At 49.7% G+C, this 57671-nt stretch carries 47 protein-coding genes, 1 riboswitch and 1 other annotated feature (1 of these 49 running past the window's edge); of the genes, 13 read left to right on the top strand and 34 right to left on the bottom strand.

Features of this window, described 5'->3' with window-relative positions; genetic code table 11:
• A riboswitch (guanidine-I (ykkC/yxkD leader) is annotated at positions 1 to 90 on the bottom strand (it extends 16 nt beyond the left edge of the window).
• A gap of 45 nt (positions 91 to 135) precedes the next feature.
• From ACAN54_RS21195 to ACAN54_RS21160, 8 genes are all read right to left on the bottom strand, one after another.
• On the bottom strand, positions 136 to 2142 hold the full coding sequence (locus tag ACAN54_RS21195; RefSeq protein WP_379160039.1) for a beta-galactosidase: 2007 nt from the start codon (positions 2140 to 2142) through the stop codon (positions 136 to 138).
• A gap of 299 nt (positions 2143 to 2441) precedes the next feature.
• Positions 2442 to 3269, bottom strand: a complete 828-nt coding sequence (locus tag ACAN54_RS21190; protein WP_379160036.1) for a carbohydrate ABC transporter permease — start codon at positions 3267 to 3269, stop codon at positions 2442 to 2444.
• Positions 3266 to 4150, bottom strand: a complete 885-nt coding sequence (locus ACAN54_RS21185) for a carbohydrate ABC transporter permease (protein ID WP_379160033.1) — start codon at positions 4148 to 4150, stop codon at positions 3266 to 3268. Before ACAN54_RS21185 ends, ACAN54_RS21190 begins: the two co-directional genes overlap by 4 nt.
• Positions 4151 to 4249: 99 nt before the next feature.
• Positions 4250 to 5554 (bottom strand): ABC transporter substrate-binding protein, encoded by a 1305-nt coding sequence (locus ACAN54_RS21180; protein WP_379160030.1) that lies wholly within the window; start codon positions 5552 to 5554, stop codon positions 4250 to 4252.
• A 79-nt stretch (positions 5555 to 5633) separates the two neighbouring features.
• Positions 5634 to 6719, bottom strand: a complete 1086-nt coding sequence (locus tag ACAN54_RS21175; protein WP_379160027.1) for a response regulator transcription factor — start codon at positions 6717 to 6719, stop codon at positions 5634 to 5636.
• Positions 6720 to 7003: 284 nt separating this feature from the next.
• Positions 7004 to 8761 carry a sensor histidine kinase gene (locus ACAN54_RS21170; RefSeq protein WP_379160905.1) on the bottom strand — a complete coding sequence of 586 codons (1758 nt, stop codon included), beginning with the start codon at positions 8759 to 8761 and terminating at the stop codon, positions 7004 to 7006.
• Between the two features lie 153 nt (positions 8762 to 8914).
• Positions 8915 to 10270, bottom strand: coding sequence for a glycoside hydrolase family 30 protein (locus tag ACAN54_RS21165; RefSeq protein ID WP_379160024.1), 1356 nt, complete (start codon positions 10268 to 10270; stop codon positions 8915 to 8917).
• Between the two features lie 252 nt (positions 10271 to 10522).
• Positions 10523 to 12793 carry a glycoside hydrolase family 3 C-terminal domain-containing protein gene (locus ACAN54_RS21160; protein WP_379160021.1) on the bottom strand — a complete coding sequence of 757 codons (2271 nt, stop codon included), beginning with the start codon at positions 12791 to 12793 and terminating at the stop codon, positions 10523 to 10525.
• Between the two features lie 113 nt (positions 12794 to 12906).
• On the opposite strand from ACAN54_RS21160, the gene ACAN54_RS21155 reads away from it, so the two are divergent.
• A complete protein-coding gene (locus tag ACAN54_RS21155; RefSeq protein ID WP_379160018.1) occupies positions 12907 to 14181 on the top strand; it encodes a helix-turn-helix domain-containing protein in 1275 nt (424 codons plus the stop codon).
• A 34-nt stretch (positions 14182 to 14215) separates the two neighbouring features.
• Here the strand turns inward: ACAN54_RS21155 and ACAN54_RS21150 are convergent, their stop codons facing one another.
• A complete protein-coding gene (locus tag ACAN54_RS21150; RefSeq protein WP_379160016.1) occupies positions 14216 to 14665 on the bottom strand; it encodes a DUF1569 domain-containing protein in 450 nt (149 codons plus the stop codon).
• A 324-nt stretch (positions 14666 to 14989) separates the two neighbouring features.
• On the opposite strand from ACAN54_RS21150, the gene ACAN54_RS21145 reads away from it, so the two are divergent.
• Positions 14990 to 15391, top strand: coding sequence for a hypothetical protein (locus ACAN54_RS21145; protein ID WP_379160013.1), 402 nt, complete (start codon positions 14990 to 14992; stop codon positions 15389 to 15391).
• A 131-nt stretch (positions 15392 to 15522) separates the two neighbouring features.
• Here the strand turns inward: ACAN54_RS21145 and ACAN54_RS21140 are convergent, their stop codons facing one another.
• Both ACAN54_RS21140 and ACAN54_RS21135 read right to left on the bottom strand, forming a co-directional pair.
• The gene (locus ACAN54_RS21140) at positions 15523 to 18348 is read right to left on the bottom strand and encodes a glycoside hydrolase family 3 protein (RefSeq protein ID WP_379160010.1); all 2826 of its coding nucleotides are present in this window, start codon (positions 18346 to 18348) and stop codon (positions 15523 to 15525) included.
• 142 nt (positions 18349 to 18490) lie between these two features.
• Positions 18491 to 19372: a helix-turn-helix domain-containing protein gene (locus tag ACAN54_RS21135; protein ID WP_379160007.1), complete on the bottom strand. Its 882-nt coding sequence runs from the start codon at positions 19370 to 19372 to the stop codon at positions 18491 to 18493.
• Positions 19373 to 19507: 135 nt separating this feature from the next.
• On the opposite strand from ACAN54_RS21135, the gene ACAN54_RS21130 reads away from it, so the two are divergent.
• The gene (locus tag ACAN54_RS21130; RefSeq protein ID WP_379160004.1) at positions 19508 to 20722 is read left to right on the top strand and encodes a sugar efflux transporter; all 1215 of its coding nucleotides are present in this window, start codon (positions 19508 to 19510) and stop codon (positions 20720 to 20722) included.
• A 15-nt stretch (positions 20723 to 20737) separates the two neighbouring features.
• Positions 20738 to 21142: a LytR/AlgR family response regulator transcription factor gene (locus ACAN54_RS21125; RefSeq protein WP_379160001.1), complete on the top strand. Its 405-nt coding sequence runs from the start codon at positions 20738 to 20740 to the stop codon at positions 21140 to 21142.
• 20 nt (positions 21143 to 21162) lie between these two features.
• Here ACAN54_RS21125 and ACAN54_RS21120 read toward each other — a convergent pair whose 3' ends face one another.
• The 11 genes from ACAN54_RS21120 to ACAN54_RS21070 form a co-directional block, all read right to left on the bottom strand.
• A complete protein-coding gene (locus ACAN54_RS21120; protein ID WP_379159998.1) occupies positions 21163 to 21663 on the bottom strand; it encodes a hypothetical protein in 501 nt (166 codons plus the stop codon).
• Between the two features lie 353 nt (positions 21664 to 22016).
• Positions 22017 to 24257 (bottom strand): AraC family transcriptional regulator, encoded by a 2241-nt coding sequence (locus ACAN54_RS21115; protein WP_379159995.1) that lies wholly within the window; start codon positions 24255 to 24257, stop codon positions 22017 to 22019.
• Between the two features lie 60 nt (positions 24258 to 24317).
• Positions 24318 to 25502 (bottom strand): MFS transporter, encoded by a 1185-nt coding sequence (locus ACAN54_RS21110; protein ID WP_379159992.1) that lies wholly within the window; start codon positions 25500 to 25502, stop codon positions 24318 to 24320.
• A 76-nt stretch (positions 25503 to 25578) separates the two neighbouring features.
• On the bottom strand, positions 25579 to 27288 hold the full coding sequence (locus tag ACAN54_RS21105; protein ID WP_379159990.1) for a DUF8769 domain-containing protein: 1710 nt from the start codon (positions 27286 to 27288) through the stop codon (positions 25579 to 25581).
• Positions 27289 to 27307: 19 nt separating this feature from the next.
• Positions 27308 to 28180, bottom strand: coding sequence for a carbohydrate ABC transporter permease (locus ACAN54_RS21100; protein WP_379159987.1), 873 nt, complete (start codon positions 28178 to 28180; stop codon positions 27308 to 27310).
• Between the two features lie 40 nt (positions 28181 to 28220).
• Positions 28221 to 29123: an ABC transporter permease gene (locus ACAN54_RS21095; protein WP_379159985.1), complete on the bottom strand. Its 903-nt coding sequence runs from the start codon at positions 29121 to 29123 to the stop codon at positions 28221 to 28223.
• Positions 29124 to 29217: 94 nt separating this feature from the next.
• Entirely contained in the window at positions 29218 to 30825 is a 1608-nt protein-coding gene (locus ACAN54_RS21090) for an extracellular solute-binding protein (protein ID WP_379159982.1), read from the bottom strand.
• A gap of 370 nt (positions 30826 to 31195) precedes the next feature.
• Positions 31196 to 32029, bottom strand: coding sequence for a metallophosphoesterase family protein (locus ACAN54_RS21085; protein ID WP_379159979.1), 834 nt, complete (start codon positions 32027 to 32029; stop codon positions 31196 to 31198).
• Positions 32030 to 32131: 102 nt separating this feature from the next.
• Positions 32132 to 33136: an alpha/beta hydrolase family protein gene (locus ACAN54_RS21080; protein ID WP_379159976.1), complete on the bottom strand. Its 1005-nt coding sequence runs from the start codon at positions 33134 to 33136 to the stop codon at positions 32132 to 32134.
• Between the two features lie 176 nt (positions 33137 to 33312).
• A complete protein-coding gene (locus tag ACAN54_RS21075; RefSeq protein WP_379159973.1) occupies positions 33313 to 34098 on the bottom strand; it encodes a MerR family transcriptional regulator in 786 nt (261 codons plus the stop codon).
• Between the two features lie 74 nt (positions 34099 to 34172).
• A complete protein-coding gene (locus ACAN54_RS21070; protein WP_379159970.1) occupies positions 34173 to 34589 on the bottom strand; it encodes a MarR family winged helix-turn-helix transcriptional regulator in 417 nt (138 codons plus the stop codon).
• Positions 34590 to 34725: 136 nt separating this feature from the next.
• On the opposite strand from ACAN54_RS21070, the gene ACAN54_RS21065 reads away from it, so the two are divergent.
• A complete protein-coding gene (locus tag ACAN54_RS21065; RefSeq protein ID WP_379159967.1) occupies positions 34726 to 35196 on the top strand; it encodes a DUF2798 domain-containing protein in 471 nt (156 codons plus the stop codon).
• 240 nt (positions 35197 to 35436) lie between these two features.
• Positions 35437 to 36918, top strand: a complete 1482-nt coding sequence (locus ACAN54_RS21060) for an amidase family protein (protein ID WP_379159964.1) — start codon at positions 35437 to 35439, stop codon at positions 36916 to 36918.
• Here the strand turns inward: ACAN54_RS21060 and ACAN54_RS21055 are convergent.
• Complete coding sequence (locus tag ACAN54_RS21055) at positions 36894 to 37820, bottom strand: helix-turn-helix transcriptional regulator (protein ID WP_379159961.1); 927 nt, start codon at positions 37818 to 37820, stop codon at positions 36894 to 36896. The two genes, ACAN54_RS21060 and ACAN54_RS21055, sit on opposite strands and share 25 nt — an antisense overlap.
• Positions 37821 to 37918: 98 nt before the next feature.
• Here ACAN54_RS21055 and ACAN54_RS21050 point away from each other — a divergent pair, with 98 nt between their 5' ends.
• Together ACAN54_RS21050 and ACAN54_RS21045 are read left to right on the top strand one after the other, a co-directional pair.
• On the top strand, positions 37919 to 38383 hold the full coding sequence (locus ACAN54_RS21050) for a VOC family protein (protein ID WP_379159958.1): 465 nt from the start codon (positions 37919 to 37921) through the stop codon (positions 38381 to 38383).
• A 101-nt stretch (positions 38384 to 38484) separates the two neighbouring features.
• Positions 38485 to 39054, top strand: a complete 570-nt coding sequence (locus tag ACAN54_RS21045) for a YdeI/OmpD-associated family protein (protein ID WP_379159955.1) — start codon at positions 38485 to 38487, stop codon at positions 39052 to 39054.
• A 283-nt stretch (positions 39055 to 39337) separates the two neighbouring features.
• On the opposite strand, the gene ACAN54_RS21040 is transcribed toward ACAN54_RS21045, so the two are convergent.
• The 5 genes from ACAN54_RS21040 to bcbE form a co-directional block, all read right to left on the bottom strand.
• Positions 39338 to 40306: an ROK family protein gene (locus ACAN54_RS21040; protein WP_379159952.1), complete on the bottom strand. Its 969-nt coding sequence runs from the start codon at positions 40304 to 40306 to the stop codon at positions 39338 to 39340.
• A gap of 26 nt (positions 40307 to 40332) precedes the next feature.
• Complete coding sequence (locus tag ACAN54_RS21035) at positions 40333 to 41511, bottom strand: ROK family transcriptional regulator (RefSeq protein ID WP_379159949.1); 1179 nt, start codon at positions 41509 to 41511, stop codon at positions 40333 to 40335.
• A 120-nt stretch (positions 41512 to 41631) separates the two neighbouring features.
• A complete protein-coding gene (locus ACAN54_RS21030; protein WP_379159946.1) occupies positions 41632 to 42900 on the bottom strand; it encodes an erythromycin esterase family protein in 1269 nt (422 codons plus the stop codon).
• Positions 42901 to 42934: 34 nt separating this feature from the next.
• Positions 42935 to 44278 (bottom strand): LTA synthase family protein, encoded by a 1344-nt coding sequence (locus ACAN54_RS21025; RefSeq protein ID WP_379160903.1) that lies wholly within the window; start codon positions 44276 to 44278, stop codon positions 42935 to 42937.
• 37 nt (positions 44279 to 44315) lie between these two features.
• Positions 44316 to 45590 carry a bacillibactin exporter BcbE gene (gene bcbE, locus ACAN54_RS21020; protein ID WP_379159943.1) on the bottom strand — a complete coding sequence of 425 codons (1275 nt, stop codon included), beginning with the start codon at positions 45588 to 45590 and terminating at the stop codon, positions 44316 to 44318.
• Positions 45591 to 45788: 198 nt separating this feature from the next.
• Here bcbE and ACAN54_RS21015 point away from each other — a divergent pair, with 198 nt between their 5' ends.
• Positions 45789 to 46421: a LysE family transporter gene (locus tag ACAN54_RS21015; RefSeq protein ID WP_379160901.1), complete on the top strand. Its 633-nt coding sequence runs from the start codon at positions 45789 to 45791 to the stop codon at positions 46419 to 46421.
• Here the strand turns inward: ACAN54_RS21015 and ACAN54_RS21010 are convergent, their stop codons facing one another.
• The 3 genes from ACAN54_RS21010 to ACAN54_RS21000 all read right to left on the bottom strand — a co-directional run bounded on the left by ACAN54_RS21010 (position 46422) and on the right by ACAN54_RS21000 (position 49224).
• The gene (locus tag ACAN54_RS21010) at positions 46422 to 47861 is read right to left on the bottom strand and encodes an amino acid permease (protein WP_379159940.1); all 1440 of its coding nucleotides are present in this window, start codon (positions 47859 to 47861) and stop codon (positions 46422 to 46424) included.
• A 155-nt stretch (positions 47862 to 48016) separates the two neighbouring features.
• Positions 48017 to 48715 (bottom strand): SDR family oxidoreductase, encoded by a 699-nt coding sequence (locus ACAN54_RS21005; RefSeq protein ID WP_379159937.1) that lies wholly within the window; start codon positions 48713 to 48715, stop codon positions 48017 to 48019.
• A gap of 53 nt (positions 48716 to 48768) precedes the next feature.
• Positions 48769 to 49224, bottom strand: coding sequence for a VOC family protein (locus ACAN54_RS21000; RefSeq protein WP_379159934.1), 456 nt, complete (start codon positions 49222 to 49224; stop codon positions 48769 to 48771).
• Between the two features lie 181 nt (positions 49225 to 49405).
• Here ACAN54_RS21000 and ACAN54_RS20995 point away from each other — a divergent pair, with 181 nt between their 5' ends.
• The 3 genes from ACAN54_RS20995 to ACAN54_RS20985 are packed head-to-tail and all read left to right on the top strand — an operon-like array spanning position 49406 to position 52431.
• Complete coding sequence (locus ACAN54_RS20995) at positions 49406 to 50287, top strand: carbohydrate ABC transporter permease (RefSeq protein WP_379159931.1); 882 nt, start codon at positions 49406 to 49408, stop codon at positions 50285 to 50287.
• On the top strand, positions 50287 to 51126 hold the full coding sequence (locus ACAN54_RS20990; RefSeq protein WP_379159928.1) for a carbohydrate ABC transporter permease: 840 nt from the start codon (positions 50287 to 50289) through the stop codon (positions 51124 to 51126). The genes ACAN54_RS20995 and ACAN54_RS20990 overlap by 1 nt, the downstream gene beginning before the upstream one ends.
• A gap of 39 nt (positions 51127 to 51165) precedes the next feature.
• Positions 51166 to 52431, top strand: coding sequence for an ABC transporter substrate-binding protein (locus ACAN54_RS20985; protein ID WP_379159925.1), 1266 nt, complete (start codon positions 51166 to 51168; stop codon positions 52429 to 52431).
• Positions 52432 to 52489: 58 nt separating this feature from the next.
• Here the strand turns inward: ACAN54_RS20985 and ACAN54_RS20980 are convergent, their stop codons facing one another.
• Positions 52490 to 53077: a TetR/AcrR family transcriptional regulator gene (locus ACAN54_RS20980; protein WP_379159922.1), complete on the bottom strand. Its 588-nt coding sequence runs from the start codon at positions 53075 to 53077 to the stop codon at positions 52490 to 52492.
• Between the two features lie 286 nt (positions 53078 to 53363).
• Here ACAN54_RS20980 and ACAN54_RS20975 point away from each other — a divergent pair, with 286 nt between their 5' ends.
• Positions 53364 to 54797 carry a DHA2 family efflux MFS transporter permease subunit gene (locus ACAN54_RS20975; protein ID WP_379160899.1) on the top strand — a complete coding sequence of 478 codons (1434 nt, stop codon included), beginning with the start codon at positions 53364 to 53366 and terminating at the stop codon, positions 54795 to 54797.
• 190 nt (positions 54798 to 54987) lie between these two features.
• Here ACAN54_RS20975 and ACAN54_RS20970 read toward each other — a convergent pair whose 3' ends face one another.
• Both ACAN54_RS20970 and ACAN54_RS20965 read right to left on the bottom strand, forming a co-directional pair.
• Positions 54988 to 55476, bottom strand: a complete 489-nt coding sequence (locus tag ACAN54_RS20970; protein WP_379159919.1) for a pyridoxamine 5'-phosphate oxidase family protein — start codon at positions 55474 to 55476, stop codon at positions 54988 to 54990.
• A 241-nt stretch (positions 55477 to 55717) separates the two neighbouring features.
• Positions 55718 to 57070, bottom strand: a complete 1353-nt coding sequence (locus ACAN54_RS20965) for a sodium-dependent transporter (protein WP_379159916.1) — start codon at positions 57068 to 57070, stop codon at positions 55718 to 55720.
• Between the two features lie 189 nt (positions 57071 to 57259).
• Positions 57260 to 57486, bottom strand: a sequence feature (most likely nonfunctional fraction of RNA operon).
• Positions 57487 to 57671: the final 185 nt, after the last annotated feature.

The raw sequence follows: 57671 nt of genomic DNA, 5'->3' as shown, positions 1-57671 counted from the left end.
TCCCTCCGTGTTGACACCGAGCATAGCTCCGCGCGTTTTCCCTCGGACCAGCCAGCCTTGAACCGCTGCGGAACCCTAGAAAACTAAAAAGTATTATTTTATTACATCGTATGTTAGCAAAGTCCAGAGGAGAAATCAAATATTCTGAGCCTGCAGAATCAGAACACCCCAAGGAGCAAGCTTCAGTTCCTCATTTGAAGCAACTTCCCGGCCCGACAACAGCTCTTCGGCAGAGCCATGCGGATATACGAAAGACTGCGGCGTGTCAGAATAATTAAAGTAGTACCGCACCGTCTGGTTCAGTGGATTGATGCCTGTCTTGACGATCAGAGGAAAAGCCAGCTCCTGGTCAGCCCCCCATAATCCAGCCTCCTGCACAGCGGTCTTCAGTATGCTGTGCGTCATCTCTCTGCTTGTCATGCAGCCGATATATGTCGCACTTCCCTGTCCGTATCGGTTCCGGGTAACTGCGGCATATTCGCCGTAGTGGGGATGATCGTACCGTAGCAGCACCTCCGCTGTCGTCGGCGTAATCAGTTCCATCCATGTGTCCACACGGCTATCTTCAGCGCCGACTGCCATGTCCTCACTCTTCAACCGTACCTCGTGCGGTGTAACGAACATACTGTAGCTGATGCCACATGCCTCGCTGATGATCCCCGGCTGAACAGTTGTCCGCACCTGGGTGACTTCGTCCGCGAACCCGCTTTTGAAGGAGTACACAACATGACCGCCTCCGCGGACGTATTCATTCAGATGCTCAAGCGCCTCGTCCGGAGCAGCATACAAGGCCGGAACGATAATCAGACTATACTCGGACAACCCAGGATAACCCGGCTGAATAAAGTCGCATTCGATGTTCATCCGGTACAACCCGTCATACAACCAGCGCACCACATCATTGTAATTCTTGCCGTCCGGCAGCTTGAACCACTCCATCGCTGTCAGGGCTTCGTTACTTACCATAACTGCAACCTTGTTCTGCTTATTCAGACCGTACAGCGACCCGCTCAAACGTGCAAAATCCCTGCCAATCGTGATCGCCTCGTTATAGACCGGGTTCGGCTTGAAATCATGGCTGAGCAGCCCTTTCCAATACGTCTCGAACGAATTATGAATGGAATGCCAATGCCAGTAGGCGACCATATTCGCCCCCGATGCCAGATGACTGAAGGCTTGCAGCCGCAGTTGGCCCGGATAAGGTGTCCAGTGGGGAAAAGCCTGCGCCTGTGTCTCCAGCACCAGGTAGTTGCTGCGCTTCAGCGAACGGGTCATATCACCCCCGAAGGCGATTTCCGTTCCGGTCAGCTCATGCTGCGAGGGATGATAAATATCCACACCGGCAATATCGAAGGCTTCTGCAGCAGCAAAGTGGTCTACCGAAGGCTGAACGCCATAGGAATACCCCCGCCATTCAAAATCAAAATTCTGTGTAACAAACTGCCCCGGCTGCTTATACTCGTTCACCAGCGCCACCTGCCAAGCGAGAAACTTCGTCACCAGTCCGCGCTGGAAGCGGGCGAATTCCGCCCCCAGGCTGCCGTTAATGGTGCCCACTACCGAGGGGAAGTCCTCCCAGCTGTTAATCCGGTTGCTCCAGTAATCCAGCCCGAAGCGCCGGTTGATCTCCTCCAGTGTTCCGAAGCGCTCCCGCATATATTTGACGAACAGAAGCTGCACATTGTCTCCGGCCGTATCATAGTGCTTGGTCTCATTGTCTGTCTGGTAGCCGATCACTGCCGGATGCTTGCAGACACGGCTGATCAGCTTGCGGATAATCCGCTCCGCATGGAACAGGTAGACGGGATTGGTAATGTCCATAATCTGGCGCGCGCCGTACTTTCCAGGGCCTCTTGGCGTTACGGCGAGGACATCCGGATGTTCCTTGACCAGCCAGGTGGGAACAGCATACGTTGGGGTTCCCACGATCACGGCAATCCCAGCGGCATGCATCGCATCCAGTACCCTGTCAACAGAGGTGAAGTCGAATACCCCGTTCTGAGGCTCATGCGTACTCCAGGTGGATTCAGCAATACGGACCGTGTTGATGCCCGCCTCCTTCATCATGGCGATATCCTCATCCAGCCGTTCGTAAGGCATATATTCGTCGTAATAGGCTACGCCGTAGCGAAGTATAGTCATCGTTGCTGTTACCTCCATTGTGGAATCTTTTGTCATTATCTTTATCTTTGTCTTTGTCTTTGTCTTTGTCCTTATATTTCTTACTCACCCACCGAAGGTGAACTTAAAAGCAAAATAGGGTAGAAGTACGGAGGGGACGTTTGGAACTGTAGGAGCGTAGCGTCCGCCTTTATGTTTCGATTTCTACCGCAAATCGCGGTTACAATCAGGAAATCGAAACATAACAGCGGCCGAAAGTCCAAACAGTCCCCGCAGTACGCCAGGCCCTATTATGAACTTTTAATGTTCACCTTATATCCTCAACCCTTAATTGCGCCCTCAGCAATCCCCTGCATAATGAACTTCTGGAAGAAGCCGTAGATCACAATGACCGGAAGTGCGGTCAGCACCAGCGCGGCCAGAATGAGCGACCACTCCTTGTTGTATTCCCCGAACAAAGTATTCGTCGAGAGGATCAGTGTGTATTTGTTGGAATCCGTAAGCATCAGCAGTGGCAGCAGGAAGTCATTCCAGATCCACAGGAAGTCCAGAATCGCGATAGTCACCGTAATCGGCAGCAGCAGCGGAAAGATAATCCGGAAGAAGGTCTGGAATTCCCCGCAGCCGTCCATCCGGGCCGCTTCCTCCAGCTCCCGGGGAATGGACTTCACAAACCCATGATACAGGAATATCGCCATATTGACCCCGAGGCCAATATAGATCAGGGCCAACCCGTAGGTGCTGCCGCTGACATGAAGGGTTTTGGCCATCCGGGTCAGCGGAATCATGATCGAATGAAACGGCACCAGCATCGATGCTATGAACAAGGAAAAGATGGCTGCGCTCAGTCTTCCGGAGGTCCGGGACAGCTTGTAGCCGGCCAGGGCCGCACAGAAGATAATGCCTCCGATGCCGATCACGGACACAATCACCGAGTTCAGCGTGCTGTGCAGCAGGTTGATTTTATCAAAGGCCTGGCTGTAATTCTCGAAATGCAGTTTGGTAGGCAGCGCCAGGAAGGAGGAGAACATCTCACCCTGTGTTTTTACGGAATTGATAATGGCCAGGTAGATCGGGAAGAAGGAAATGACCGCTCCGATCGAAAGAAACAGTGTAATGAGCAGGGAAGCCCCTTTTCTGAGTCTCATGCTTCCACCTCTTTTCGTTTCATGACACCAATCTGGATGAAGGTGAAGATCAGGATGATCGCGAACAGAATAACCGATTTGGCGCTGGCATAACCGTAACGGAAGTTGTTGGAGAACGCCTCTTCATAAATGTTCATCGTGATTACCTGTGTACTACGTCCGGGACCGCCACCGGTAAGACCATAGACCGCCTCGAACACCTTGAACGCTCCATTCAGCGTCAGGAAGAAGCAGATCGTAACAGCATGCGTAATCATCGGCAGTGTCACCTTGCGGAACGTCTGGAACGGGCTGGCCCCATCAATAACGGCAGCTTCCTTGAGGCTTTGCGGCACACCCTGCAAGGCGGCCAGATATATAATCATCATATAGCCGACACCGTTCCACAGCGATACGATTATGATCGAATAAAAGGAGACCTTGGGATCGCCGATCCACAGCTGGTCCAGGAAGGACATGGCCGTTTTTTCGGCAATTTGCGGCAGCACCTGGGAGAACACGAAGGTCCACATGAAGGCACTGATAATCGTACTGATCATATTTGGCATGAAGAAAATGGTGCGGAAGAAGCCTTTGGTTCTAGTCTTCGTCTCAATAAACACAGCAAGCACAAGTGCGAATACATTTTGCAGAACGATCATGAAGAGAACGTATTTCAGTGTAAACATTAGAGAATGTACGAAATCGGGATCTTCCCGGAGCGCTTCAATAAAATTCCCAAGTCCGATAAAAGAGTAATTGCGGTTCAGACCGTTCCAGTCAGTGAAGCTGTAATACATTCCGCCAATCGTGGGAATCAGCAGAAACAATGAGTAAATAATGAATGCGGGCGCGACGAAAGCAAGCAGCGAAACAATATGTTTATAGCTCTTGACCGGCACAGTATCCGCCCCTCTCCTTCTATGATGTGGGCAGCAGCAAACAGGGATGGAGGATAACAGGGTTCCCTCACTCTTCCATCCCTGATCGTCTGCCGCAGCTTATTTATTGACTTTGTTGTAGGATTTCCATGCTTTATCGAGTGCCTTCAGTACATCATCTTGCGACATTTGTCCGGCGTAGTATGCCTGCAGCCCCTTGCCTACCTCATCCTTGACCGATTGCGGAATAGCCGGGTCTTGTACAGACTTGCCTGCTTTGACATAGGAAGTTGCTTCAGTAATCCAAGGATAGCTCTCATACGTGTGAACCGTAGATACCGGATTGAACTTCATAGCCTGGAAAAGTTCGTTGGATGCCTGATCATCCAGCACATAGTTCAGGAAGTCGAGTGCAACTTCTTTGTTCTTGCTGGTCGGCGACAGCGCCAGCGACGTTGAGGCGCTGAGGTTGATCAGTGTCGCATCCGCATTATCGTTGATCGGCAGCGGTGCTACCCCAAAGTCCAGATCCGGATTGGATTTGAGAATCGTCTCCGCATACCATGGACCCATCAGCCACATTGCTCCCTTGCCTGCTGCGAAAGCCGCTGCACCGTCATCGCCGCCAACCTCGGTGGCTTTGGCTGTGCCATTCTCATTGATCAGATCGAATACATCAAAGATTGCCGATTTCATCTCGCTGAAGGAGCCTTCGTCGTTGTTCATTTTGTTCACAAATTCAGGATCTTCAGTCTTCATCATTCCGCCTACAGCCAGCGGCAGCACCAGCTGCGGAATCCAGGACTCCTTGTACGAAAGTACGAATGGAGTAATTTTCTGGGCCTTCAGCTTCTCAATGACTGCCTTCATCTCTGTCAGCGTCGTTGGCGGAGTCAGTCCCTGCTCACTGAAGATTTTTTTATTGTACAGGTAGCCCCACGACAAGGTTTCCAATGGCAAGGCTACAACCTTGCCGTCTGTAGTCGTAACTGAAGGCTTCACGCTATCCAGCAATTTGCCGACAAAAGGCTGGCTTGTCAGGTCCTCCAAATATCCGGCTTTATAGTAGGAAGGGATTTCGTTGACAGCATGTATGGCGAAAATATCCGGCGCATCATTCGAAGCGAGCCGTGTTTTGAGAATCTGGGAAGCGTTGTCCGCCGTAGGCATTTCCAGTTGCACGGAGACGTCAATGTTCTTGTCTGCTTTCTCTTTCTTTACAAACTCGGCGATGTAGTTGTCATACTGCTCTTTGAAGCGCGGCTGGGCGATGAACATCTTCAGTGTGACGCTTTTGCCAACACTGCCGGTGCCTGTTGTATCTCCGGATGCAGTGCCTGCATTACCGCTGTTGTTATTGCCGCAGCCTGCAAGAAGTGTAGCGGCGAGGATCGTGCAGAGTAACCCTTTGCTCGTCTTTGTCATGCTGTAAGACCTCCCAATGTCTGTGTTTTGTTTACGCTTTCATTGTATCCTGTTTATGAAAGCGTTTAATTGGACGGAATTACCCTTCCGGATTGGACATTTTTAAACCGGCTTTCTGCTTGCGCATTTCTCCCGGAGCCACGCCATAATGTTTCTTGAATACCCTGTAGAAATACCCAACATCTTCATACCCCGCAAGCTCCGCTACGGTCTTGATTGGAATACTCTCATCGGCCAGCCATTCCCTGGCTTTGTCCATCCGCAGCCCGAGTATGTAGTCCGTTACGTTGCAGCCATATTCCAGCTTGAACACCTTGCTCAAATACTCCTTGCTGACAAAAAAAGCCCTGGCTAGCCCCTCCAGCGTCACCGCCTCGGCAAAATGCCCGTCGATATACTGCCTCACCTCTTCGAGATTCAGCTTGTTTTTGAACTTGCGCTGACCGATCAGCTGCTCGAGGCTTGTCTCATAGATCTCCTTCAGATAGGCGGTCAAACTCCCTGCCGAAGTCATTGCCGCATGCGGGATTTCTGCTTTCAGATCATCCTCTGCAAGCCCGTTACCCCGCATGAGTTCCTTCAGGAGCAGCAGCATTTCGCTGCCGGCCTGGCGGAGTGCTCCGGGCACTTCGGTTCCGCCAAGCTCCAATTCTTTTTCGACTCCATCCAGAACTGAATTTACACCTTCAGCATTCAATTCATTGAAATGCACCCGCATGAGCTGCTTGCAGGAAGCAAGCCATATGGACACATCGATGTCCAGCGCATAGGCACTTTGTCCTTGCGAAGCTGCCTCCAGCTCTTTCCGGCATTTGCCCAGCACAGCATTCAGCTCCTTCGGATCAATGGGCTTCAGCAAATAATCCACCGCCCCGTACCGGATGGCATTCTGCGCATATTTGAAATCATCATAGCCGCTGACCACAATCATCTTGACCTCAGGAAAACGTTCATGCACTGCGTTCATCAGCATAACACCGTCCGCACCGGGCATACGCATGTCAGTAATAACAATCTGCGGGGACAGCTCTCCTATCAGGCGAAGCGCCTCCCGTCCGTCCTCTGCCTCACCGGCAATTTCCATTTCTAATTCTGCCCAGGAGCCAAACGTCCGCACAATGTCACGGTTCCAGCTCTCATCATCCACCAGCAGCACTTTATACATTGTCGGCTCATTCCTTTCTGTAATAAATCGAGCATGGAAAATCATAATTCCGGGTTCGACCGTGGCTCCAGAGAATGTTTGGACTTCCGGCCGCTGTTATGTTTGGATTTCCTGATTTGAACCGCTTCCTGCGGTAGAAATCCAAACCTTGCTTAGGCTTCCGAAGCGAGCTTTCCTGCGGAAAGCTTTTAGGCGGTCGCTACCGCTCCTACAGTTCCAAACTTCTCCTCCGCCACTTCTGCCCAAATATAAAAAATAACAAACTCAATTTATTTGTTTGTTATTTAATATGGTATGGTCACGGTCACCGTAGTCCCCTGCCCTACCGCACTCTCTACACGAATGCCGTAGCTGTCGCCAAAATGCATTTGAATCCGTGAAGCGACATTACGAAGCCCAATCCGCTCTCCGTGCGTCCATAAATCCCCGCTGCGCCGGGTAAGCCTGCCCTGCAGTTCTGCAAGCCGGTCCGGCTCCATGCCTACACCATTGTCACGGATCATAATGACCGTATCCTGTCCGGAACAGACCACCTTGACTTCAAGCTCCCAGAGACCCTCCTGCTGCTCCAGGCCATGAAAAAAAGCATTCTCCACAATCGGCTGGAGGCTCAGCTTCGGAATAAAGCTCCCAAGTGCTTCTTCATCCACCTCTAGACGATAACTCAGCCGGGCGGCGAAACGCTGCTGCTGAATCTGCATGTAGTTGTTCAGATGAGTCAGCTCCGCCCGCAGCGGTGCCAGATCCTCCGGCTCGCGGATGATATAGCGGAACATATCGCTCAGCGATCTAATCACTTCATAGCTTTCAGCGGGGCTGTTCTTGAACAGCATGCTGCCGATCATCTGCAGGGTGTTCTGCAGAAAGTGCGGGTTGATCTGCGCCTGAAGTGCTTTGAGCTCGGCGCTTTTTTTCTCCAGACTGATCATATACTCCGTGCGGATATGCTCCCGGATGCGGTGCGACATCTGATCCAGCTTCGTCTCCAGCAGGCCGATCTCATCCACACGGTTGCTATGCCGCATCTCGCGTTCCTTCATCATGCCAAAGCCTTGAATCGAGCGGGCCAGACTGACAATCGGTGTAGCCAGCCGCCAGGCCAGAATGACTGCGAGCAGAATGGCCACGACAACAGATACGGCACCGATAATCAGTCCAAAGTTCATCGTCGCCAGCGCACTCTGGTTAATGAAGCTGTTCGGAATCACAGTAACCAGCTTCAGACCCACCGGATCAATGGTGTTGTAGAACACATACTCATCGTCACTGCGAAAATACCCCTGGCTCTCACCCGTTCCAGCGACCCGTTCCAACGTTGCCGCTGCCGGAGCATTGCCCCAGGGCTGGTAGAGGACCTTACCATCCGTTCCGGCAATAAAAACGGTGTGGTCATTCCCGCGCCCCAGCAGATTCAGCGTCTGATCAAGCACTCCCCAGCGGATCTGCAGGGAAATTCCGCCCAGCTTCTCCTGGTTCTCAAAACGGTTAATACTACGGACCAGTTGAAACTTGGCCCTATCTGTACTGTCCGTAGTGATCATGAAATCCTTGTTCTGATCGAACAGCAGCTTATAAGGTAATGGAACCGTAGCCGGGGATTCAATGTCACTCTGGGAGGCATTGATCGTGTACAGCTTGTTGTAATCCTTCAAATACAGCTCTACGCCTACCACATGATTGCCCGCAGAGTAGAACAGATTGGTCAAAGTATCGGTAATATTCCGCTGCGCAGTGAACTGGCTGGACAGGCTGGCTTCCTCCGCATTCGCCAGATAATCGCTCAAATGCGGACTGATCAGCACCGTATAGATCAGATTGTTCAACTGGGCGAACTGGTCGCCCAGATAGATTCCGGTCCATTTCATATTGGAGAGATTCGTGCTGATCACTTCAGCCTCCATGGAGCGGCGGCTGTTCTCTGCAGCCAGACCGGTAATGGCTACGATGGGCACCACGGCCAGCAGAATCATCGTCAGAATAAGCTTGTTGCGTATACTCCGCCGGAAGGGCTCCGACAGCTTCATCATCCATTTGGCAAACATAATGCGCTCCAACCCCCTTGCCTCACTTGCTGTAGTTTATCCCTGGAATGGAATAATATAAATGTATACGAATATGCCTTTCTTGTAGCAAAAAACTAACGCCCCGTAAGCTCCGGGCGTTAGTCTTGTGAATATAACTATACTGTGATCCAATTAACCTATCACAAAGGTATGAAAGGATTCCGCTTCCAGCTTGAAGGAATACAGCGATGACCCGCTCTGCAGATGCAGCATCCGCGCCTCCATATAGGGATTTGCGATAACAATGGTTACCCTGCCCTCCGGCGTGCGGAATGCGGCAGCATGTCCGCTCCACGGTCCCTTCAGCCCAATTCTTACCGAACCCGGCGCTGCAAAGCGGGAGAAATGCTTCATCACATAGTACTCTGGATTATGGATGGCCTGCCGTGAAGCAGGATCAATGGTCAGCATGGAATTCTGCTCCCAGCCCCAGGTGCTGCGCCCTTTCGGAGCAAGTGCCATATTCCAGTAAATGTAGGCATTTACACCGTTCATAAAATAGTGCTGGTACAGGCCGAATATATATTTGGCATAAAACCAGGTGTTCTCTCCGTCGCCGCATTCATTTTCCGTCTGCATGTATCTCAGTTCCGGGTAGCTCTGCACCGTACGCTGGATCGCATGCTTACCTGCCCACTGATAACCCACACCTTTGACGTATTTGTAAGCCTCCGGATCACCAAGTACGACACCCGCATACGCGTCATAATCGCTGGATTTCTTCTTCAGCCATTCATCCCAGGGTTCCGGGGCATTGATCGTACCGAGCCATATTTCCGTATCCAGTCCATGCTCCTCGAAGGCTGGACCCAAATAATCACGGATAAAAACTTTGAGCTGCTCGCCGGTCCAGACACAGGACGGGAACTTCTGGTCGGCAACCACTTCATTCTGCACATGCACCTGATGTATGGTAATTCCCTCTTCCCGGTAAGCTTCCACGAACTTCACGAAATAGAGGGCGTAAGCAGCAAGAATCTCCGGCTCCCAGCGGAGTGTACCATAATTGTAGGCCTTGGGAAATTTCATCCAGGTCGGCGGACTCCAGGGAGAAGCAAATAACTTCAGCTCCGGGTTCAGCGCCAGGGCTTCCTTGATATAGGGAATGAGCAGCTTTCTGTCCCGTTCAATCGAGAAATGCTCCATGGCATAGTCGCCATCCGTTTCGTTCAGGCTATACCAATCGAGCGCATAATCGCTGGCTCCGATAGGCAAACGGCAGATACTGAAACGCTGCCCGCCTTCGGGATGGAACAGGTCGTACATCACCCTGGCCCGCTCTTCTTCCGGCAGATGGCTAAGCGCGTCGTAGCCGAGTTCGTTGAAGCAGCCACCGAAGCCTTCCAGGGTCTGGTAGATATCTTCCGTAATGGTCAGGTTGGCCGGAGCAGCATGCTCCGGTCTAGTAATTTCAGTCTCGGATACCCCATGTTCGGTCCAAGGCGCATCTTCTGTACTGGAGTACCATTTAAGCTGTATATTCGTCATCATCTATACCTCCATTTGAACATAGAAATTCATCTGACAGTCCTGCCCCACAATAATGTTTGCGCTTTCATTATAACTCTTCTATTGTACGGATGAATTGGACAATCTGGTGATCCAGGATTGGACTATTTTAATCCGCTTAGGAGTTTCACTCTGCAAGTAAGCCAAAAGACAGCAAAACCCCGCTCCAGGGCTGCTGCCTTTTGTCATCCATACGAAAGTCCCTGAGGATACTTCACGCTTCAGCTGCCGTTATTTCGCTGCCACCAGCGCATTCAGCTCGCGCAGATCCTTAGCCAGATCCGCCTCGGTATATTTCCCCTGCCCGAATCCGATCATGGCCCGCAGCGGCATATATTTCATCATCGCCAGGAACATATCCGGATTGTCCTCCATCGCACTTTCGAGTCCAAAAATACTGCTGAATTTCTTCGCCCTCTCTGCCGTAAGCGGATTATCCAGCAAATCCCCGACAGTAGTATTCCGGTGAAAGCGTACTGCGATTTCGGTCGTGGAGGACACTTCCAGGGAAGCCGTCAGGCGGATATCACGGGAAGAGGCCCCGATCCCGATCCGGAATGTCCCGCTCTCCACATGCCAATCAGCAAGCTCCACATTGTAATAGGCAAAGGCCCGTTTATTCAGTACAAAAGAAACCTCCCGCGCTTCTCCGGGCTGTAGCTCCACCTTCTGGAAACCCTTCAGCTCCTGCAGCGGGCGGATAACGCTGCTCTCTACATCACCTACATAGAGCTGCACAATCTCCTGTGCTGCCCGGTTGCCCGTATTCGTCACGGTTACGCTGACCTTCACAGTTTCCGTATCGCTCATGCCCGTTTTGTCCAGGATCAGATCACTATACTCGAATTCGGTATAGCTCAGGCCGAAACCGAACGGGAAGAGCGGCTCCAGCTCTTTTTTATCATAATAGCGGTAGCCGACGAATAAGCCTTCCTTGTACTCCACCCTGTCCCCTTCACCGGGGAAATTCAGGAACGACGGGTTATCGCTCAGCTTCACCGGGAACGTCTCAGCCAGCTTGCCGCTTGGACTCACCACGCCGAAGAGCAGATCAGCCACCGCACCGCCAAAGGCCTGTCCGCCCAGATAGCCTTCCAGGACTGCCTTCGTCTTGGAGAGCCAAGGCATCTCCACCGGGGATCCGTTGCTAAGGAAGATGATCATATTCTCCTGCACCTCTGCCACCGCATCAATAAGCGCAATGTGGCTCGCGGGCAGCGACAGATGACTGCGGTCATAGCCCTCCGACTCGTAGCGGTCAGGCAACCCAAGGAACAACACCGCGACATCCGACTTATCGGCTGTCTCACGCGCTTCACGCAGTAGCTCCCCATTCACCTCATCGCTGCCCAGTTCATAACCCTGCGCATAGTGGAAGCTTGCAGATCCTCCCGCTACAGCCTGCATTTCCGCAAAAGCATCATCCAGCTTCGTCGGATTCACATGCGAGCTTCCGCCGCCCTGATAACGCGGCTTCTTGGCGAATTCACCGATGATGGCAATTTTCCCTTCGCAGGCAAGCGGCAGCAGCCTGTCTTCATTCTTCAGCAGCACCATGCTCTCCCGGGCCACTTCACGCGCAAGCCGGTGGTGTTCCTCGGGATCAAACGAAACATTTTCTATACGGCTCTCTGTCCGTTTGAAAATAAAGCTCAGCAGCCGCTCCACCGCAAGGTCCAGCGTCTCCATAGACAGTTCGCCGCTGTTCACGGCGGCAACGATTTTGGCGTCACCGATCCCGCCGCTTGAAGGCATCTCCAGCTCAAGTCCGGCTTGTAGCGCCTTCACCCGTTCGTTCACCGCCCCCCAGTCCGACACCACGAAGCCTTCAAATCCCCATTCATCCCTTAGAATCCGGGTCAGCAGGGTTTCACTTTCCGAAGCGTATTCCCCGTTCACCCGGTTGTAGGAGCTCATGACGCTCCATGGCTGGCTTTGCTTCACAGCCCCTTCGAAGCTCGCCAGATAAATCTCGCGCAGCGTCCGTTCGTCAATTACGGCATCTGTAGACATTCTGCGGTGCTCCTGGTTGTTGGCGGCAAAATGCTTCAGCGATGTGCCCACGCCCTGGCTCTGAACACCCTGTATATGATTGGCGGCCATCTCCGAAGATAAGTAAGGGTCTTCCGAGAAATACTCGAAATTCCGCCCGTTCAGCGGAGAACGCTTGATATTGGTTCCAGGTCCCAGCAGTACGGCCACATCCTCAGCCTGACATTCTGTGCCCAGTGCTTCGCCAACCCTGCGGATCAGCTCACGGTTCCAGGAAGAAGCAAGTCCTGCCGCTGAAGGAAAACAGGTAGCAGGCACACTGTTATGGAGACCCAGATGGTCGGCGCTCTCTGCCTGCTTGCGCAGTCCATGCGGCCCATCGGTCATCATCAGAGAAGGAATACCCAGCCGTTCAATGCCTTTTGTATGCCAGAAATCCAGCCCCGAACAGAGTCCAGCCTTCTCTTCAAGCGTCATTTGCGAAATGAGGTGGTGAATGTCAGTTGTCATCATATGCCTCCTTGAAAGTGCTTTCTTATTTCTCATTCTAATATACTTCCCGGCAGATTTATGGCAAAATCATTGTATTATTGGTATTTTCATTAGGTGTGAGGTGAGGGAATGTGCTTGATCAATTAGAGATATCTGAACGGATTCCTTATATCTGCGGGCTGCTGTACGAGGCTTACCGGATACCGGTCGTTTGGCTGAATGCAGAGGGCGAAACGGCGCTGGCACTGCCGCAGTCATACCAAGGCCGGCCTTCGGCTGAAGACAGCCAAGGACTGCCGGCAGAAGTACTGGAACAAGTTAAGGGTGCTGCGAACTTCGGGAATGATGCAAGGACTGTTGTTTTTCCGCTTATCTGTACAACAGCCTACCTGGAGAATTTCATCGTACTTCCGTTATCGGGAGTGGCAGAGCAGGCGGGAACCATCTTGATTGGCCCCTCGCTGTATACAACCATCAATGAAGGAACGGCGGCGAGTCTCCTGCGGGACCACAATAGTCCCTCCGGACAGCTGGAGGTGTGGCTTCAGTATTACAGTGCGCTTCCCGTACTAGACAGGATGCGTCTGTATCATGCGGCCATACTGCTGTACACACTGGTGACCGGGCAAGCCTTATCCATCAGCGAACTGCTGCTGAATTCGCTGGATCTTCAGCCTGCACAGCTGGAGGGCGGTGCACCAGATCTGGATCTGTCCTACCGCCGGGAAAATACCTGGCTGCACCATGATCCAGGCCAGGAGCGCGAGCTCTTCAGACATATCCGTAACGGAGATAAGGAAGGGCTGCTGCAGACGCATGCGGGTTTCCGCGAAGATCAGTATGGACTACTCTCTAAGAAAAGCCAGCTGCGCAGCAAAAAGAATCTCGCCATCACCTCCATTACCCTGGCGACACGCGCGGCCATGGACGGAGGACTGTTCTGGGAGATTGCCTACACGCTTAGCGATTTTCATATCCAGCACATCGAAGAGCTGAGAGATATTCCAGCGGTGGAACGGGCCCAGCTTGCGGCCCTGTGTGATTTCGCCGATCATGTGAAGAATAACCGCAGATCCAAGCTATCCCGGACTTCTGCGCTGTGCCAGAACTATATCTTCAACCATTTATATGAGGAGCTTACACTCGGTAAGCTTGCAGATGTTGTAGGGCTTAATGCCAGCTACCTGTCCCAGCAGTTCAAGAAGGATACAGGCCTAGCCGTCAGCGATTATATTCAGCGGGAACGGATCGAGGAAGCCAAACGTCTGATGGATCTGCCGGGCATCACCCTCTCGGATATCGCAACCCGGCTGCATTTCAACGACCAGAGCTATTTTACCAAAGTGTTCAAGAAATATACGGGGATGACACCGAGGCAGTTCAGGCAGGACCGGGGGGAAAGCTGATATAGATGAATTGTAGCCATATGTAGTGCGAAATTCATGTGCCAAACTGATTTAAGTGATGGCTTAGGTGCTTATACAATCCTCTTCCCCATTGCTCAGGAGTCAGTTTCCCAAAAAAAGGATGTGGGTGGGAGGTGCATTTTTCCGGGCCATTGTTCTGGAATGTTATAATTTTTTGTTTTAGTTTTTCTTTTTCTATTTCAAATTCTTTTTCTTCCACAATCAAAATTGTAGGAATAGTGGACATGTTGCGGGCAAGCGGCTTGTCATTAAAAAAGATTGGTTTCACAAACGTTCCAATTAATACGCCTAACCAGCCTCTTGGAGGAAAGGTATTTCCCATTGCAATGTCGTGGAACGATGAGCAATGAGCTAGCATTTGGGCGACATTCATCTTACCCCATTGAGGGCGTGAGTTGGGACTCAATTTGTCTATTCGGTTCAAAATTTCCGCTGTGTCCGTTTGACTAAAGATATTTTTCATAACAGACTCCTTTAAATTTAATGGCTAAAAATTGAATGACTTGATAGTTTCTAAGCTAATCCTACCAAATATTCACATACTCGGTTTCTTCGGGATTGCTCATTTTTTACCGACCACCTCTTGTAAATATCAATATTCGCACAACGCTGCTTCCTGTCTAATCCTTTTTTTCTCAGTCTAATAATATATTCCCCACCAACACCGCACACTGTTCACCCAGTTATTGTACCCTGTCTGCCACACTCTCCGCGCAAGGCAGAGGAATATCTGCAATATTATGGTACAATCCTGGTAAGGAGCATGTAAATTTTAGGAGGGATAGGTTTGGGTATTGGTATTATTTTTGTTGTAGTGTTCTTCTACATCGTCTCAAAAGCCATTATGAAAGATAACAACCATAAACGCGGGAACAGCGGAAAGGACAGAAATAACTCTGCAGACAGTTTCTTCTTCACTGGTACCGGTATGGACCTTACCCCTGAAGACAGCCACAATAAACATCATTCCGGCAATCATCACGACGGGGGCAACGGTAACAGCAGCCACAACCATCATAACCACGGCGGTAGCAGCTGGGGCGGAGGTCATGGCAGCCACGGCGGCTGGGATGGCGGCGGTCATAGCGGGGGTCACGACAGTGGCGGCGGTGGTGGAGATTCCGGAGGTGGCGGCGGAGATGGCGGTGGCGGCGGAGATGGCGGCGGCGGCGGCGGTGGCGGAGACTGAAGCCACATAGATCTTAAGAACCCGCTGGTGCAGCGATGCAGCCGGCGGGTTCTTTTTAGCCTAATCCTACATGCCAAAAACCCCGTATCCTCTGAATCATCAGAAGTTACGGGGCCATTGATGTGTTTATTTTATGCGCTAAAATGGAAACGGCTCAGCAGTACCTCGCCGCTAAAGATCAGATACACGTCCGTGTTTCCAGCTTCAATGCTTACTGGAACGGAGAGGCTTTTCCACTCCTGAAGGTTACTGCCTGACGGAATCACCAGCGTAGCTGCCAATTTCCCCGCAGGACCTCCGGTTCTAATCTCCACACTGCCGCCCTTGGCAGAAGATACAAGACCCTGGAACTCTGCTGCACCCTGTGCAAACGCTGCATCCTTGAAGGCAATCCAGGCTCCATCCGCTGTAGGGTGAATGGATGCCCCGCCCGCCTTGCATTCGTCCAGGAACACTTTTTCATAGTCATCGTAGTTCTCGGCTTTGACTGTATGATACAGGTCACGCGGCGGAACCGTTTCGCCCTGTACTTGCACGCGTCCGGTCAGCTGAATATCCCCCGAGGAACGGCCGATTAAGATTTCGTATTCGCCGGTTTCCACACAATATTGCTCCCGCGTTACATCCCAGAAAGCCAGCTCTGCCACCGGTAAAGTGAATGTTACTGTCTGTGTTTGTCCGGCGGCAAGATGAATCTTCTCGAAACCCTTAAGCTGTTTCAGGGGGCGCTTCACCCGGGAGGACAAGGCATGAACGTAGAACTGAACTACCTCATCACTTGCTACGGACCCTGTATTCTCAACGTCTACCGTCAGCTTAATCGCTCCATCCTGCTTCAAAAGCTCCTCCGCCAGCGTGAGCTTACGGTATGCCACCTGAGCATAACTTAAGCCATGGCCGAACGGATACAGTGGTTCACCGTCAAAGTACATGTAGGTTCTTTTCCCTTTGATAATATCGTAATCCATCAGATCAGGAAGCTGATCCACGGAACGGTACCAGGTCATGTTGAGCTTGCCTGACGGACTGTAGTCACCGAACAGAACATCTGCCACCGCATTGCCGAGCTCCTGCCCGCTGTGGGAGGTATATAGAATTGCCGGAATATTCTCATCCATCCATGTCGAAGAGATCGGGTAGCTGCCTACAATTACTACTACAGTATTAGGATTAGCTTCGTATACCGCCTTGACCAGACGTTCCTGCTCTTCTGGAAGCACAATATCCGGTCTGTCTATTTCTTCTTTGCCGTTCAAAAGCGGATGATTGCCGACGAACACGACTGCGACCTCAGCGGCTTTGGCAGCTTGGACCGCCGCATCCACGCCATTTACAATAACGGTCTTGTTGAATTCCCGAGCTTCGGCAGCGGCATCCTGATCACCAACCTGGAGTGTGCCATCCTCTGCGTTGATGGAGATCAGCTTGTCATTCCACGTGCGCAGACTCACGGCTCCTCCGTCTTCCGGTACCAGATTCAGCGATTCCTTCACGTACCAGCCATAGATTTCTTCAGCAGAAGCAGTCAATGTATCCGAGTCGTTCAGTGTAACATATTGTCCCCGGCTGGTTGCTTCCAGCGTATGGGCAGCCCAGCCCCAGACTGTATGACGGAACATTTCCCCACGCTCCGGTACATCATGCATTACAGCCAATCTTCCGTCTTCACCAGTCATTCCCACAGCCTTACCGCTTGCTGCTGAAGTCAGGATAATGCGGTCATCCCCGCTCTCAAAAGCAACCTGCTTTCCGGCCAGCTTCTTCGTTACACCCTGCAGCGGGGTCACGCCATAAGCCAACGTACCAGAATACCAGTCTCTGAAGGCCTCATCAGCCAGCGGCCCGATGAGTGCAACCTTGGACAGCTCCGTCTTGCGGAGTGGAAGGGTATTATTGTTATTCTTCAGCAGCACGATGGACTGCTTCGCTGCCTCCAGGGACAGCTCACTGTGTTTTTTGCTGAGAATCACACTATCATCGATGGCTGCATACGGATTACCCTCCTCCGGATCGAACTCACCCAGACGGAAACGGACGCGGAACGTATTGAAAAGCGCACGGTCCAGATCCTCCTCGGTCAGCAGCCCTTCATTCAGTGCCTGATGAATAACCTTGATAGTCTCTTCCGTTTCTTCAGTTACACTGTCGATGCCGTTCTTGATGGATTCGGCCATGGATTGTGCGAACGATTCATAATACTTATGATCCTTCACAATTCCGAACAAATCTCCGGCATCACTTACAATAAAGCCGTCCATTTCCCATTCGTCCTTCACAATCTCCATGACTGCCGGATGCAGGATCACTGGAACACCGTTCACCGAGTTGTAAGCTGTCATCATCGACTGCGCGCCGCCTTCCTTGAAGGCAGGCTTGAAGGCTTCCAGATAATACTCGCGCATATTGCGCGGATCTATACTGGAAGAAGCCACTCCGCGGTCAATCTCATTGTTATTGCCCAGGAAATGCTTGAGCGTTGCTACCGCTTTCAAATACTTGGGATGATCTCCTTGAATCCCCTTCACCAGCGAGGTACTTAGACGGCCGGTCAGTTCCGGATCTTCGCCATAGGCTTCTTCCGTTCTGCCCCAGCGCGGATCACGCTCCATATCCACTGTAGGCGCCCACAGAGTCAGGCCGTTCACTGTCGGATTTTTTTTGTAAAATGCTCTGGCTTCATCGCCGATCGCTTCACCGATTTTTTGCAGCAGCTCCGGGTTCCAGGTACAGGCCAGGCCGCTCGGCTGTGGAAAAGAAGTCGCTTTACCCAACCAAGAAATCCCATGTGCCCCTTCCGTACCATGCTTATAGCCGCCTACTCCTAAGCGTTCGATAGCTGCTTGATATTGAGGCATCAGGCTTACCTTCTCATCCAGCGTTAATCTGGAGAGCAGATCCTGAACACGTTCATTCAGCTGCAATTCAATTTGTTGAAAGGGTAATGTTGCGGTTTCCATTGAGAAGACACTCCTTTTGATCTTTATGATAACGGTTTCAACTATCTTTCCAATCATAAAAGATTCCCGCCGGAAGCAACACCTGAATAATTGACAGAAAAATCAGTTCATAATTAGAGATTCAGGAGCAGGACCAGCCCCCTCAAGTCGTTAAAAACCTCCGTGCATCCGCCGAGAGGCCGGAGAAGTTCTGATCCCCGCTGGTGATGACATAAGTGCCTTCCAGAATAGACTCCGGCGGGCGGTTTCGCACCTCCTTGGGTGTGAGGCCGTATCTGGCCTTGAACACTTTATGAAAATAGGAGTACGTGCCGAACCCGCAGCTTCCGGCAATATTTTCCAGTCCCAAGTCGGTATAACGGATGCGCTCCAGAGCATTGGACAACCTGATTTCCTGGGTGTAATGAATAATCGTATACCCCGTCAGTTTCTTAAAAAGATGCACAGCACGGGAGACACTAAGTCCGGCCGCCGCTGCAACCTCTTCCACCCGGAGTGGACGCAGGGCATGCTCGTTGATATACCGCTGCATCAGCAGCACCATTTCATTGGAACGCACCAGCGGGTCCTGACGGGAAACAGCCTCCTCCGAGAGTCGGTCGAGCGATAAACATAAGGCACACAGCAGATGCCGGATCAGCTCGGGGTTACCCTGCACAATCCGGTGCTGTTCTATGCTCAGTTGTTGCCACAAGGAGAGCATTCCGGCATCCAGATGAATCCGCTGCTGGATCGGGCGGATCCGGTCCTTCCACCACTGTTCAATCCACGAGCCTTCGCAGAGCAGATAATAATCCCCGCTTTCGATCTTCCCGTCCATGGCTTCCACCTCTAGATGATAAAGTTCACCAGGAGGATAGATCAGCAGATCTCCAGGCTCAACGATTCTCATTTTCCCCTGGATCAGCGCTCTGCAGCTGCCCATCACCTGCAGCCGAAGCAGGAAAAAAGGTGGTGGTGTAAAGGAGGTTTTGAACGGAAGGGTATGAAAAGAGTACGCGCAGGCATGCAGCTTCAAGTCCATATTCACACCGTCCCAGCCAAATAGTAGAGGTTTTCGAGCAGATAAAACATTCTTTAATCATCAACAATTAACTATACTATAACCAAATGAAAGATAAAGCTGCAAGCTGATTCTGAAGGAGACGTTCCCGCCCCTATGTTGAACCGAACACGCAATCTTTTCCTAATTTCAGGCTATCCTGTATTTTTGATCTGCATGATGCTGCAGGGGATGGCTATATCCATTAGCTCCCCATTTTTGGCTGTTTATTTCACAACAAAGCTGGGTGTATCGGCAGCTACCTTTGGTATTTTCACGGCAATAACGATCATAAGCGGCGTATGGCTCAGTATGTCGATTGCCAAACGCTCGGATAGCGGGCTGAACCGCAAAAAGCTGATGGTCACCGCCATGTTTTTCAATGCGCTCGCTTTTTCCGGCTACCTCTTCATCCATGAGTTTTATGGACTGCTGCTGTTTATGACCGTATTCACGGCACTCGGTGCCCCGGCCATGCCTCAGCTCTTCGCAAGTGCACGGGAGGCTGTCAATGCCAGCAAGTCCGCTGATCATGCCTTAGCCAATTCGACGCTTCGTTCGATGTTTTCACTGGGTTTTATCGTCGGCCCGCTGGTAGGCTCCGTTCTGATCCATTATTTCGGGTTCCAGGGCATCTTCATGAGTACGACGCTGATTTTTATTCTAAATGCCATGCTAGCTCTATTCTTCATAAAAGCTCCCGCCGTTCCGGCAAAAACCGTCAGCCTGAAGTCTACGCCCGTTAGACTCCATCAGAATCCCCGGGTCCTGGTTCCTTTTCTGGTGCTGACGCTGCTATATTCCGGACACTGGATCAACAACCTGAATATTTCCCTGTTCATTACGGATACGCTTGGCGGAGATATGCAGAATGTCGCATCGGTATCCAGTATTTGTGCACTGCTTGAGATTCCTCTGATGCTAGTGCTGGGGTTATTATCCGCCAAATATTCCGCCCGGCTGCTGATGGTCTGGGGGATCGTGCTGGGTGCGGCTTATTACATTGTCGTGCTGTTCTCCACTTCTCTGTGGCAAATCCTTGCCGGACAGGTGCTGCTGGCCTTCTTCGTTGCTGTTATCTCCGCCATCGGCATCAGCTATATTCAGGATTTGCTTCCTGATTTGCCGGGCTATGCTTCAACACTGTACACGAACTCTACGACGATTGGCAGACTACTGGGAAGTCTCGCGGGGGGCGCAGCTGCACAGTGGTTTGGATACAGGAATGCCTATTGGGTATGTCTGCTGCTGGGCTTATTCTCTCTGGTCTTGCTCGCACTCCCCCAGCGTTTGGCGGCAGAAGAGGGCGCTCACTCTACCAGCATCACATAACAGGAGGAATCTGCGATGAAAATCATACTTGTTGACGACAGCCCCTATGTGCGCAGAGAGCTTAAGCTATTGCTGGAGCAACTGCCCTTTGAATATGAAGCCATTCTGGAAGCTGCCTGTGATTCAGAGGCGCTCCGGCTAATCGAAAGGCATAGACCGGATCTTATTGTCACGGATGCCAAGCTGCTGATCAGCGAAGCAGGGGCGATAGAACGTATGAATGCAGGTCAGACTCATGGCAAAATCATTGTGACCAGCAGCCACGAGTTTGTCCTGGATGCCTTTTGCAAAGGCGGCATGGATGCTCTGCTGAAACCTGTTGCCAAGGAAGAGCTGATGTATGTATTGCTTAGAGCGGCAAGCGCTACGGGGCACGAGAGTATGTATGATGAGCAGCCGGGGGTTGCTCCGGCGGGGTAGTTGTTGTATGAAGGATAAGGCTACATGAAGAACTCTGCGTGAGATTCCTTAGACATCTCCAATAAAACAGCTCCGATAATTAACAGATTAATAATTATCAAACCAATAGTCTGGAATCTCCAATTTTTACGGGTGAATAATCGCGTGAATAGAAACCCAAGTGAGATTCCTTCCCCTATTAAATTCATGGGTAACAGTACAATAGACATAAAAACCAATGACAGAATATATTCCGATATTATTCCTCCTATAACCAATAATCCAAACAGACCCAGTAGATGCACCCAGGGCCACATCATGATGATCTGACTGATCTTGTTGGAATCCTTAATCAAGATCCCCAGTATTACTCCCATACTTGCCAGCAGAACAAGAAACGAAGTTGAAGTCTCAATCGGCACACTACCATGGCTGAATACCTGTCCATCAAATTCTTCAAAAACACTGCGGCCAGTCTTATAACTTAATACGAATAAAGCCGCAAGAACAAAGACTAGAACAATATTCGGTAATCGTTTCACCCTCACTCACTCCCGTTTCCTGATATCAATAACTATATTCGCTTAACCCAGTAATTCCCAATAATATCTTCGGCTAATTTCTGGCATCAATGAATAGTTCCTGTAATTAACAGAACAACATCACCTTTTACCTGCCAGTTTGCTTCTTTTATGAGCGGGGTTTAAGCACGCTACCCTTGTAGTAAATACTTCCCCAGTTACACAGTAACCCTAGCTGCAACGCCTATGGATCATTGTATAAAGGTTGCAGAACTAGGCGAGCCGTAGTGGAGGCTAATACGCCAAACGGCGGTTCTCCTTCACCGGAGAACCGCCGTTCTACTGAATTTTTGCATACTCCGCAATAATTAGAACTATTCCTCATGCCCGCCGGGCTTCATCTTCAACTTGCGGTAATCCCCCGGAGTCACACCGACAATCCGTTTGAATACCCGGCCAAAGGTGATGGAGTTGGCATAACCCAGCTTTTGTCCGATATCCTGCAGATTGTCACTGGTCGTGGCGAGCAGATATTCTGCCCGCTGCATCCGCAGCTGGGTCAGAAAATCTACAAACTTCATGTCAAACTCCTCTTTGAACAGATGGCTCGCATATTTGCCTGAAATCTGGAACCGGTCGCTCAGATGCTTGAGCGATAAGTCCGGATTGTCAAAATTCTCTTCTATATATACCTTCATCTCGCTGATCATTGCACGGTAGCTTTTGGACTCATTGACCGATACATAGATGCGGTATATCTCCGCGAGCCATTTCAGCATGACATCATGAACCTGTCTCAATGTCGTTCCCGCTTCGATTTCGCTGTAATATCCCTGCAGACTTGGCTCGCTGAAGATTCTCTTCAGGCTGTCCGAGAGTTGCCCCAGCTCACGGTCAAGCATTTGGATCAGGGTGTGGAGCAGCATATGAATTTCTTCGTCCTTCACTTGATCCTCACTGAACCAGACGAACAATTCATCCAGCCTCTGCCGCCAATTCTCGTCCGCGATACGGAATTCCCGCACAATCTCACCCAGCATTTGCAGATATTTATAGGACTGCAGCGTGGACCGGTCCGGCAGATTATCACTAAGTACAACCCTATCCTTACCAAGCGACAGCTTGTGCTGCAGCGCCATGTCCGCTGCAGCGGAGGACTTGGGAATCCCCCCCAGTTCATCTACCACTGGACCAATTCCAATAGCCAGCGAGAGGCCCAGATTGTCGCTCACCCATCGCAAGCAGCGCTCCGCCAGGTTCCGCAATTGGGACTTATTGATCGGGGAATTCCCGCTGGAGCCGACCATCAGCCCAATCCGGTTGCCGCTGACCCATTCACCCCAGCCCTCCAGGCCTTCTTCTCCCGCGAGCTCCTGAAACAGATTCATCAGTGTCAGCTTGAGCAGATTCTGATCCTTGGCCGGATATTTATTGCGGAAATCTTCATAGTGATTGATCTCCGCCGCAATATAGGCAAATTGCAGGGAAGTTCCGGTGAATGGGCAGAAACGTTCCTGCCTATCCTCCAGGGAAGCAATCCGCTCGCCCTCTAGCAGATCCAGGAACAGCTGACGGCGCTGGACCAGCAGATTCTCATCATGCTGTTTTTGATAATCCATAGTTTGATGGATCAGGGTTTCGAGCGCCTGGTCAATCATTACCAGTTCGTTCCTTGAGGTGACATCCATGCCTTCTTCACGGAACTGCAGCGCCTGAATCCGGTTCATCATCGCCTGGATCGGACGATAATTTTTGCGGGTAATGTACAGAATGTATAAGGTCCCCAGCACCACAGTCAGAATGCCGATGATGATCCAGGTATACGACACCACAGACATCCAGGCGAATAGCTCACCGGCAAGAATACCACTCTCGAAGGTCCAGCCCACATTGCCGGCAGGAATCCGGGTGAGGACACTGCTGCTCGGGATTTCTTTGTCCCCGTGGGCCGCATAGACAAGCTGTCCTTGATCATTTACCACGCGCATGAAAGACACCTTGCTGTTCGTCATCTCATCGATCATCCGTTCGATCCGGTACATGCTTAGATTGACTACGATGACACCCTCAGAGCCGAAAGGAAGCGGCAGCTGCTTGTACATACTGATGACTTCCGAGGCAGGGTCGGAGCTGAATAACCGCTGGCTCCGCACATCACTCCATTTGCCGGTGCCTGTCCGGGTCAGTGCCTGCTCCAGATAATCCCGGTCTGCAAAAACATCGCTGTCCACCAGCCCGTTCAAAGTCAGCACTTTCCGGTCAAACTTCCGGTAAATATAGATGGAATCGATCAGTTGATTCCGGTATATCAAACCCTGCATATCCTTCACAGTATTATACAGCCGGGTCCGGTCTCCCTGATCGCTCATCCCGCTTAGATAATCCCCGTAATCATGATTAGTCTCCATCTCTTGCAGCACAGCCAGTTCCACTTCGCTTAAGGCATTCTGTACGGAATCGACAACGTAGCCTGTAGAGATACGGTTGGCCTTTTCGGTCTCACTGCGTGAAAGCTCGCCTACAATGAGAAAGGAGAGAAAGATGAGAATCGATACGGTCAGCAGAAATATGGGGAAGTAAGAGAACATCATCCTGCTGGACCAATTCCGCTTCATATGAACCCCCCCGCTCCTCTTAACTTGAATACCCGAGAGATGCGCAAGGATCTTGGCCATTTACAAGTTCGGTGACATTCTCGCAATTCTGTTAATCCAATATAACATGCCTGCCCCGATTAGTGCACTGGCAGTGCAGGCCAGATACATCACCTGTGGTCCGCCTGCACTATACAAATAACCGTTCAACAGATTACCCACAATTCCCCCAAGACCTGAAAAGACCATATTAAAAATACTTTGCCCCGTAGCCTGCATCTTCTTACCCGCAGCGTTCGCCACATATTCAACCGCAGCGACATAGAACAAGCCAAAGGACAAGCCGTGCAGCACTTGAATACCAACCATTACCGCAGGAATGGGGAACAGCCATTGTATCGCCCACCGCAATGCGTAGAAAAAAGCAGCCAGGAGCAAAGTGCGTTCATATCCGATTCTACGGAGAATTTTGGCGGCAAGCAGCATCGAGGGGATATTAGTTAAGGAAGCCAGCAGGAGTGCTGTGCCCACCATCGAATAGCTGCCTCCGGCATCCTGAAATGCCAGGACAAAAAAGGAATTATAGGCGGTAAGCGTCTGATTGACAAAAAAGCAGGCCGCCAGAAACATCACGAACAGTCGGTTCCCCAGCAGTTCCTTAAGTCCCTGTGACAAAGAAATCGTGGTCGCATTGTTCTCTGTTGTGCGCGGCAAGCTCAATACCGTCACAGCGCTTGCGAGGCTGAGAACCAGAAATGGCATCCACAGCTGTGTAATCCCGAACTTCGACAGATAGAATCCTGCGCCATAACCTCCAAGCGCTGTCCCCAGACTGCCCATCATACGGATCGAACCATACGAGGTCCGGGCCTTGCGGGCTGCCGACACGGCATAGGAATCGGCAACCGGGCTTTGTGTAGCCTGAAAGATTATAGTGAGGATATACACCATCACAATGACCATAAAATACTTGAAGCCATAAAAAAATGAAAGACAAGCCGGTACGGATATACTAAGAATAAGCACTAACTTCGTCTGGCGGTAGCGGTCTACCAGCATACCCCAGACGGGCTGCACCAGAATGGATAATAGCGTTCCAATCGACATCAGTGCTCCCACTACATTAGCCCCAATCCCCTGATGAACAAACAGTGTTGTCAAATAGGGGTTAAACAAGCCACCCGCGAGGCCTGACAACAAATACACCATACGGAGCTTAATCAGCTCCATTCTGGCTTCCAAAGGTATTATCGCCGCATTCTCCATGTTGCATTCTTCCTTTATGATAGGTTGTTAACGAAAGATAGACCTCCCGCCTGGCTTGAGGTCTATCCTGATCATTCTATAGAGTGAGCGGGTCCAGCTGCAGCGTGAAATTCATACGCGCTTTCCCGTCTTGCGGACGGTGCAAATAGATAATCTCCAGCAGCGTCCCTTCTTCGTTCCAGCAGATTACCGGTTCCGGAGCGGCGGCAGATACCTTGCATGCCAGATTAGGCAGAGTCCAGATTCCAGAGGTGATCTCGGACGAATCAGGAGACAATCCAGGTCCGCTAATCTCGAAGTACACCTCGATCTCCACGTCTGTATCCAGTTGAATATCAATAGCGAGCCAATCCTTTTGAACCTTCGCCTCAAAAATCATTCCCCGCAAATGACTGTTCCAGCTCTTGCCCTTCTCCCGCCGCAGCAGACGCAGGTAGCATTTCTCCCCGTCAGCATTCACCCAGTGGATCGTCGCCGGATGCATCTGTCCGTTCGTGTTCCGGCTGCCGGACATCGCTCCAATCATCCGCTTGCTTTCAATCCATGCTGCTGCAGTGCACAAATGGCTGTTCTCCCCCGGTTGATCCCGTTCACAGAGCTCCCGGAACTGTCTTTCGGTTCGACGGTCTCCGGCATGCACTCTGAACTGCGGCAGCAATGCTTCCGGCATATCCACACCTACGAGTGCAATGAGCGGGTCATGGCTGGTCTCACAGTTCACCGGGGTCATATATTCATAGTTTTTGCCCAGGGCCAGATACAGGAAAACACCAATAGAGCTGTGGCCGATCATTTCCATTTCATAGGCCCGAGCGAAGGGCCCGGACAGATTCTCCAGATTCGGATTATAGAACTGGGCGATATTTGCCCAGAGTCCATGCTCAAGCTTACTTCCAGTCTCCCGGATGCCGGGAGTCTTGCCATACACTCTCCACATTCCCAGCACGGTCAAATCGACACCGTAATAAGTAGTCGTATTGAACTCTGACAGCGAGCCGAATTCCTCATAGGCTGCCAGCATTTCTGCCGCCTGCCGGTCTGCATGATCCATCCAGGAAGCATCGGCAAAGCGGTAACCATAATAGTGCGTGATGAAGATATGCATAAGCACGATGTTAGAATTCATGGGAATGGCATCGGAGAACCTGCGGTCGATTGAAGCACCCACAGCTTTCCGCATCGAGTCATCCATCCGGCGGACCAAAGCCTCTGGCATCCGGGCTCCGAATTCATCCAGAATAACCGCAAAGGTGCAGGCAATGAACTCACGCCAGTTGGGGTCATAGCTTTTCCATACCGGTGGCAGTACCTCATCTACCGCACAACGCAAGGCATTCCTAATCGTCTGGTCATCCAGACCTGTCTCTGTCACATCCACTTGCCGGGTCAGCTGGCCTGTTAGTTTCTTGCCGACCTTCTCTACCGTCTCACTAAGAAAAAAGGCGAAGCCTGGCGCGAACTTTTTCCAGTCATAGTTGCCTGCAGGGGGTGAACCCGCCTCGGGTGAAGTGCGGAAGGTACCATGGTAAATTTCATCCGGACAGTCGAACTGCAGATCCATCACCCGTTCCAGCACGCCATATGCCCGCTCTGCATCACCAGGCGCATTCCGCATGAGCAGAGCCAGTGCATAATGTCCGCTGCTTCGGGTATTGTGTGTGTCCGGCTTTTCTTCGTCCCAGAGCAGTTCTATCACTCCATCATAGAGCGGGTCCATCATTTCAAGAGATTGAACCAGCAGGAACCGCTGCTGATCACTAAGCCGTTCGATCATTGCCTGAGTCATATTGTAATCCTCCTTCGCATTAGCCTTTGACCGCACCGACCATCATTCCGCTGATGAAATAGCGCTGCAGGAACGGATAGACGATCAGAATCGGAAGGGTTGTGAAAATAACACTCGCCGCCTTCAGGCTCTCTGGCATCAGCTTGTTCATGCCCAGACCCTCCTGCTGCATCAAATCGCTGACCTGATTATTCTGAATCATCTGGTACAGCTTGAGCTGCAGCGGGTACAGATCGGTGTTGTTGATGTACATCAAGGCATCCTGGAATCCATTCCAGCGGCCTACGGCGTAGAACAAGCTCAAGGTAGCAAGCGCAGGAAGCGATAAGGGAAGAATAATGCGGAACAAGGTGCCCAGATGGGTAGTTCCGTCAATCTCCGCCGCTTCTTCCAGGCCTTTGGGAATGCTATTCAGGAACGAGATCAGAATGATCATATAGAAGGGACTGATCAGACCCGGCAGCACCAGCGCCCAGACCGTATCCAGCAGATGCAGATTGCGGACCAGGATGTAGTCGGGAATAAGACCGCCGCTGAAGAACATCGTAATGACAATAATCAGCATGAACCATTTTCGTCCCCGCAGATCCTTTTTGGAGAGCGAGTACGCAACGGCTATCGTCATGGCCATAGACAGTGCTGTAGCCAGAATGGTCAGAAAGATCGTGAAACCAAGGGAACGGATCATAGACATATCGGAGAACACCTGGGTGTATGCTTCAAAGCTGATTTCTTTGGGGAAAAAGCTGACCAGTCCCGCCATAATCGGACGGCTGGAGCTTAAGGATATCGCAATAATATGAATAAAAGGCATTAGGCACAGGATCACAACAAAGGTTATTAGCAGGACATTAAAGACATCGAATATCCGGTTAGTTGCGCGTTCACTCATTTTTTTCTCCCCCTCATTCTCTGTTTGTTCCGGCTCTGGACTAGAGGATACTCTCGTCCGCCAGTTTCTTGGATGCATAGTTCGATGCAAGCAGGAAGATCAATCCTACCAGGGCTTGGAACAGACCCACTGCGGTTGCCAGTGAAATCTGGCCGGATTCGATACCGACACGGTATACAAAGGTACTGAGTACTTCGGAATAATCCCGGACAGCGACATTACCGATAATGAACGGGCGGTCGAAGCCGATGGAGATCATGTTACCCAGGTTGATGATGAGCAGCGTAGCGATCGTGGTTTTGATGCCTGGCAGGGAAATATGCAGAATCTTCTTGAATCGGCTGGCTCCGTCTACCTCTGCTGCCTCGAACAGCTCTTTATTGATACCGGTCAGTGCTGCAAGATACAGGATGGTTCCCCAGCCTGCGCTCTGCCATACGCCGATCAGAAGGTAGGTGACAAGCCAATAGTGTTTATCAGAGAGAAAAGGAATAGCCTCAAGGCCCATGCCTGTCAGCAGATTGTTAATGAACCCCGATTGGGTACCGAATACCTGCAGTACAATGCCTCCGATAATCACCCAGGAAATAAAGTGGGGGACGTACAGGATGGTCTGGGCCAGCTTTTTGAACCAGGTTATTCTGAGCTCATAGAGCATGATGGCCAGAATCAGAGGTGCGGGAAATGAGACGATCAGATCCAGCAGATTGAGCATCAGCGTATTGCGCAGCGCCTTGAAGAAATTGTTGTTCTGGAACACTTCCCGGAATACATCCAGGCCTACCCATTCACTGCCGCCAATCCCCTGGAAAAAGTTGAAGTCCTTAAAAGCGATCTGCACCCCGTACATGGGTCCATACTTAAAGATAATGAAGTAAATGACCGGCAGCAAAAGCAAACCATACAACTGCCAGTGCCGGCGTAAATATACTGAATTCCTCACAGCGTTCACTCTCCCTCTTCCGTCCTGCGGCAGCGGATGGCAGGGAAGCCGGAAACGGCTTCCTCTACCGGTACATCGCCGTCATTCAGCTTTTTTATTTGGAGCTCATTTCCTTGTAAGCTGCGGTGCGCTCGTCCAGAATCGCCTGGCCTCCGCTAGCCATGTAATCCTTGATCATAGAATCATAGGCGCTGTCGAACTGGTCGGGTTTGATCATGGTCATTTTCACGATAATTTCCTGGAACTTGTCAGCCAGCGCCGTGCCATATTTCGCTTCCGCTTCGATCGGGTGATCGAATTTCACCGGCTGAATGTTGTCTGTATTCGAGATTTCTACCGATTTCTTCATATCTGCCTGATATTTCTCCGGTGTCTGGGCAATGTATGCTGCTTCATTCTTGGCATCGTCTCCGGCATATTTACCATTAACGATGATGGCAAGGTCACCGAAGTTGTAGATCCGGTCCATAGCTTCCTGAGTCGCATCCGGTTTCACTACAGGCACTCCGTTTACGAGGGTATAGTTCTCGTTCTCTACACCAAACTGCATATCGAAGAGGTTCGTATCTGAAGCCATCCAATCGAGATATTTCAGGGCGGCTTCAGCATTTTTGCTGGATTTCGGGATCATCACGTACATGGCGTTTGGCGCATAAGCCGGCTTGGCATGTTTGCCCTCCGAGTTGGTGAATGCATCAACAGGTGTCATTACAGCGCCAGGCACATTGGCCTGCAGATTTTCGTAACCGCCATTTGCTGAGAAGTACAGTTCCCCTGCATCCTCTGTATAGAAGCCCAGCAGACCATTCTGTAAATTCTGCCACAGCTGCTTCTTGTCTTTATCAAGACCGAAATCCTTACTGATGAGACCTTCATTGTATAACTTGTTCATGAATTTCAGTCCATCCTTGAAGCCCGGAAGCAGTGTTGGATAATCATTAGAGCCGAGCTGCTGGGTTAAGGTATACTTCTGCTCATCAGTGAGCGGCTGGATGAAGGACCAGAGAAGCGGCTCATATTGGGCGGACGCCAGACTCACACCGAACGGAATGACTTTGCCTCCGGTATTGCCCGGGTCTTTATCCTTAAAGGCTTTGAGTGTAGTGTAAAGCTCATCTGTGGTCTGCGGTACTGGCAAGCCAAGCTTGTCCAGCCAATCCTGACGGACGTAACCGGCGTATTTGCCAAGTACAAGTCTTCTGCCCGGAAGTGCGAATTGCTGTCCTTTATATTGTCCGTAGGCCAGAGTGTCCTCGCCCAGGAATTTCTTGAGGTTCGGTGCGAATTGATCCAATAACCCGGTAAGATCCGTCAGTCCGCCTTGCTCAGCATACCGGTTGAAGGTTCCTGAATCGTAAGTAAACACAATGTCTGGCACTTCACTTTGGCTGGCCATCAGGACATTCAGCTTCTGTATCTCTTCCGAACGCGGCACCGGGACAAACTGGACATCAATATTGTTCGGCTTGCCAAAACGTTCCTGCACCAGTCTAGTCAAATAACTGTCGGTGATGGTGTACCCGGCGGGCGAGTTCCCCCGGTCGAACAACTCTACTTTTAATGTAGTAGGCTTGGATGTTGCTGACGCTGCATTCCCGCTGGCTGTATCCTCCTTGGAAGAACATGCGGATAATACCATAGAGGAGATTAATACGACCGCCATTGCCGGACTTGCCCATTTCTTAGACCATCTTGTTGTCATTCTCTCATCACCTTTCCCCTTTTAATGTTATTTAACATGTCATCGAATGTTCAACCGCTGGTGTGTAGCGCCTTCGATGTCACTTAGTATTACATAGGAATACAAATACGCACAATAAACCATTTTCTGTTGATGATTATGGGGATTCAGGATCTATATATGTAGTAAACCCTGACAAATAAACAATTATCGTTAAAAGTAAACTGCATTCCCTACACTAAAAGGACGTGACTCCTGCCAGCATTTAGCCCTATTCTTATCCTGACCTGGACAACTTATGCCAGTGATGTAAGGTATTTGCCTTTAGGAAGAAAAAAAGACGCTCCTGTCTATTCCAGGAACGCCTGCAAAGCCTATATGGTACATTAGCCTACATGACTTTTACCCGAAAAGCTTCAAGACTGACCCGATTCCCGTTAATCGTCAAGGACGCATCGTAATATCCCCGGTCCCCGTTCGGCTTGCATTTATACCCTCCTGAGCATCCGCAGACGAAAAACTTGGTTTTGGCAAACCCCGGGTAGATATTGGTAAGCTTCCTGTAGAATAAATGTCCATGATGCGTAAAAATGGCGAGTATCCTGTCTCTTGCTTTTGGAGGGATTGCCATGAAAAACTTGCTCGTTTCTGACGCGCTCAGGACATGACTGGGGTCTACCGTAATTCCGGCTATCTTCAATGGCCAATGAAAATCAATCACATAATAGTGTCTATCGTCCAGCTGCTTCAGCAGCGCCAGGCTGGCCGGACTGAACTGGCCCAATGCGCAATCAAGCCACACGTACTTCACCTTGCCTTGTGTTCCCGGGAAGTTCATTTGTCCTGACACCGCACCCAAATATTTGGTGAATAACGGCCGGGTGCTGGCCTCCCAGTTGCCTATGGATGCTTTGTAAGGAATACTCCCCAGCGTATGAGTCACAGTGTCCTTGAAGTCCCTGTAATACTCATCCGCATGATTCCCATGATCCGCTCCCGCTTGCGCATTGTCGCCGCCGAAGATCACAAACCGCGGTTTCACACTGCTGACTGCTTTGGGCAAAAGGTTCTTAAATATGGCGGAGCTGTTCCCATATCCTACATGACTGTCCCCAATTACCGCAAAGCGGATAACCTGGGCCTTGACCGAGGGACTGACTGCCCGTTTAACTGCTGTTCTGGAGCGGAGAATTCTTGGGGAGGTTGGTGAAGCCTGCTTTTTCATCCTGTCTCGCCTCTCTCAATGGTTGGTCAGATACAATAGTATTTATATTCAATACCCCATTGCATATCTTGGACATAAGAGAGGCTATTTCAGGCGTTCGGATCATGAAAGCTTCCGCAAAAATGCTGCAATTTGCTCCATGTAGCCGTTCACCGTGATTTGTCTTGGCGCAAACAGGCTGATCATCACGGTCCGCAGCTTCGAATCAGCCGTTCGGGTAGTCAGCATGGAGTGCTCTGTGTCTGGAAAAACCTTGACCGTAAGCAACGCTGGACCCACCTCTTTACGGTATACCTGCTCCGTTTCCTTCCAGTCTACATTCACATCCTCTTCCCCCAGCAGGAGAAGCACAGGAGTGTTGAAGTGCTGCAGATCGTCAGTCGCATCAGCTCTGAAGTTATTGCTTACGAAGGTCCAGCGGTCCCGGGACATCCTCTCCTCTTTACGCGCTGCTTTTACATATTCTTCATACGTTGCATGTTTTGACAAAAGCCCCTTGATTTGCTGTTCATACGCTATCTGTGCGGAAATTTCATCCCCGGAATAGCCATCCTTCGCCATTTGCATCCTCGTATTGTACTCCCCCTGTGTTAGCCAGTTGATCGCCGGAGATACCAGAATACTGAAAGCAAGCGGCTCCTTACCCGCAAGCTTCGGAATTACCCATCCGGCCTGGCTGGCTCCCCACACACCTATGCGAGCCGGGTCAATCATCGGCAGTGTTCTCGCCCAGGCCAGCGCCTGTCGTGCTTCTTCCACACGGTCATCCATGCTCTGATCGAGCCAATTCCCTTCGGATCCGCCAATGCCTCTCTTGTTCAGTGACAGCGAAGCATATCCCTGCGCAGCAAGCCGTTCCCATAGCGGCTTATAGCCATCCCCGTGGGAAGCATTAACCGGCCCGTCACCATGAATGAACAGCACAAGCCCCAGCTTACCGGAAGCATTCTTCGGCAGGACAAGCGTACCGGTTAACGTGCCTTGGGGAGAGGCGATCTCGATGGACCGCTCCCTCATGTCAAAGCTGTTTTGCCTCAATATATACAGCACTGCACCTGCACAGAGAAGCACACTAACCAGGAGTGATATTCCTATTTTTCTTTTCATAAGGTCCCCTCTCTGGTTAGTTAAAACATGTAGAACTGCCAACAGCTCGCACTCCTTCCACCTCCCGAACCGGGCCAGTTCTGACATCTCGGAGAGTCTTGCAGGGGGATGAGCTGCCGCAATATCCATGCCTGCTCCAAGTTTCCACCAGCAACTTTTGGAATCATAGAGCCAGATCACCCAATCCCATCCCGGTTAAGGGTTGAGATTTGCCGCTGCAGTAGCTCGTAATGAAGCTTATCCGGACTGAAGAGGGAAAGATACGATTTCTCAATGAGGATCAGTGGTCCTGCGGTAATATACTTATGCTCTGCTGCATATTCACTAAACCTGACAATCTGTTGTGCCAGCTCATCCTCATTGGATACCAGAAACGGGGAGTACAGGTACTCTCCTGCAGCTAGCACCAGGTCAACCGTTTCCGTATCCTCCGTGCAAAGTACAGCGGAACCGGTGCCTTCGTATATATAATGAATGTCTGCTTCAAACAGATTATGAGCAGGCTGGGCATACTCTGCAAGCTGTCTTGCCTGTAAGGCAGACTGCTCGTTAAGCTCGAACCACCGCCTCAGCTTTACGGATTCCCGCCGCACTACCCGGTAAGCCGTGGTGTCCTGGCTGAAATCATCGTGCTCATGCAGCACCTTACGAATAAACTGCTCAAGCTGCTGTAGCCGGAGAATTCCGGCCTGTGTTTCTTCCAAAGAATTCTGAAGCATCCGCCGGATCTCCTCCGGCCCAAAATCTGTCATACATTCCTTAACCGCCTGAACCGGTAGCCCCAGCTTCCGCAGCAGCATCACATGGGCCAGCTGATAGATCTGGTCAATGCTGTATCTCCGATACTGGTTGTCATCTGTATAAGAAGGCAGAAGTATACCCTTTTCTTCAAAATAACGGATCTGATGCACCGACACATTCATAAGCCTGGCTAATTCACTGATGGTGATCTCACTCTTCATTCATCTCACTCCCACCGTTCTGGATATCTGTAAAGATACACCCTAGGTCAGACCTAAGGTCAAGAGTGGACATCCTACAGCCATTCCTCCGTCAAAAGCTTCTTCAGCAGTTCAACCTGCTCCTTTCCTAACCGGTCTATGATCTGCCGTTCCATATCCACCTTAATCTCCAGCATATTTCGGCAAGCCTCAGCGCCTTTTCCGGTTAGAGCGATATGCTTGTCCCGGACGTTGCCCTCAACCTGGACGATTGTGACATATTCTTCGTCAAGCATCCCATTGATGCATTTCTGAGCACCTTGCCGGGAAATATGGATTAATCGGCTTACTTCCGAAATAGATAGACGGGTATGCAATTCAAGCATAGCCAGAATATGAGTCTCAGTCTTGTTAAGCGAATAGCTGCTCCGCCCGTTTACCTCTTCCCGCAAAGCCTTATGCTTCTCACTGATTAAGTCTATTAAATTCAGCTTTTGTATATAATCCTTCATGGGTTGTGCCTCCAAATATACAAGTGATTTTAGTGTAGCACTTACAGCATATTTTTTGTCAACCAAGTTGACGATATTTTCATTGTCTGATAGTATGATCGCAGTCACAAAATTATATTTCAAGGGAGTTAAGGCAATGGGAACGAATAAAAAAGAGGCTTTTATCTTTACAGCAATCATGTGTACGTTCATGGTGCTCTTCATGAGCATTTATAATGTGGTGCTCTCTACAGGCTGGACCAGCCGCGTTATTACTGAGGTAGCCATCGGGTTTGTACCTGCATTGATAGTCGGGTTATTCATGGATGTGGTGGTAGTCAGCAGAATAGCCAAAGGAATCGCATTCAAGCTAATTAAACCGACCGATCCTACGATCAAAAAGGTGCTTACCATTTCCTTCTTCATGGTGTGTGGAATGGTGCTGTGCATGTCCTTATATGGCACCCTGGCACACTACGGATTCCGCGGCAACTTTCTCGCCCATTACTTATCAACGGTAGGATACAATTTCATCTGCGCACTGCCTCTGCAATTCATTATAGTCGGTCCGCTCACCCGCTTCCTGTTTATGCGAATTTTCCCAGTGCAGGTTCATGCTGCAGCGTAATCAAAGAAGAACTAAAAGCAGGGATAATCCAATAAATGGGAAACCCCTGCTTTTTATTATTGCTCTGCTACAGGTCAATTCTGTACAAAATGATCAGGACCTTGGTTCAGAGAATTAAGTCTGATGTTCACCAATACTTTTTTTATCTAAACAGAACTTTCCCTACCCCCTTAGCAAGGTACATGTTAACCTATTAGCGTTGTGCTATTATTTACCATAACACGAGGGGAGCCTAATACTATGAGCAGCATTAACTTACAAGCCTGGATTCAGGAAGCCGATATGGCGAGTATGCAAAAGGCAATGACTTCGGGTGAATGTACATCTGAAGCCCTTGTACTTGCATATATAGAACGCATATATAGATATAATCCCCTGATCAATGCCGTATTAGAGATTAATCCAGATGCAATTGAAATCGCAAGGAATCTTGACCTTGAACGAAATTCAACAGGCAGTAGGGGACCACTCCATGGAATTCCACTCCTGCTCAAGGATAACATCGATACATACGACCGGATGCATACGAGCGCTGGTTCAATCGCATTAGCTGAATCATTCGCTCCTGAAGATTCTTTCATAGCCGCAAAGCTCCGCGCTGCCGGCGCAGTTCTTCTAGGGAAGGCTAATATGACCGAGTGGTCGAATTTCATGTCCAACCGAATGCCGGCAGGTTACAGTTCTAGAGGTGGGTATGTACTCAATCCCTATGGCCCTGGTAAACTTTTCGTCAGCGGGTCAAGCTCAGGACCGGCAGCAGCCGTAGCAGCAAATTTGGCAGCAGCAGCGATCGGAACCGAAACCGCAGGATCGATTATCGGGCCGGCCAGCCAACATTTCCTCGTGGGAATAAAGCCTACTGTAGGACTTGTGAGCCGCAGCGGCATTATCCCGATCTCCATAAGTCAGGATACACCAGGCCCCCTCTCCAGAACAGTCACTGATGCAGCGACTCTACTCGGAGCAATGGTTGGAACTGACATAAGCGATAAGGCAACATGGCATAGCCCGCATCGTACTTTTCATGACTACACCAATGATCTCGACCGGGACTTTCTGCGTAAAGCCCGTATCGGGATTCCCAGACACTACTATCAGTCACTGGATAAAGAAAGACTGACCATCATGGAATCCGCCATCGAAGTTCTGCGTGAGCAAGGTGCTACAGTTATCGATCCTGTGGACCTCTATCTGGAACAGCATTCCTGGAACAATGACGTGATCTGCTACGAATTCAAAACAGGCCTGAATCGCTATTTATCGAAGTTGAACCCGGATATACCCGTGCATTCTCTTCAAGAATTGATTGATTATAATCAGAGACACGCTACTTCCGCATTGAAGTTTAACCAAGACAATCTTATTCGCTCGGAAAAAAATGCATTTAATGAATTAACCTATCAACTTAAACGTCAAGAGTATAACCTTCCGGCACTAACGCAAGGAATTGACTACGTACTTGACCAACACGGTTTAGATGCTTTAATGTTACCCGGTGACATTGATGGTATGTACATCGCTGCCCGGCTAGGGCATCCCCTTATTACCGTGCCCGCCGGCTATTCAGCAAAGGGAATAATAGACGGGGATGGCGATTCGACACGAGGTCCATTTGGTATTGTCTTTTCGGGGAGGGCTTTCAGTGAGCCCACACTAATCAGCATCGCCTATAGTTTTGAGCAGGCAACCCTTTTCCGTCATCCACCAGATCTGGGGAATTGATATTTATTCACCATCTCAAGTAAATAATCCCGAAATTCATCTACATATGATTTGGGCTCTACGATTTCTAGATTTGTACCGAAACTTGCCAGAAATTGAAACCCGATACTATTCTGAGGAATATCAATCGTGGCTAAGAAGTATTCAGAACTATAATTTTCAATACGCTTTCGGCCGTACCTTTCAATGAATTGATCTTTAACGCTAGGCGTAATTAACACTTTAATTGCGACTAGCTGCGGTTGATAACCGGTTGCACCTTGTTCTAATTCATTATTTCTAGGGATATATGTTGTTTCATCCATTTTAAGATTATCGATCCTGGCTAATTTAAACGTTCTATAACTCTGACGATGTACACAGAATCCCTTCAAATACCAACTCGTTTCGCTAAAATGAAGCTGGTACGGCTCGACAATTCTATTCGTCTTGGTGCCATTTATATCTATATAATCAAAGGATACTAACCTTCTCTTTAATATTGATTTCTGGCATATCTTCAGGGTTTGAAGAACCTCAGACCTCCCCTCCCAATCATAAAATGACAATTGGATTGAACCTTTCATAGATAAGGGGCTAACCATAGCCTCAATTTTTTTAATTGTCATTTCCACTTCTTCGCTAATTAGAATTTGTTCCAATCCGCCAAGCGCAGTCAATATATTCTCTAAGTCAGAATTGCTTAAAAGACGTTTATCCACCTTGTATTCGTCCATCATACGATAGCCGCCATTTACTCCATGGATGGAATAGACCGGAATGTTGGATAAGCTGAGTGTCTCCATATCCCGGAGTATAGTCCTTTTGGAAACATTAAATATATGTGCGAGCTCGTTAGCGGTAACGATCTCTTTTTTGAGCAGGATCATGATTATAGATATTAATCTCTCTACCTTCTCCATAGTTTCACCTTTTAGTATTTTATTTATAAAAGGTGACAATATAGCTGTCACCTTTTATAAATTATACTACATTTATCACAAGAAGGAGGTATTGCCTGATGTCAGCTATTGCATATATAAACTTTGATGGAACTGCGGAACAAGCAATTGAATTTTATTCGGAGGCTTTGAATGCAAAGGAAGTAAAGAAAGTACAATTTAAGGATTTTCCCCAAGATCCTAACTACCCATTGCCTGACAACGAGCTAAGTATGATTATGGAGTCTTCCATAGAATTTGCTGGGGGCAAAATCATGATGTCGGATATTCCGCCATCAATGAAGCAAGTAACGGGCGAGTTGGTTACAGGCAACAATGTATTAATCAGTATCATGATGGATGACAAACAGGCACTGAATCATTACTTTTCTAATTTGTCTGCTGGTGGTTATGTAATCATGCCGTTATCCGCAATGCCCTGGTCTTCCTGCTTCGGAATGTTGGTTGATAAATTTGGGGTGGTGTGGAAGTTTAATAGCGATGCTGATAAATTCCTTGATACAGTCCTATCCAGCAAACAGTAACACATTTACAAAAAATGGTCTTGTATGTAGAGACCATTTTTTGTGTTCTTTTCTAATATTGGCATTAGAAATTCATTTAGAAAGGATGATCTGTTATAGCTATGGAAATTGAAAAATTAATTCCAGTACAATCGAGAGAAGATTTAAGGACCTGGCTGCAGAGACACTGTACAACGGAAAGGGCTTGCTGGGTCTTGGTTAGTATGACGCCCACCCCTGATAAGTTATTATATTGGGACGCCGTTGAGGAAGCTTTGTGCTTTGGATGGATCGATGGAGTCAAGAAGAAAATCTCAGAAACTGAGCTGGCACAGAGACTATCACCTAGAAGCAAAAAAAGCTCATGGACAGAATTGAACAAAGAACGAGTCCGCCGCCTCGAAAAGTTGGGGTTAATGAGCGACGAAGGAAGAAAGATATTGCCCGATATGGACCCCGGTTCTTTTACAATAGATTCGGTTATCGAGCAAAGGTTAACAGAGGAGCAGGAAGTATATGAGAATTTCATGACATTCCCGGATCTTTATAAAAGAGTTCGAATCGACACGGTACAAAGCAATAAGAAGCAGCCTGAATTATTTAATAGCAGATTAGACAAATTCATAATAAATACGAAAAACAACAAAATGTATGGTCAATGGAACGATAAGGGACGTCTACTGGACTACTAATATCCCACAATAATCTTTTATAGAATATGTACTTCTAAAGAACCTTATAGATAAAAAAGTAAGCAGCAAGAACAAAGAGAATTAAGATTAAAAGTTCTTTTTTATTCCGTTTAAGCTTCCGCATCCTTCACCGCCTTGATTCATGATCGTCCGCATACGAGCAACAGTCTGGAGTATGAGCTTAATCAACTAGCGGCAATCGGGGACTTAATGAGTCTTCCTTGACTGCCGCTTCTCCATCACCGAATGGATCCAGCAGTGGAATCCTTTGATGTTTAACTTATTATTTACCTGCCAGCCTCGTTCTGACCGCTGCCGCAGCCCCGATTGCACCTGCTTGATTGCCAAGAACCGCCTGCCTGATGAGCAGTGGTTGATGAGGGGCGTAACGGCTGACCCGGTCTCCAATCTCTTGGACATATCCCGCATTCTTCTCCACAACGCCGCCGCCGAGAATGATCAGCTGCAGATCAAGAGTGATCGTAATGTTCTTAATAGCAACTGCCATCTGGTCATAGGCCTGATTCAGGATTTGTACGGCTGCCGGATCATCCTGTGCCGCCGCTGCAAATACATGCTCTGCCCGGACGGGTCCACTTTCAGCCAGTTGCCGGATTAAGGAAGCATTGTTCTCCTGAGCCATTTCATCAACAGCCTTCTGGCCAATACCTGTTCCGGATACGGCCATTTCAAATGGCCCGAATTCACTGTTCTGCGTATCTGTAGAGGAAGAAGTCTCCCCAGGTTCAAGAATCAGATAGCCAATCTCGCCAGCAGCAAATCCCGCACCACGATATATCTGTCCATTAAGATACAGTGCACCGCCGATCCCCGTTCCTACCGTAATCATCATAAAATGCTCTGAACCGCGGGCAGCTCCGGCAAAATGTTCTCCAAGCGCCGCCATATTCACATCATTGTCCAGCACGACTGTCCCCGGATAATGGACAGCAATAAGCGGACGGATATCCAAGGCTGGCCAATTCAGCGCAGGGGCACTCGTCAGAATCCCCGTGAATTCATTCATCACCCCGGGAAACCCTAAGCCAATCCCGCTCAGCGAAGAAAGGTTGCCCCCGTTCTTCACGCAGAACTGCTCTAATTCGCCAAATAACCAGTTGAAGAACAACTGCGGGTCACGCGTCAATTGTGTCGCCAGCTTATGCTGTGCAAGAATATTTCCTTGTTCGTCTACCAGGCAGAGCAACGTCTTGGTTCCGCCAACATCAATTCCAGCACTGTGTATCTTCATCCAAGTATCCCTCCTGATTTCTACTCCTAAGACATTGCCGCCGACTCTTCACGAATACGGCCAAATGCAGCCTGCACCGCAACTTGGACGGCTCCGAGAACGACATCCTTCTCCCTGTAATAGGAGACCCCTAGCCGTGGATTGTGGTTCCATCCGGTTAACCGGGCCTCCAGCCTATGAAGCAATACGTCCCCGTTGCTGCCGATGCCTCCGCCCAAAATAATTGATTCCGGAGCGATTACAGCGCAGATATTGGTTAACGCTTCTGCCAGTAGCCCGCAATACTCATCCATAAGGCTCTCAGCCAGAGGATTGCCCCTTCTGGCTTCCTCGAATAATCTTTCGGGAGAGCATTGGGCTCCATCTCCGGAAGAGCTCTGCTCCTCTGCAAACCTGCAGGCAAGCTTTATAAGTCCCTTTGCAGATAGTACATCCTCAAGCTTCCCTGCACTCAGACTCATGTTGGCCAGTTCTCCTGCGCCTCCGCCCATACCACGGTATATTTCGCCCTGAATAATAAGGCCTCCCCCGGTTCCCTCGCCTATCGAGAAGTACAAGAGTGATCGGCCAGCTCCCTCAGGGGAGATGGAATGCTCCGCCAAGGCCGCCAAATTCACATCATTTTCAGTGATGACGGGTACTGGCAACAGCTGTGCCAAACAAGTAAGCTGCAAGGTGCTTTCCAGTCCTGCAAGCGGCGAGACCAACCCGGACACCACGCCGCTTGAAGGATCAACAACACCTGGAATGCCGAACGTTGCAGCTTTAATCTGTTCCCATGAGACTGCGGACTCCTTAAGAAGACCTTCTATGCCCTGAACTAATAGGGCTTGGAACTCTGAATCCGTCAGGCTACGCACAGGCATTGCCAACTGTGTGTATTGGACGATCTGCCCCCCCATGTCTGCAAGCGCTATTCTTATCCGGGTTGCCCCGAGATCAACACCGATCACGTAGAAGCAATGATTATTGAATTCAAGCAGGGTTGCTTTTCTCCCTTGAGAATTATCAGCCCTGCCTGTTTCCCGGACCAGTCCCCGCTGGATAAGATGCGTAATGGCCGAAGACACGGTGGGTTTGCTTACTCCGGTTTGACGGCTGAGGTCTGCCCGGGAGAGTGGACCACCAGCTAGAATCATGTCTAGAATCAGCAGCTCATTGAGTTGGCGCATGGATCTTGGCGTTCCGACAGACTGTATTTTCATGATTCATCCTCTTCAGTATAGTTAGTTAATTTTATTAACTAACTATACCTGCTAACCGCAGTTTTTTCTAGCCCTCAAGACAAGTATTTTATTTATTGAATCTCTCCCGGCTGTCTCTGGTCAAGATGTAAATGCAGCCCCAGCCTGAACCGGAGACAGCGCATGGGTATGATCCAAATAAATAAAAGCATCATAACGCTTTGATATGACGGAGGGAACGTAATTCCCCCGCTCCCGTTCAGGATGATAGACCACACCAATAGCCCGGTGTCCGATAACCTTCTGGTCCAGTACAGTCGCTCCCTGACTGAACAGGAGCAGTTTATCTTCCGCTCCATCCCGGTGCAATAGCTCTTCCCAGCTGTTCTTCAGCGCCGGCGGAACCTGCATTACCTCCGCAGGAGCCCCCCAGGCTCTTCCGGCAATAACCGTTCCCTGGTATGTGCCAAAACCAACGGCATATACTGCGGTTCCATATTTCTCACGCAGTATCTGTCCTACATTGACCATCTGATCCTGTGCCATATCGGTTGCCCGGGCATCACCAATATGAGTGTTATGCTCCCATACCACTGCCCTGGCCCCCTCACCATAGAACTCCATCAGCTTGCCCAGAGCCGCCACCATATGGCGGTCCCGGATGTTCCACGAGTCGGAGTCATCCCGTATCATCGTCCGGTAATAGGATTCCGCCCCCTGTACAGTCATTGCATTGAGCTCTGCGCTTAATGCATTCTCGCGGTCCGCCGGCCCGGCTTGCTTCCACTCATCCTGAAGTTTGCTTAACAGCAAAATAACCTCCTCCTCGCAGCCTTCTCCATACAAAGAAGCAGATATCCCGTATGACTGTCCTTCCCTGTCAAAAGGCTCAAAGCATTCAAAAGCATGCACAGCCGCTTCCAGATCCGGACTGCCTTTAGAGGTGAGATATTTCAGGATCTCATCCATGGATTCCCAAAGACTATACATATCAATGCCGTAAAAGCCAACCTTCTCCGAATCCGGCCGCTCCTGATTATAGCTGCGCAGCCATTCCGCAAGCTCCATAATCTCCCGGTTAGCCCACATCCACGTAGGCCAGCGGGTATAATCGCTCAGTGCTTCCTGTGCATCCTCTGCCGCATCCGTGTACCCTTTGATATAGCGGTTAAGCGTATAACAGGATGGCCAGTCCCCTTCAACGGCGATGAATCGAAAGCCTTTTTCCGTGATCAGACGTTTGGTCAGCTCGGCACGCACACTGTAGAACTCCGAGGTTCCATGTGAAGCTTCCCCAAGCAGAACATAGCTGGCACTGCCGGCCTCGGTAATCAGACTGTCAAAAGCCTTTGCATGGTCCAAAGGCTGTGCCAACTTCCGTATCGATTGCATTAGTGTATGATTATCCATGAGCCTTCACTCCTCAATCTTGTTTTGTGAACCGTTAAGTTTCCGGGTTCTTGACTCCCGCACGTACCGGCAACTGCCTTACATAGCGGTCGGACTGCTTCATCCGTTCCATAATATAGTCATAGTCTGACTTATAGGCACTGATATCCTCGACACGTTTAAGCGTTCTGATGGAGGTGGCTTTCCCGTCCTTGAAACCTTCTTTTCCCGGGATAAACAGTACTTCATCATTAAAAAACGAGCCTGTGGGCAAATAATAACGCATTCCCACCACATTATGTCCTGCATTGATCAGATCCTGCCCAAAAGCCGTAAATCGTTCTGCCTGCAGATCAATGCCCATGATATTGGCGATTGTCGGGAGAATGTCAGTCTGACCTCCAGTCTGTTCTATCCTTCTCCCACTAAGTTGTCCCGGCAGATGAATGAGCAGCGGTACATTAAAAGTACTGATATTTTTGTGATAAGGAATGTTCAGGGTGTCGCTAATCTTTTGGGGATTATACTTTTTCTTACTGAGTCCAAAATGGTCCCCGTATACAACAAATACGCAGTTATTCCACATACCCGCTTGTTTTAGTTTATGGATGAAGGTCCCCAGGGCATAGTCCGCATAATGGATGGCCGTAAAATAATCCCCGAGCGTCTTGCCGTCTAAAGCCGCATTCAGCTTCAGCCGCTTCCTGTCTTCCGGGATGGAATATGGAGAGTGGCTGGAGACGGTCACCAGCTGGGCATAGAACTTTTGATGCTTCTGTGCTAAGGCATGCAGCTTGTTGAAACCCACCCGGTAAAGCTCCTCATCGGAGGCCCCAAACCGGTTAAACTTCTCTTTGCGGTAATAGGGCCGGTCATAATAGGTGTCAAAGCCCAGTGCCGGATACAACTGATTCCGGTCCCAGAAGCTCACATCATTAACATGAAAGGTGTTTGCAATATATCCCCGCATATGCAGCAATCGGGCCATGCTGGGAAGCTTCCGGTTGCCGTATTTGGAAGACATGGGGGGCCCCCCTGCCGGGTAGATGGAAGTATTGGCAGCAAACTCTGCATCTGATGTATTTCCACGGCCAATTTGCTGAAACAGATAAGGGAAATATAAGCTTTCATCCGCCAGTTCATTCAGAACAGGAGTCAAAGGCTGGTCTTGTACAGATTGATTGAGCAGGAAATTCTGGAAGGATTCCAGCTGAATCATAATGAGATTGTACCCTTTTCCTGCTCCAAAATAGGCTTTGAGGCCGTCTGCGCTCCGCATGGCAGCAAGTTGCTCCAGGCCGGAGTCAGTCTGCACCCTCTTGTAGGGATGCCAGAGAATAAGCGCAATACTGACAAGAAATACAGTCCCGAGTATATAGGCTTTCCGGATAGAGAACATTCTCAATCGATTCGCCGCTCCTCTCCTTCCTGACCGCTTACCTTGCGCGTTGCCGCCACAGTGGTTTGCTCCCCAATATTCCCGGCTTCTGGGGACGGTCCTCTTTGTTGCTCCCTTCGCTCGGTTTTACGGCGAATAACGTTAGGAGCGCCCCTACCGTCCCGACAGCTGCCATAGTTCCGAACAGTACCCAGTGTCCTCTCGTCATTAGAAGAGAAACAACAGGCGGGCCCAGAGCCACCCCGATGAAGCGCATGCTGCTATATAGAGACGTAATGGTTCCCCGGTTCTCCTGTTCGATACTCTCCGTAATCAACGCGTCCATGCAGGGCAATGCTACGCCGATTCCGATTCCGCTCAGACTAAGAAAGCCGACCATGAAATAGATATTATTATTAAAGCCTGTTATAACCATGGCTGCTGTCAGCAGCACCATACCTCCGAAGCCGAGCCATTTCATCAGCATCTTGTTCTGGCCAATAACCTTGCCGCTGCCGTAAGAAGCCAGACATAACAAAGCCAGTGGAATCGCCAGCACAAAGCCTTTGGAGGAGCCGTGTAGGTTATATTTGGCCTCCAGGGTTTCCGATAAGTAGAATAAAACTCCAAAAGTCACAAACATACATATCCCGCCAATGGCAAAAATGGAATATAGCCAGCGGCCTTTTTCACGCAAAATATCCTTGATTTCTCTTAAAAACTGTTTGATTGCTTTATTCTCCGCCTGCTCTTCAGCTTTCGGCTCCTTTACGAGCAGAATCACCAGGGCAAAGGAGATCAGACAAAGTATTGGAATCGCAATAAATGGAGCGTACCATAACAAAGTTCCCAGATAAGCACCCAGGATGGGACTAAGCACTTTACCGAACGTATTCGAGGTCTCCACGACACCCAAACCTTTGCTGACCTCTTTCTCATCCTTGAACAGATCCCCAACAAAAGGAATAACAATAGGAAAGGCCCCGGCTGCCCCAATGCCTTGGATGAAGCGCCCGGCCAATATGACCCAGTATGCCACAGCCCCCTCCAAAAACCACGCAGCGGCGACACAACCGGCCCCGCCCAGCGCAGCAATGATCAAGCTCGGCAGAATAACCTTTTTCCGCCCATACCGGTCGGATAAGTACCCCGCAATCGGGATCATCAGGATAGCAATGAGGCCGTACACCGTAATAATCATGCTGACCTCGAAAGCGCTGATCCCAAGCTCGCTGGAGATTTGCGGCAGGATAGGCAGCAGCATGGAGTTGCCTAATGTCATGATCAGCGGGATGGAAGCAAGCGCAACCAGAGCCCCTTTCTGTCCCTTCATGGTAGACCCACCTTTATCATTATTCACATGTTGGTTATTGTGGTTTCCAGCGAAGGATTTAATACACATGGCCCCATATAGTTATCTGTAAGTATCATGCAGAAGCAATTGATTACTCGGAGGCTATGTTTTCGTTGTCCTACAAACGCTCCTGACAGAATATGCTAGCTACAGAATAGTAAAAAGGGGGCGGGCACTATTAATGTATTCATAGGTTATATCTTTTTGGGGCTGTCGCTTTCAGCTCCGATTGGACCGATCAATGCTGCGCAATTGGACAAGGGGATCCGTGGAGGCTTTATGCATGCCTGGTTTGTCGGGCTTGGAGCCATAAGTGCAGACATCATCTACATGCTTCTGGTGTATTTTGGAGTTATACATCTGCTTGATGCCCCTTTTGTCAAAGCGTTTTTGTGGTTGTTTGGTTTTTTTGTGCTGGTATATACAGGGGTGGAGAGTATCAAAAATGCAGGTATCATCGAGGCCAATGAAATGAGAAGCAGCGAGGCTTCCCTTTCCAAATCCTTTCTGGCCGGATTCCTGATGTCATTATTCAATCCGCTCTCCATCCTGTTCTGGCTGGGGATTTACGGCTCCATTCTGGCAAAAGCCGCAAGCGAGTATCCGATGCAGCAGCTGCTGATGTACAGCAGTGCTATTGTACTGGGAATTCTGCTGTGGGACGTATCCATGGCGGCCGCCTCCAGCGTCTTCCGCAAATTGCTGACTACCCGGGTGCTTAAGTCCATCTCGGTGCTATCGGGACTCTCGCTGGTCGGCTTTGGCTTTTATTTTGGCGTACAAGCTGTACAATTGCTGTTTTTTCATTAACTAGAGCTTGCTTTTGCGCATGCGGATTCCTTTGATCCTGAATTCGGGCCCGCCTGCCAGCCCATGATGCCTAGCAGCCTGTTCACCTACCGGGCCTTGTTCCGCAGAACCGGCCTGTCTCTTCTTGCGCACCTTGTGCACAATGAGGTCGGTTGCCGCAATTATAGCCACCAGCAGCAGACTAATATAAAAGCCCGGCCGGCTGATCTTATGGAAGAGAGTACCGGCAACAGCCGCGCCAATTAACACCAGGCCTGTCCACCGCTTAAGTCCGCTTAATTTCGCTGCCTTCAGCAGCTTTCCGGATGACAGCAGAATAAAAGCCCAGTTGTATAAAAGCATCAAACCTGCAGCTGTAGTGATATATTCATACACCTTTCCAGGCAGCAGCAGAGACATCACTATCGCTGCAATTAACCCGACAGAGATCAGACACATGGCGAACAAGGGGTACTTATCCTTTAATTTCCGCGAGAAAAGCTTCGGTGCATCCCCTTCCTGCGCCAGAGTCAGCATCATCGATGTCACCGCATAGAGCGAAGCCGTCATCGTCGAGAATCCAGCGATAATCAGCACACCATTGAACAGATGCGGCACAAAGGCCAGGTGATCACTGGCCAAGGCAAGCACAAATGGACTTTCTTTTGGATTAAACGCACTTAACGGCACCATGGTCACGGCCAGGCCAATAGATATAACATATACTGCAGTCAACAGCACCAGCATCACTTTTCCTGCTTTAGGCGCTTCTTCGGGCTTGTTCAGCCGGTAGGACATGATTCCCAGCACCTCGATACCGCCGTAAGCATAGAACGCAAATATAAAAGCAGACCACAGTCCGATGCCTCCGGCTGGAAACAATGCATGAACCGTAACCGGAAGTTTGGGCGTGTATTTACCGCCCCCGATCCATCCTGCCAGCAAAGCCGCTGCCAGTACCATGAACATTAGGATGGCAGCCACCTTGATCACAGCCAGCACATTTTCAACACGGTCAAAGCCCTTGTTCCCGAAGAAGACAATCAGCAGGCCCGTCAAGCCAAATCCTGCCGCAAAGATCCACATAGGCACTCCCGGGAACCAGAACCGGGCAAAAATGGATAATGCCGTAAGCTGGCTTCCCATGATCAAAAGCTCCGAGAACCAGTACACCCAGCCGCTGGCAAAGCCAGCCCAGCTTCCAAAAGCCTTTTTGGCATAAGAACGGAAAGACCCCTGCTCAGGATGATCTGCCGTCATTCGGGATAAGGCATCGAACACTACATAGGTTCCGGCAGCAGCAAGAATGTAGGCCAGTAAAACCGCTGGTCCTCCAATGGAGATCGCCAGACCGGAACCCAGGAAGTAACCGGTACCTATGGTACCCGCTACGCCCAGCAGGCTCAGCTGCCACCATTTTAGTTTTTTGTCGTCTTTAGCATTGCCGGAAGCTTTGTCCAAATGAATTCAGTCCTCACCTCTATAGGATTGTGAAGTGCTCACTGTGTATAGGCTCCCCACCCTTTTTCAATTTCATTAAGCGGCGAGACCGAAAAAAAGAGAACCCTACAAGCATCTATCTCTTGTTAGGGTTCTTCTTATAGTTAGCAACACACCTATATATCCATATCCTTGCCAGTATAATCTACGAACATGAAGCGGCCTTCCGGCGTAACGCGCTGCTCGATCAGGCGGATAATCCCTTCAGCGCTGCGGCGCGGATTCGTCGGCGCCTCTTCTCCACCCATATCCGTATGCATCCAGCCGGGATGAACGCTGAGCACATGGATGCCACGTTCCTGCCCATAGACATTTAGCTGCTGGGTGAACATATTGAGTGCTGTTTTAGAAATAGCATATGGATAATCGCCAGGATAGGCATGAGTGAGGCTGCCTGCTTCGGATGAAATATTGATAATGGAAGGTCCGGGCTCCGTGAGAAGTGGCAGAAAGTGTTTCACCACCCGCATCGGTCCATACAGATTAATATCCATCGTTGTCTGCATAGCCTGCATATCTAGCTCTTCAATGGGAGTATTGCGTGCGGTCAGAACCGCTGCATTGTTAATTAACGCACCGAGCTTCCTTCCTTGACTATTCAGACGGCTTGCCAAGGAGGCAATCCCTTCTTCATCCGTCACATCAAGTTCAGCTATAGTCAGCCTGTCTCCATGATCCGCTGCGAGTTGAGATAATGCGTCCTGTTCCTGAGCAGGATGGCGGACACATGCGATGACACTGTGCCCCCGCTCAAGCGCTTCGGCAGCCAGTTCAATACCCAGTCCCCGGCCTGCACCGGTAATTAGTATATTCATAACAGATTCCTCCTTCATCTAAGCTGTAGGCCGAACACGTATTTATAGAATGATTAGCTGCCGTCGTTCTCCAGCAGTTCCACAAGCACCTTCAGCTCCTTAAACGTATCCATATAAGCATAACGTCCCCCGGTATATTCACCCTTCTGCTGAAGCGGGAATCCTTTGCCTTCCAGCAGCATAATCTTCTCCTTCATCCCTTCGATCACAAAAGCAATGTGATGTGGACCTTCGCCATGCTCATTCAGATAATCCCGCCAGGTGCTCGGTTGATGATCCGGCTCTATCAGCTCCAGCTGCAGGGAGCCCATATCAAAAAAAGCCAACTTCGCCCGTGCTTCGGTCTCCCCGCCGTAGTAACGGGTCTGGGCTATATCAGCTGTATCCGTAATGATAATTTCTGGCTTTTCCAGTCCAAAAAAGTCCGCATACGCCCCGCTGACCTTCTCTACATCATTCACCAAAATCCCAATCTGCGTAATGAAATGATTGCCAAGCCATCCTGACATGCTTCATACCTCCTTGTTTTGTGACCCATCTACCATACCCGCATTATGAAAAGGCTGTCAAGCTGAGGTAGTGGGGACCTTCATCTGTATTTATATATGGAAAATTCTAGTCTTTTTGTTTCGGTTCATTGGGGTTCGGTTATTTATTGAAATGTTACATTCCACAGAGAGGTGAGAAGCGATGGAGCTTAAAAGAAGATCACGTCTGATGCAGCAGTTTATTTTTGTCGGGCCAACTTCACTCTTTTTCTTTGTCATTGTGCTGATTCCGTTCTTTTTGGGACTATATTATTCATTTACGAGCTGGAACGGAATCTCGCGGCATGTCGAATGGACCGGGCTAAGAAACTATCTACATATATTCACCAAAGATCCTTCCTTTTTGCATTCATTCTGGTTCACAGCCAAGTTCACCTTGTTCGGCCTGGTGCTGACGAATCTGCTCGGTTTTACACTCGCTTATATACTGACCCGCAAGCTGCTCACCCGCAATGTACTGCGAACGGTATTTTTTGTCCCTCATGTAATCGGCGGCTTGCTGCTCGGATTCATCTGGCAGTTCATATTCGTCAGAGGGTTCGCGTCCATGGGACAAGCCACCGGCTGGTCCTTCTTTACTCTGCCATGGCTTGGCACGGAAGCAACAGCCTTTTGGGCCATAGTGATTGTCTTTGTCTGGCAAAATGCAGGCTATCTCATGGTCATCTATATCTCGGCGATCAACAACGTTCCACAGAGCCTGATGGAAGCCTCCAAAGTAGACGGTGCCGGGCGGATGCAAGCCTTGCGCCATGTTACGATTCCGCTGGTGATGCCGGCTGTAACCGTTTGCTTGTTCCTGTCGATCTCCTGGTCCTTCAAGCTGTTTGATCTGAACCTGTCCCTGACCAAAGGCGGCCCCTTCAAAGCTACCGAATCAGTGGCGCTCAATATTTACAATGAGGCATATACCATCAGCCGGTTCGGCATGGGCTCGGCCAAAGCGATGGTTTTCTTCGTCATTGTGGCTGTGATCTCGCTGCTTCAGGTCAGAGCAACCAAGAAAAGAGAGGTGGAGCTGTGATGGAGACTACTGCTAAGAAATTCAGTGCCTCCCTGCTGCTTGCCGAGTTGCTTATGATTGTGCTGGCGCTTGTATTTCTGGTTCCGTTTTATTTTCTGCTGGCGAACTCGGTCAAAAGCTACAGTGAAATTCTGTCGGATTCAGCTGCGTTTCCTTCCGTATTCCAATGGAGCAATTACACCGGAGCCTGGAAAGCCACCGATTTCCCGCGTGCCTTCCTGAACTCTTTTGTGGTCACAGTAATCAGCAATATACTGCTGGCGTTCCTATGCTCCATGTGTGCCTACAAAATGGTCCGCAATAACAGCAGATATAACCGTATTCTTTATGCGGCTCTCGTAGCAGCCATGGTGATTCCATTTCAGGCGATTATGATACCGTTGGTCCAGATCGTAAGCAGTCTGGGCGTAATGGATTCGACGGCGGGTCTGATTCTGGCCTATCTGGGATTCGGCGCTCCCATGACTGTTTTCCTTTTCCATGGCTTTGTGAAATCTGTACCTATCGACATTGAAGAAGCGTCACGGGTGGACGGAAGCAACCCTTACAGCACTTTTTTCCGGATTGTCCTGCCGCTGATGCAGCCGATCATCGTTACCGTCATCATTCTGAACACCCTATGGATCTGGAACGATTACCTGATGCCTTCGCTCATTCTGCAGGACCCAGTGCTCCGCACCATCCCTATCGCTACCTACAGCTTCTTCGGACAATATACGAAGCAGTGGGATTTGGCGCTGCCGGGTCTTGTGCTTGGGATTACACCTGTAGTTATCTTTTTCCTGCTGATGCAGAAATATATTATTGAAGGAATTGCCCAGGGTTCCGTCAAAGGCTGAGGATTCACGCGACTTTTCAGGCAGAGAGGATGAATCAATATGATCAACACACGCGGACTTCTCCTCGCATGCTCGGTGCTGCTGGTTGGACTGACGGCCGGCTGCGGACGCGGCAGCGACAATGCGGGTGGAATCAAAACTGTGCATATCTACCAGTTCAAGGTAGAAATATCTGAAGCGCTGGCTTCACTGAAGACCGAATTCGAGAAGGAGCATCCGGATATCCGGCTGGAGATCCAGAGCGTGGGTGGCGGCAGCGACTATGGTGCCTCCCTGCGCGCCAAGTTCTCTTCCGGGGATGAGCCGGATATCTTCACCATTGGCGGCAACAATGAACGGGATATGTGGCTGGAATATTTGGAGGACCTGAGCGGAGAAGCCTGGGCCAAGGATGTGAAACCTCTGGCTGCTGAACAAATGACTGTGAATGGCAAGATATATGGGATGCCGATGAATCTGGAAGGATACGGCTTCATATATAACAAGGATCTATTCAAACAAGCTGGAATTACTGGAAAGCCGCTAACCCTGACCGCTCTGCGGGAGGCGGCAGAGAAGCTGAAGGCTGCTGGTATCACACCTTTTGCCAACGGGTATCAGGAATGGTTCGTGCTTGGCAATCACAATGTGAACGTGGCCTTCGCCCAGCAGCCCGATCCTGTAAGCTTCATCGCCGGCCTGACAAACGGCTCCAAGACCTTCGCCGGGGACCCGATTTTCTCCAAGTGGATCAACCTGCTGGATTTAACAGTGGAGTACGGCAACAAGAACCCGCTCTCGACCGACTATAATACCCAGGTGACCATGGTGGCGAGCGGGGAAGCGGCAATGATGCAGCAGGGCAACTGGACCCAGGGCCAGATTGACGGGATTAATCCGGATCTCCATCTCGGCATACTTCCGATGCCAATTGATGATTCAGCGGAGGACAATGACAAGCTATATGTCGGGGTGCCCAGCAATTGGGTGGTTAACAAGTTCTCCCCTGTCAAAAAGGAAGCCAAGGTCTTCCTGGATTGGCTGGTGACCTCGGAGACTGGCAAAAGATATATCACTAAGGAGTTCCAGTTCATCCCCGCACTCGACAGTATCCAGGGTACCGAAGAGGATCTGGGAGCCCTGGGTGCAGAAGTTCTGGAATATACCGATAAAGATCAGGCCTTGACCTGGAACTGGTCGCGCCTGCCAAACGGAATGCCGCAGGAATTATCCAGCAGTATCCAGGGTTATCTTGGCGGCAAACTGACTAAAGAAGGCATGCTCAAGGAGTTTCAGGTCAACTGGGATAATCTGAGTGTGCAATAATTGTGTGTATCCGACAGCGCCCCATATATAAAGGGAATCGGGCGCTGCGGATCTGATTTTAGAGTTGATTATTGAGACCGGACCGGAGCATAGTAATTTGTTTGGCAAGATATTGCGGCGTATAGGGCATGTCTTTACGAAGCCAGGCCACAATGGTACCGATCACAGCTGCAGATCCATACCAAATGGCAATTTCTCTTTGTACACTTGATTCTGCATGGCCGGAGATGCTCTGTTTTCCCTCCAGCCTATTCATGATCAGTTCTGATTGTAGCTTGAACAACCGGTCTGTAAAGACCGTAACTTGACGTGTTGTAAAAATAATTTTATAAAATCTGGCATTCGCCTCAATATGTTTGAGAAGGTTCTCCAGCAATGGCCATTCCTCATTTTCTTCCAACTTCGAATTGTTATCCAATACCTTTTGAATATCCTCCACCATTTCATCCGCCATTTTTTCGAGCATATCCGGGATATCCCTGTAATGAAGATAAAAAGTAACCCGATTGATCTGGGCACGCTCTGCAATTCGGTTTACCGATATTTTCTCGATATCCATTTCTTCCAGCAACTCAATAACAGCATTTCTAAGCAATTGGCGGGTACGCAATACCCGCGGATCTATACGAGGTGTTGTATTATCCATTCTGCTCGCTCCTTTTTTCACAAGTACACTACAATTTCACATGATGTGTAGTTTTTCAGATGGAAAATTTACAAATTCAAATTAACCGTAAACTAATCGACATTTTTTCAGAAATCGTTGCTTGCTTACATCTTATTTTCATCTATAATCAACTTTATGCATTGTAAACTATACAACACATTGTAAATTTAGTCCATGATTGACGATTTGAAAGGATGGAGTAAGAGTGAGTAGAGAGACAGTAGCAACAAGCAGTTCCGTCAAAAAAGGCCCCATCTTGTTCATTATGATATTGGGCGCCTTTCTTGCGACACTGAATCAAACAGTAATGAGTGTGGCCGTGCCCGAATTAATGCATGATTTCAATATCACAGCTGCAACAGCCCAGTGGCTAACGACCGGCTATATGCTCGTTAACGGTGTTCTGATCCCCATTACAGCTTATTTGATGCAGCGGTTTACAACACGTGAGCTTTTCCAGGCCTCAATGTTTATATTCTTAGCCGGAACGGTCGTATCTGCCCTCGCGACGAGCTTCCCGGTTCTGCTGACCGGGCGTATGATTCAAGCTGCCGGCGCTGGAATTATAATGCCGCTGCTCACCAATGTCATTTTAGCCCTCTTTCCGCGTGAAAAACGTGGAGCGGCCATGGGTATGGTCGGATTGGCTATTATTTTTGCCCCTGCGATAGGCCCTACTCTGGCAGGATATATCCTGGAACATTACTCTTGGGAGACTATGTTCTACGGAATGCTGCCGCTCACAGCCATTGTTATCATCTGCGGGTTCATTTATTTGAAGAATGTCTCGACACGCTCGTATCCCAAAATCGATATGACCAGTGTCATCCTCTCCACGATCGGCTTCGGTACACTGCTGTACGGCTTCAGCCGGGCAGCCAGCGCCGGATGGTCAAGCGCCGAAGTCCTGCTGTCCCTAGCTGCAGGCGTCCTGTCTCTAGGCCTGTTCACCTGGCGCCAGCTGGCATCGTCTACCCCGCTGCTTGATCTGCGGGCCTTCAAATACAACATGTTCTCCTTGACTACGGTTATCAGTATCGCGGTAACCATCATCATGTATGCGGATATGATGCTGCTGCCTCTGTATCTGCAGAATGCACGCGGCTATACAGCTATGGAGTCCGGCTTGCTGCTGCTTCCCGGTGCCCTTATTATGGGACTGCTAATGCCGGTCACCGGCAAGCTGTTCGACCGGTTCGGGGCCAAATGGCTTGCCGTCATCGGACTGCTGATTACCATTTTGACGACCTTAAGCTTTGTGAACCTAACAGATTCCACCAGCTACATGTATCTGGTGTTCATGTCCACCGGACGCCGGATCGGGATGGCATTGCTGCTCATGCCAATCCAGACATTAGGGTTAAATCAATTGCCATCCAATCTCAACGCGCACGGCACCGCCATCTCCAATACCGTCAGACAAGTGGCCGGTGCTGTCGGGACTTCACTGCTCGTCACCGTGATGACCAGCCGTACCACAACACACATGATGGATATTATGGCCGCCGGCGGTAAAGGCACTACGAAGGAGCAAATGATTACACAAGCCTCCATCCAAGGCATCAATGATGCATATCTGGTGATTGTGGGCATTGGGATCATCGGCTTACTGCTCGCCTTCTTCATCAAACGTGTGGGACAGGAATCCGGGCAAGAACCCGATGTCCAGCTGAACAAGGCTATTGCCGAAAAAGCCTAAGAAATATAGGAAAACGAAATGACTGGAATTCTACTTATCCGATATTCACTGAAATAATATGTACCTGATTGAGATGCATAGCCGACTGGTACAATAGATTATGTAATAAAGAAACACCGGTCTGCCGGGCAGCTTAACTGCTCTGGCAGACCGGTTGTGTTTTGTGGAGATCATTAGATTAACAAGCCTTCTATAATTCGACCGTCTGGTTGAGATTCGACCCCGCCGTATCCTGATTCGTTATTCGTTTAAACAAGTAAGTCGCCTTCTCGGCCAGATTACCGCTCTTCCAATATTCAGCCGCTTCAGCCTGAACCTGGATCAGAATCACCTCAGGATCATCATAGCTGGTCTTTAGAAAAGCACCATATGCTGCATTCCAAAATTCTTTTTTCTTATCCAGATCCTCAACGATTCTCGCCGTTCCTCGAATAGAGACGTAGGATTTGTCGGCATACACGACGTTAACCCTGGGATCATGAAGGATTTCCTCGAACTTGCTAGTATCTTTTTTGGTAAGGAACCATAAATCTCCGTCGAATTCAACTTCCTGTGTCATCATGGGGCGGGACACCAGTCCTTCGGCAGATATCGTCGTGAACATCGCAGTATCGATGCCTTGGATCAGCGCTCTAACCGTCTCAACAGCTTCCTGATGATTCTTGTTCAAATCAGTCATGTTAATCGCCTCGTTTCTTCCGGGTTATAGAATAGGTTGTCCAAAGCCATATCCTTTATTAACCGAAAGGTGCAAAATGTTAACTACTAATTACCAATCCTATCCACTACCTAAGACTTAACGGGATGATCGAATGCGAAGAGGAACCTGATTCACTTCCCTTGGCTGATCATTAATCCAAATAAAAAGCTCTACAACCACAATGGTCGTAGAGCCTTTATCCATGCTACAGATTGTTAAATTAGAAGCTAATGATTCCCGAGGTATGGAGCAGCACCAGAAACACCAGAACCGGTGCAACGTACCGGAGCATAAATAGCCAGATGCGGAACCAACGCGCCTGTAGTCCAGCAGCTTCAGCTGCTCCCTTCCAGAAATATCCGGCAAAAATGGTGATCAGCAAACCGCCAAGCGGCAGCATAATGTTAGAAGTGATGAAATCCATCCAATCAAACAGGGCCTTTCCACCAAACGTAAGCTCAGGGAACATCCCCAGCGACATCGCTGAAGGAATACCAAGCAGGAAACAGATCAGCGACAGAATCCATACCGAACGTTGACGGCTCCAGTTCCAGCGCTCCATCGCGAAGGATACAGGTACTTCAAGCAGAGATACAGCCGAGGTCAACGCGGCAATTGCCAGCAGAATGAAGAACAGACCCCCGAAGAACGCACCGAAAGGCATAGCAGAGAATGCTGCAGGCAGAGCTATGAAAATCAGTGAAGGCCCTTGATCCGGGGCAATACCAAATGAGAACGTCGTCGGGAAAATAATCAATCCTGCAATCAACGCATATAGCAAGTCTCCAGCGCCTATGGCAAGTGCAGCGGTGCCCAGCGACTGTTTTTTATCCACATAAGAACCGTAAGTTAAAAGAATCCCCATCCCGAGCGACAAAGAGAAGAAGGCATGTCCCAAAGCGACCAGAGCGGATTCCGCCGTCAGCACCGAGAAGTCCGGTTTGAGGAAAAATGAGACTCCCGCGTTTGCCCCTGGTAAGGTTACCGCCCGAATCATCAGCACAATCAGAAGAACGACCAGGCCGGGAATTAATACTTTGTTAAACTTCTCTATCCCCCCCGATACCCCAAGGATAACTACACCAGCCGTTATGAGCATGGCTACACCCTGCCAAACAATCGGCGTGTACCCTGAGATAAAGGAGCCAAATGCACCGGCGTAATCCGTAGTGCTGAACAGTTGTCCATTGAAGGATATCATCGCGTAATGCAGCGTCCAGCCTGCAACAATAATATAGAAAGAAAGGATTAGAAAAGGCGCCACGACTTGCAGAATCCCTGCTGCCTTCCAGCCTTTTCCACCCCCGGCACGTATGAACGAAGTCGCTGCACTTCCGCGTCCACTGCGCCCGATAGCCAATTCGGCCAGCAATACCGGCAAGCCAATCAGTACCAGGCAGACAATGAATAGAAGAAAGAAAGCCGCACCACCATTTTCACCCGTAATATAAGGGAACTTCCACATATTTCCCAGACCCACAGAACTGCCGATGGCTGCCAGAATAAAGCCACTTGAAGAAAAACGTTCTTTCTTCTCCGAGAGCAGATCCTTCTCACCTTTAAATTGATTCATTCACCCATGCCCCTTTTTCTCTTTTAGCCTTCATTATAGCTTAAGTTCCCCTGAGAGTCTCATGGGAATTTCTGAACTTTCTAATAATTATTCCTTTTCGCTGTATAAAAACTCAAATTTTCTCACAGGTGCTTTTCATAATTCATAACAAAAAAAGCCACTGTCGATTGCTCGACAATGGCTTTCTGTGCTTGGCGGCGTCCTACTCTCCCAGGACCCTTCGGTCCAAGTACCATCGGCGCTGGAGGGCTTAACGGTCGTGTTCGGGATGGGTACGCGNCTCAACAATGGCTTTCAGTGCTTGGCGGCGTCCTACTCTCCCAGGACCCTTCGGTCCAAGTACCATCGGCGCTGGAGGGCTTAACGGTCGTGTTCGGGATGGGTACGCGTGGAACCCCTCCGCTATCGCCACCAAACGGGCACTTGCTATGCAAATGCATGATTCAGGTCTCAGCATCGCCAAATGCTGAACACAAATCTTTCATCCATGGGCCACGTGGACCTCATGAATTCGGACTTGATTCCTGAAAACTGAATCCGAAACGAATCTGCGTTTTATCTTTTGGATAAGCCCTCGACCGATTAGTATTGGTCAGCTCCA

Source organism: Paenibacillus diazotrophicus (assembly GCF_042610465.1).
Note: the sequence above shows the minus strand (reverse complement) of the source record. Positions and strands in the feature narration are given on the sequence as shown.

What these genes read in the sequence shown, in the direction of transcription:
- ACAN54_RS21195 (WP_379160039.1), bottom strand. Translation starts at nt 2,142, where the DNA reads ATGACTATACTTCGCTACGGCGTAGCCTATTACGACGAATATATGCCT.
- ACAN54_RS21190 (WP_379160036.1), bottom strand. Translation starts at nt 3,269, where the DNA reads ATGAGACTCAGAAAAGGGGCTTCCCTGCTCATTACACTGTTTCTTTCG.
- ACAN54_RS21180 (WP_379160030.1), bottom strand. Translation starts at nt 5,554, where the DNA reads ATGACAAAGACGAGCAAAGGGTTACTCTGCACGATCCTCGCCGCTACA.
- ACAN54_RS21175 (WP_379160027.1), bottom strand. Translation starts at nt 6,719, where the DNA reads ATGTATAAAGTGCTGCTGGTGGATGATGAGAGCTGGAACCGTGACATT.
- ACAN54_RS21170 (WP_379160905.1), bottom strand. Translation starts at nt 8,761, where the DNA reads ATGTTTGCCAAATGGATGATGAAGCTGTCGGAGCCCTTCCGGCGGAGT.
- ACAN54_RS21165 (WP_379160024.1), bottom strand. Translation starts at nt 10,270, where the DNA reads ATGACGAATATACAGCTTAAATGGTACTCCAGTACAGAAGATGCGCCT.
- ACAN54_RS21160 (WP_379160021.1), bottom strand. Translation starts at nt 12,793, where the DNA reads ATGACAACTGACATTCACCACCTCATTTCGCAAATGACGCTTGAAGAG.
- ACAN54_RS21150 (WP_379160016.1), bottom strand. Translation starts at nt 14,665, where the DNA reads ATGAAAAATATCTTTAGTCAAACGGACACAGCGGAAATTTTGAACCGA.
- ACAN54_RS21140 (WP_379160010.1), bottom strand. Translation starts at nt 18,348, where the DNA reads ATGGAAACCGCAACATTACCCTTTCAACAAATTGAATTGCAGCTGAAT.
- ACAN54_RS21135 (WP_379160007.1), bottom strand. Translation starts at nt 19,372, where the DNA reads ATGGACTTGAAGCTGCATGCCTGCGCGTACTCTTTTCATACCCTTCCG.
- ACAN54_RS21130 (WP_379160004.1), top strand. Translation starts at nt 19,508, where the DNA reads ATGTTGAACCGAACACGCAATCTTTTCCTAATTTCAGGCTATCCTGTA.
- ACAN54_RS21125 (WP_379160001.1), top strand. Translation starts at nt 20,738, where the DNA reads ATGAAAATCATACTTGTTGACGACAGCCCCTATGTGCGCAGAGAGCTT.
- ACAN54_RS21115 (WP_379159995.1), bottom strand. Translation starts at nt 24,257, where the DNA reads ATGAAGCGGAATTGGTCCAGCAGGATGATGTTCTCTTACTTCCCCATA.
- ACAN54_RS21110 (WP_379159992.1), bottom strand. Translation starts at nt 25,502, where the DNA reads ATGGAGAATGCGGCGATAATACCTTTGGAAGCCAGAATGGAGCTGATT.
- ACAN54_RS21105 (WP_379159990.1), bottom strand. Translation starts at nt 27,288, where the DNA reads ATGACTCAGGCAATGATCGAACGGCTTAGTGATCAGCAGCGGTTCCTG.
- ACAN54_RS21100 (WP_379159987.1), bottom strand. Translation starts at nt 28,180, where the DNA reads ATGAGTGAACGCGCAACTAACCGGATATTCGATGTCTTTAATGTCCTG.
- ACAN54_RS21090 (WP_379159982.1), bottom strand. Translation starts at nt 30,825, where the DNA reads ATGACAACAAGATGGTCTAAGAAATGGGCAAGTCCGGCAATGGCGGTC.
- ACAN54_RS21085 (WP_379159979.1), bottom strand. Translation starts at nt 32,029, where the DNA reads ATGAAAAAGCAGGCTTCACCAACCTCCCCAAGAATTCTCCGCTCCAGA.
- ACAN54_RS21080 (WP_379159976.1), bottom strand. Translation starts at nt 33,136, where the DNA reads ATGAAAAGAAAAATAGGAATATCACTCCTGGTTAGTGTGCTTCTCTGT.
- ACAN54_RS21075 (WP_379159973.1), bottom strand. Translation starts at nt 34,098, where the DNA reads ATGAAGAGTGAGATCACCATCAGTGAATTAGCCAGGCTTATGAATGTG.
- ACAN54_RS21070 (WP_379159970.1), bottom strand. Translation starts at nt 34,589, where the DNA reads ATGAAGGATTATATACAAAAGCTGAATTTAATAGACTTAATCAGTGAG.
- ACAN54_RS21065 (WP_379159967.1), top strand. Translation starts at nt 34,726, where the DNA reads ATGGGAACGAATAAAAAAGAGGCTTTTATCTTTACAGCAATCATGTGT.
- ACAN54_RS21060 (WP_379159964.1), top strand. Translation starts at nt 35,437, where the DNA reads ATGAGCAGCATTAACTTACAAGCCTGGATTCAGGAAGCCGATATGGCG.
- ACAN54_RS21055 (WP_379159961.1), bottom strand. Translation starts at nt 37,820, where the DNA reads ATGGAGAAGGTAGAGAGATTAATATCTATAATCATGATCCTGCTCAAA.
- ACAN54_RS21050 (WP_379159958.1), top strand. Translation starts at nt 37,919, where the DNA reads ATGTCAGCTATTGCATATATAAACTTTGATGGAACTGCGGAACAAGCA.
- ACAN54_RS21045 (WP_379159955.1), top strand. Translation starts at nt 38,485, where the DNA reads ATGGAAATTGAAAAATTAATTCCAGTACAATCGAGAGAAGATTTAAGG.
- ACAN54_RS21040 (WP_379159952.1), bottom strand. Translation starts at nt 40,306, where the DNA reads ATGAAGATACACAGTGCTGGAATTGATGTTGGCGGAACCAAGACGTTG.
- ACAN54_RS21035 (WP_379159949.1), bottom strand. Translation starts at nt 41,511, where the DNA reads ATGAAAATACAGTCTGTCGGAACGCCAAGATCCATGCGCCAACTCAAT.
- ACAN54_RS21030 (WP_379159946.1), bottom strand. Translation starts at nt 42,900, where the DNA reads ATGGATAATCATACACTAATGCAATCGATACGGAAGTTGGCACAGCCT.
- ACAN54_RS21025 (WP_379160903.1), bottom strand. Translation starts at nt 44,278, where the DNA reads ATGTTCTCTATCCGGAAAGCCTATATACTCGGGACTGTATTTCTTGTC.
- bcbE (WP_379159943.1), bottom strand. Translation starts at nt 45,590, where the DNA reads ATGAAGGGACAGAAAGGGGCTCTGGTTGCGCTTGCTTCCATCCCGCTG.
- ACAN54_RS21005 (WP_379159937.1), bottom strand. Translation starts at nt 48,715, where the DNA reads ATGAATATACTAATTACCGGTGCAGGCCGGGGACTGGGTATTGAACTG.
- ACAN54_RS21000 (WP_379159934.1), bottom strand. Translation starts at nt 49,224, where the DNA reads ATGTCAGGATGGCTTGGCAATCATTTCATTACGCAGATTGGGATTTTG.
- ACAN54_RS20995 (WP_379159931.1), top strand. Translation starts at nt 49,406, where the DNA reads ATGGAGCTTAAAAGAAGATCACGTCTGATGCAGCAGTTTATTTTTGTC.
- ACAN54_RS20990 (WP_379159928.1), top strand. Translation starts at nt 50,287, where the DNA reads ATGGAGACTACTGCTAAGAAATTCAGTGCCTCCCTGCTGCTTGCCGAG.
- ACAN54_RS20985 (WP_379159925.1), top strand. Translation starts at nt 51,166, where the DNA reads ATGATCAACACACGCGGACTTCTCCTCGCATGCTCGGTGCTGCTGGTT.
- ACAN54_RS20980 (WP_379159922.1), bottom strand. Translation starts at nt 53,077, where the DNA reads ATGGATAATACAACACCTCGTATAGATCCGCGGGTATTGCGTACCCGC.
- ACAN54_RS20975 (WP_379160899.1), top strand. Translation starts at nt 53,364, where the DNA reads ATGATATTGGGCGCCTTTCTTGCGACACTGAATCAAACAGTAATGAGT.
- ACAN54_RS20970 (WP_379159919.1), bottom strand. Translation starts at nt 55,476, where the DNA reads ATGACTGATTTGAACAAGAATCATCAGGAAGCTGTTGAGACGGTTAGA.
- ACAN54_RS20965 (WP_379159916.1), bottom strand. Translation starts at nt 57,070, where the DNA reads ATGAATCAATTTAAAGGTGAGAAGGATCTGCTCTCGGAGAAGAAAGAA.